Genomic DNA, 56,469 nt, shown 5'->3' on the forward strand with positions numbered 1-56,469 from the left:
CGAGGTGCACTCGTCATGCTTGGCGGGCTCCTGACTGTACTCGTTGTCTATATTGAGGCGCTGCTGTTCAAAAATACGGTGCAGCAACAGGCCGTCATCAATGATTTCCGCACGCTGTTCACACTTGCTCACCATTTTTCAGATGTTGAGCAGTTCAGCAAAGCGAATCAGCAGGCCCTGCAGATCTTCAGTTCCAGCAGCCAGACGCTGAGAAGTGCAGATATCGGCTTAGTGAAAGAGAATAAAGTCAACTATGAAAGACGATTGCTGCTCCATGAAATGGCGCAGGTTATCTTTGCGGAGTTACTGGAGCTTCGTTCCCGTGGTCACAAGGCAATACCAGGAGATATTATAGACATGTTCGAATATCTCTGTCTAAGTATAGAAAATCAAGCACCTGTTTCCTGGAAGAAGTCTGTGGATGTTGAGCCTCAGTTCGAAGCCCTTGCAGCTGCACTCTTTCGGACAGAAGAAGTCTTGAATGCACCCCTGGAACAATTGTCATATAAGATGCGTACAAGGGATGTTGACTATGTGGAATGTCTTATACAGAACCTGACACCGGAATCGATGGTTTTTATCATGACCTTAAAGTATGCAGCTATCATCACGGCAGCTGTGACGATGGCGCTGCTCTTTAATATTGAACGACCTTACTGGGTGGTATTGTCAGCTCATACTGTTATGCTGGGTATTCATACGGTGTCGAGCATGCAGCGGGCCGGGGCCCGCATTATCGGTACGTCTATCGGCTTGCTGATCATACTTGCCATTCTGCCTCTTAGTCCCAGTCCGCTTACTATTCTGCTGATTGTTGCAGTGACCGGCGGGATTACAGAAATGTTTGTGGCTTCCAATTATTCTCTTGCCATGATCTTCATCACCATTCAGGTTCTCATGATGTCTGCTATTGTAGCAGGACATCTGTCACAGGATTTTGCTTTGTTAAGAATAACGGATACCATTATCGGTGTTCTTATTGCGGTACTCGGCACCCTCCTCCTTGGACGTGTAACGGCATATGCTCGGTTGCCGCATATGTTAGCTTCGTTATTACGTCAGGAAGCTGTGGTCTTCCATGATCTGTTCACAAATGAACACGAGACAGAAGTCAGAAGACGTTCGTTTCCGCTTAATCAGCAGGTCTTCAATACCAGACTTACCTATACACAGGCATCAGGCGAACTGACTGCTGATAAGGCACAAGTTGAATCCTATTATGCGGTTATCACACTTCTCGAACAGATCAGCTTTGCACTTGATCGTCTGCAAAAGCAGTCGCCGCAACCATTGGATGACCATACACTGAGTGTCTATATGCTGACTTTTGCACATGTCGCAAAACAAATTGAATATCAGCGGCCTCTTGGTAAAGTAGAGCTACCGGAATTGCAGGAAGCGGATTATTTAAGAGGAATGCTGAATGAACTGCAGAAATTCTGCAGTCATGATCAAGCTGTTTCATGAGAAACAGCTTTCTTTTTCGATCGAGTCCTCTATAATAAAAGAGAAGAGACTAAGGTGTAAAAGGAGCCTCTATGAAAAGAGATATCAGACTGCTGCTTTCAGTCCCGGTCCTGAGCTGGGCCCTCTATGATTTCAGTAATACGATTTTCAGTGCGAATATCATCACGTTGTTTTTCCCGCAGTTCGTTACGGAACAACTGGGGACGAACCCGGTACAGGAGCAGATCGCTTCAACCTGGATTGCCTATTCTGCAAGTATTGCCGCATTTTTTCTGATTTTACTGAGTCCGCTGTACGGCGTTTATATTGACCGTACGAATAAGAAGAAAAAATGGATCATTATTTTCACGCTGATTGTTTTTGGCTGTACGTATCTTATGGGGTACGTAAACAGCATCGCTTTAAAACAATCGGTATTCGGTCTTCCGGCCGCATTTTTACTCACCATCATCCTTTTTACCATTGCGAAGTTTACTTATAACTCCAGTCTTGTCTTCTATGATGCTATGATGAGCAGTCTTGCACCGAAAGAGGACCATTCAGTGATATCGGGGTTCGGTGTCGCTTTAGGGTATCTTGGAACGCTAGTAGGAGTTCTCGGTGTCACAGCGTTAGTCGGTAAGGGGCCGACAGCTGAGACCTTTATTCCGACAGCGATTCTTTTTCTGATCTTCAGTCTGCCAATTTTCATTTTCGGCAGAGATGGTGATCGTGAAGTGAAGAGAGAGAAAACGGTCAATGGTTATCAGGAAGTCTGGGAGACTTTTAAGCTTGCTCGGCAGGAACCTGCTATTTATGTCTTCCTGATTGTTTACTTTTTCTTGAACGATGCGCTGGCAACCGCTATCAGTATGATGCAGCCTTATGCGACGACAGTGGTCGGCTTCTCGAACAGTCAGTTTATCAGCATCTTCCTGATTGCGACAGTCTTCAGCGTTATCGGTGCTTTTATCTTCGGTTATATCGCGAAACATATCGGCTCAGCAAGAGCACTACAATGGGTTGCACTTGTACTGATGATAGCATTAGTTCTCGCAAGCCTGCCCCTGGCTAAAGAATGGTTTTATGTATGTGCGATTCTCTTCGGCGTTGCCATGGGTTCTATCTGGGTGATATCACGGACACTTATCATTGAATTGTCACCTGCTGAACATGAAGGACAGTTCTTCGGTCTTTTTTCAATGAGCGGCAAACTATCAGCTGTTATAGGTCCCTTTATATATGGCACCATTACCTGGCTGCTCAGTGACTACGGGGCGATGGCGAGTCGAGTGGCGATTCTCTCGTTATTTATTATGGCGCTCGGTGCCTTCATTCTACATTTTAAGGTCATCAGACTTTTAACAAAGGAGTAACTTCGGTTACTCTTTTTTGCGTTATAATGGGAATGATAGGAGGATTTGCTATGCTGAGTCTTTTTATATTACTTCTGGAACGTGTCGGTCTGATTATTCTCATCGCCTATCTGCTGATGAATGTGCCTTATTTCAAAAAAGTCATGACAAAGAGGGAAAGAGGGTCAACGCAGCTTCAGCTGCTGCTTATCTTCGGTCTTTTTGCTGTCATCTCTAATTTTACAGGTGTAGAGATTAAGAATAACCAAATTATTTCAAGTGAAATTTTCTATAAACTTTCAGATGACACGTCGCTTGCCAATACCCGTATCTTGATCATCAGTGTTGCCGGACTGGTCGGCGGTCCCTATGTCGGCATCGGGGTCGGTGTGATATCCGGCCTATCCCGTTATTTCATGGGTGGAGAAGCTGCTTATACTTATATTATTTCTTCAGTAGTCGTAGGGATTATCGCAGGTTATGTCGGTTACAGATCACTCCGGGAGAATCGTTATCCCACTATTATTCAGGGTATCATCATCGGCGCCGTGCTTGAGATGATTCAAATGTTATGTATTATCCTGTTTTCACCGGATAAAGGTGCATCGGTTGAACTCGTACAGTTTATCGCGCTGCCGATGATTTCGATTAACAGTCTGGGTTCTGCTATTTTCTTATCCATCATTCTCTCGACACTGCAGCAGGAGGAACGTATGCGTGCTGTACAGACGCATGACGTACTGGCGGTGGCGAATCAGACACTGCCTTATTTCAGAGCAGGTCTTACCCAGGAGTCAGCAACAGAAGCGGCATCCATTATTAAAGATTTGCTCAAACTCTCTGCTGTCTCCATCACCAATACGACAGATATTCTGGCGCATGTCGGAGCAGGGAGTGATCACCATGTGCCTCAGAAAAAAATTATTACGGATCTCTCAAAAGATGTCATCAGATTAGGCGAAGTAAAAGAAGCGCACTCTAAAGAAGGCATCGGCTGCACACATCCGAATTGTCCGCTGGACGGGGCGATTGTCATTCCGCTTTATGCTGAAAACCAGATTGCTGGGACGCTTAAGTTCTATTTTACAGATAATCGCAAAATGACTTATGTCGAACGACAGCTGGCAGAAGGGCTCGGTAATATCTTCTCCAGTCAGATTGAACTTGGTCGGGCTGAACTGCAGAGTAAGTTGTTGAAAGAAGCAGAGATTAAATCACTTCAGGCACAGGTCAATCCTCATTTCTTCTTTAATGCGATTAATACTATTTCAGCACTGGTCAGAGTGGATAGTGAACGTGCAAGAGAATTGCTGCTGAGTCTCAGCCATTTCTTCCGTTCTAATCTGCAGGGCGCTAGGACACCAACGATTACAGTCGAGAAAGAATTGCAGCAGGTCCAAGCCTATCTTGCGCTTGAGCAGGCTAGATTCCCAGACCGATTCAACATTCATTTTGAGGTTGATGACAACTGCCTGCAGGAATATGTGCCACCCTTTCTCATTCAGATATTAGTGGAGAACGCCATTAAACATGCCTTCAGCAACCGTAAAAGAGGGAATGATATCGATGTGCGGGTCAGAAAAATCCACTGCCTCTATATTGAAGTGAAAGATAATGGCTTTGGTATTTCAGCTGATAAAAGAAAACTGATCGGCCAGTCACTCGTTCATTCAGAATCGGGGACAGGAAGTGCACTGGAAAACTTGAACAGAAGGCTTACCGGATTGTTTGGTGAGAAAGCTAAACTGCAATTCGAAACAGCGGTGACAGGGACACGTTTCTATTCTGAATTGCCGCTGAAAGGAGAACAATAGATGAAAATATTGATTGTAGACGATGAACCGCTCGCAAGAAATGAACTGAAGTTTCTGGTCGAACAGCTGGATGATATTGATTTAGTGGACGAAGCAGATTGTGTTGAAGAAACACTGACTGCACTTTTATCAGAACGCTATGATTTATTATTCCTGGATATTAATCTGATTGATGAAAGTGGCCTGGATCTCGCGCAGAAGATCAATAAGATGAAGCGGCCGCCGCATATTATCTTTGCGACTGCTCATGACACGTATGCAGTCAAGGCGTTTGAGCTGAATGCGCTCGACTATGTGCTGAAGCCATTTGATCCGCTGCGGATTGAGCAGGCAGTAGCAAAAGCGCGGACAGAAAAACAACAAATCACCGCTATTTCCATTCAGTCAGACGACAAAATCTATGTGTTGAAATGTGAGGAGATTGTAGCGTTGTATGTAGAGGAAGGACAGCTGCACATTGCGACAGTAGACAGAGAATATTTACTTAATGAGCCGCTCAGTAATTACGAGAAGAAACTACCTGATTATTTCATGCGTATTCATCGTTCTAATATCATCAACACAAGACACATCATCAGCGCAGAACACTGGTTTAATCACACCTATCAAGTCAAACTGACAGGTGATATCAAGCTTCAGGTCAGTCGTTCATATATCCGCGCATTCAAAGAAGAAATCGGTTTAATTTAAGCCGGTTTTTTTGCATTTCAACCTGTTATTTTTGCATCTCAACTGGATTACGTCTGATAAGCTGTAAATCCTCGTTATACTGACCTCAAGATAAAACATATGGGAGGTCATTCACATGACAAAAAGTTATTCATTCTTTCATCAGGTCACAGTCATCACCCTGATTCTACTTATCTCAAAAGTGCTGGAAGGTATCATGCCGATTCCGATGCCAGCATCTGTGATTGGACTCGTGCTGCTATTTGTCGCATTGTGTACGGGCATCATCAAGCTTGCTCAAGTTGAAACAGTAGGAAGCGCACTCGTTAATCATATCGGTCTCTTATTCGTACCTGCGGGTATTTCAGTTATCAATTCCCTTGGTATTATCAGTGCACACCCATTCTTGATTCTAGGTCTGATCTTTATCTCAACAGTGATGCTGCTCGTGTCAACTGGTATTTTCTCACAAGTACTGGTAACAAAATCTCCGGTCATGACACAAGCACCTAAAGAGATGGAGGTGCATTAATATGTGGGAGGCACTCGGTGTGCATACACCTTACTTCGGTATTCTGTTAACGATTGTCCCTTTTATGGTCGGCCAATATCTGTTTAAGAAAACAAATGGCTTCTTCCTATTCGCGCCGCTCTTTGTCGGCATGGTCTTCGGTATCTTCTTTCTTAAGATAACGGGTATCAGTTACGACAACTATCTGGAAGGAGGTAAGATTGTAGGCTTCTTCCTGGAACCTGCGACGATCTGTTTTGCTATTCCCCTCTACAAAAAGAGAGAAGTGCTGAAAAAATACTGGATGCAGATCATGGGTGGCATTGCACTTGGGACGACCGGCGCACTTTTCATTATTTACGTTGTCGCCAAACTATTCGGTTTTAATACTGATATCATCGCGTCCATGTTACCGCAGGCAGCGACAACAGCCATTGCTTTGCCGGTCGCTAAGAGTATTAATGGTATCCCTGAACTGACGTCACTTGCTGTCATTCTGAATGCAGTCATCATCTATGCACTCGGTAATAAGATGCTGAAACTTTTCCATATCAATCACCCAATAGCACGTGGTCTTGCGCTCGGCACGAGTGGCCACTCACTAGGAGTATCAGCAGCACAGGAACTGGGTGAAGTGGAAACGTCTATGGCAAGTATTGCCATAGTACTCGTTGGTGTGATTGTTGTCGTCGTTGTACCGATACTCGCAACCATACTTTTATAATCAATAAACGGATGCGCAGAGGGCATCCGTTTATTGATGTCTATTGTACTGCGTCAGCAGCACACTATGATTCGCTGTTTCAAATAATTCAAGAGTTTCCATAGTCGTATTGGCAGGCAGATGTTTTTCAAATGTCTCATAAAGCCAGTGGGCGATATTTTCAGTGGTCATATTCATTGAAGGTAGCGTCTGATTGAGTAACTGCTGATCGACAAAAGGTTTGATGTGAGTGGTAAAGATATCTTCTATATGAAAGAAATCAACAGCCATACCCATATCATTAAGGGGACTGCTGACCGTCACATAGAAAACATAGAGATGATTTTCAAGATCCTTATATCTGTCAGGGGAGAAGTAAATACGGCAGTGCGCATGGAAAGAGAACTTTAATTTTAATACAGGTGATGCGTCGTAGATTTTAAATACGTCCGGCGCTTGAATGTCGCCAAATATATGCATCGAGGACCCTCCTTAAATGATGTCTTCTCTTATTTTACATGTTTAAGGACTATGGGATGTAGGAATAAGTAGGCAACAGGAGGGATAAGAATGAACATTGATTCATATAGAGTACCGGTAGAGGCAAATATCAAATTAAAAGATTATCCAACGAGTGAAGATAAGAAGAAATATAATGAAGATATCAAGGAAAATGAAATACCTGCCCTTGTCAGTGAACTGAAAGAGCTGCATCTTAAACTCCATGCGGAAGAGAAGAAAGGCATTCTCGTCGTGTTACAGGCACTGGATGCCGCAGGTAAAGATGAAGTCATCAGTTATATATTCTCAAACTTGAATGCACAGGGCCTGAAGACCACATCGTTCAAAAAACCGTCTGATGAAGAAGCGAAACATGACTATATGTGGCGTTTACATGACGGGCTGCCGGCGCGTGGTGAAATCGGTATTCTGAACCGCTCTTATTATGAGGAAGTCATCGTGACGAGAGTCCATGATCTGCTCGGTGAGGAACAGGTGCCGGATGATAAAAAGAGAGAAGAGATCTGGGACGTGCGTTATCGTCAGATCAACAACTACGAAGAGTATCTACACGAAAACGGCTTCCATGTCGTGAAATTCTTCTTCCATATGTCGAAAGGCGAACAGCGCAAGCGGTTACTCGAACGAATGAAAGACCCGAAGAAAAACTGGGAGTTTTCATTCAATGACGTCAAAGAACGCGAACATTGGGAGGAGTATCAGGCAACATTTGAAGATATGCTGAATCAGACTTCAACTGAGCACAGTCCGTGGTACATTCTGCCGGCAGATGACGAATGGCATGCGAGACGTCTCGTTTCTGAAGTGATGATCAGTGTATTGAAAGAAATTGATCCGCAGTTCCCGGAAATAACCGGTGAAGATAAGAAGACATTACAGGAATATATTGAGAAACTGGAAGCAGAAAACTAAAGATGATATTTGAATCCTTTCTGGATGGCTTACTACCTGCACAATCACAGAAATTGAGTGAAGTTTTTAACTGGATTGAAAATAATTATCCGGAACTAGAACCAGTCGTTAAATGGAATCAGCCGATGTATCAGCATCACGGGACGTTCATTATCGGTTTCAGTGTCGCTCAAAAACATATGGCGATTGCGCCTGAGAAAGAAGCACTTGTGCAGTTTAAAGATCAGATTGCTCAAGCAGGGTATTCTCAGACCGCCATGCTCTTTCGCGTCAAGTGGGCAGAGGAAATCAATTACAGCTTGCTGGCTGAAATGATTGATTACAATATAGAAGATAAAAAAGACTGTCAGACATTCTGGAGAAGATAACCCGCTTCGAGAATATAGTGAACTGAAGGAATGATCACAACGATACTTGGCGTCTCGTTGTAATCATCATCTGAAATCAACAATAGCAGTAAAGCCGCGCGGCTTTACTGCTATTGTTTTTAAGTGCCGCAGTAAGTCTGGAAGACTTGCTCGGTCTCTTTAGGAGGAGAGAGATATAAGTCAGGATGATCATCACTGAAGGGCTCTTCAAGTTGAGTGAGCAGTTCTTTAAAGAATGTTAAGTCTGAACTGTTCACTGCTTTTTCAACAAGGTGATTGCGCGGGATAATCGCCGGGTTCACTTGTTTCATGAGTTCAAAAGGCGCTTCTTCTATTGTGATCCGTTTCTGCCAGCGCACTTTCCAGTCGTCCAGCGCAGAATCAACAGGCTGCTGCAGACTCAACTGACGGAATGTCCGGGTGAAGTCCAGTTCAAGATCCTCCATAATGCTGAGGAGCTCGCCTATCAGGTCACGGTCTTCTGGCTGAGGTGTCCGGATGCCGATTTTTGCAGCCATCGCATTCAGCCAGTATTGATCAAACTGGGTTTCGTAGTAAGTCAGTGCTTCTTTAGCTGTCTCAATGGCCTCATCAGTCTGTTGTCCGAAGAGCGGAATCAGACTCTCTGCAAAACGAGCTAGATTCCATTGCCCTATACCCGGCTGATTATAGTAGGCATAACGGCCCTGCCGGTCAATTGAACTGAAGACGGTCGCACGGTCAAAGCTGTCCATAAAAGCACATGGGCCGTAATCAATTGTTTCACCGCTGATGGTCATATTATCGGTGTTCATCACACCATGGATGAAACCGATGCTCTGCCACTGTGCAATCAAGGCAGCTTGCCGATCTATCACAGCATAAAGAAAATCGATATATTTTGTGCTTGAAGTGGCGAGTTCAGGGTAATGACGATTAATCGCATAGTCAGCCAGCTCCTTGACGATGCCTTGACGCACTGCATATTCAAATGTGCCGACTCGAATATGACTGCTCGCCACCCGTGTAAGGACAGCGCCTGGTTGTGCGGTCTCTCTTCTGACTGTGTCACCGGTTGCTGTGACAGCAAGACTTCTTGTCGTCGGTATACCCAGCGCATGCATCGCTTCACTGATCAAATATTCTCTCAGCATCGGCGCAAGGGGTGCACGCCCATCACCCATTCTTGAGAAAGCCGTTCGTCCGGAGCCTTTCAGCTGAATATCATAACGTGAGCCGTCAGGCATGAGGTGCTCGCCAAGCAGAACAGCACGCCCGTCACCGAGCATAGTAAAATGACCGAATTGATGTCCGGCATAAGCCTGGGCAAGGGGTTCAGAATGGGGGAACTTTTTATTGCCTGCCAGTTCATCTGCTGAGTCAGTTAATGCTTCTACACTGAGATTCAGCCGGTCAGCCAGCTTGTCATTTAGAATAAGGATCGCTGGCGCTGACACCGGGTTCAGTTCAGCTAAATCATAAAAGTCAGCTGGTAACTGACGATAGCTGTTATCAAAATTAAAGTTTGTGTCCATTATTTATCACTCCTTCATGCTTATCATGACAGAATAAATCAAGAAAATATAGTAATTCAGTATACAAGTGTCTTTCTACTTTTTATGGTAAAATTCAAGATAATTGTAGAAACGGAAAGGAGTCTTAGATGAAGTTGCTCAGATTATTGTTACGGAATACGGCAGCCTGGGCGTTTATTCAACTGGCCTTATCCTATACCATGATGCATGTTCCGCGAACACTTTTTCCCTCTCATAGGTGGCTATTCCAATCCTTTACTTTTGAAGATGAAGGCCGTTTCTGGCAGCGTCACTTTAAAGTGAAAAGATGGAAACATCAATTACCTGATAGTTCATCTCTATTTAGCGCGAGCTTTAACCATCGTGAGCTTGCTTCCAACGACTTACATGCCCTTCAGACATTCAGCACCGAAACCAATCGGGCAGAATTCACGCACTGGCTGACACTATTAATATGCCCGTTTTTTTACTTCTGGAACCCCAGATGGGCAGCAAGGATCAATATTTTTTATGCGCTCATCAGCAGTCTGCCTTTTATTATAGTCCAACGCTACAACAGGCCGAAACTGCAGCGTCTTATCACCAGAAAGAAAAGGAGACTTTATGACAACACGTGAACAAAGAAAAGATGAACATATTCGTCTGGCTTTAAGTCATCCTGTCACACAGTCGAGCTTCGACGGGATTCAATTAGTGCATCGCTCGATCCCTGCCATCAAGCAGTCTGATATCTCACTTGAAACTCAGATTGATTCCCTGACGCTGAACTTTCCGCTTTATATCAATGCGATGACAGGTGGCAGTAAATGGGCCGGTGAAATCAACAGGAAACTTGCGACTATTTCACGTGAAACAGATATTGCGATGGCTGTCGGTTCGATGCATGCGGCACTTAAAAATGAGGAATTGATACCTACATATCGGATTATCAGAGAAATAAACCCGCACGGCAAAGTATTTGCTAATATCGGTGCAGATGTACCGCTCAGTTCTGCGGCGCGCGCAGTTGAGATGCTCACTGCAGATGCGCTGCAGATTCATCTCAATGCCCCTCAGGAGGTAGTGATGCCTGAAGGCGGACGGGATTTTTCAGACTGGCTGACAAATATAGAAGGCATCATCCGCAGTGTTGATGTCCCGGTCATTGTTAAGGAAGTCGGATTTGGCATGAGCGCAGAAACACTAGAACAGTTACGTGGAATTGGAGTCCAAATCGTGGATGTCAGCGGACGAGGGGGGACTAATTTCATCTATATTGAAAATGAACGTAGACCCCAGAAAGATCAAAGCTACTTATCAGAATGGGGGCAGACCACACCCGTCTCACTCCTTGAGAGCCAACCTTTTCAGCAGGAGATGACGATTCTCGCAAGCGGAGGCATCCAGTCGCCGCTTGATGCGATTAAATCCATTGTACTGGGAGCTAAAGCCGCCGGTTTATCGCGTGCTGTTTTAACAGAAGTAGAGACAAATGGCCTGGAGGCTGCTATTCAGTTGATAGAGACATTTAAGGCACATATGATTGATATCTCACTTATATTAGGGGCGAAGAACATCAATGAATTACACCAAGTCCCTTATGTGTTATCCCCTGAACTTGAATCTTGGCAACGTCAACGCAATCTGAAGGAGAGAAGCAAATGAAAAAAGTAATCGTGATCGGGGCAGGCGTAGCAGGTCTTGCCTCTGCTATCCGTCTGCAGCATGCAGGTTATGAGGTTGAAATATACGAAAAAGAAAGTATGCCCGGTGGTAAGATGCACCGCATCAAACAGGATGGCTATGAATTTGATTTAGGACCCACTATTGTCATGATGCCTGAACTCTACAGAGAAATCTTTGAACTTGCCGGCCGCAATCCAGATGACTATATTCCGATGCAGAAGCTCACGCCGATGTATAGCGCATATTTCAATAATGGGACAGAAAAACTGGATGTCTCAAACGATCTGGTCCAGCTGATGGAGTTGTTTGAAGGGGTGAATGAACAGGATGCCGCAGGTTTCCTGAGATATATCAGTGATCTTTATCAGCGTTTTACGATTGCGAAACATCATTTTCTGCAGCGGCCTTTCCGGCAGCAGAAAGATTTCTATAACTTTGAGACATTGAGACAGGGACTGAAGCTTCGTACACTCGGCAATGCTGAGAGTAGCATGGCTAAATATATTAAAGACAAGAGACTGCGTGATGTCATCAGTTTCCAGACCCTCTATATCGGCATCGCACCTTCTAAAAGTCCGTCACTATACACGATTATTCCGATGATTGAGTTCCTCTACGGTATCTGGTTCATAGAAGGGGGTATGCATCGGATGGCCAGTGCGATGGCTCAGCTTTTTGAGGAGCTCGGCGGCACGATCCATTTGAATACACCGGTGGAAGAAATCATGATTCAATCCGGCAGAGCAACAGGCATCCGCACAGCAAATGGGATGATCTATGCGGATTACGTCATGTGCAATGCGGATTTCCCTTACGCGAAAAAAGAACTGGTCAAGGATATGGCGGCGAAAGGAAAGTATACGGATGATTATATCGACAAGATGGCTTACTCGTGCTCATGTTTTGTCCTGTATCTTGGTATGGAGAAAAAATATGATGAAGTAGAGAATATGCATAATTTTATTTTCTCGGATGATTTGGATGAGAATATTAAACAGATTTTCGATGGTCGAATGTTAACGGACCCTTCTGTCTATATGTATATCGCTTCCAAGAAAGAGCCGACTATGGCACCGGCAGGTAAAGACGGACTCTATATTTTGATGCCGATCTCGGAGCTATCTGTTGCTCAGTATGAATGGAATCAAGAAACAATCGCCTATTACCGTGACAAAGCGTTAGCGAAAGTAGAGCAGCTGCCAGGAATGGCACATATAAGAGAGGAAATTGTCACTGAAACCTATATCACACCGGAAGCATTCAAGAAAAGCTTCAATGCCTATAACGGCGCAACCTTCGGGCTGCAGCCCACCCTTCTGCAGAGCAATCATCTACGGCCGCAGAGTAAGGCAGCGCATTGCGAAAATCTTTACTTTACAGGCAGCAGCACGCATCCGGGTGCAGGTGTACCTATCGTTCTACTCTCCTCCAAAATCGCAACAGATGAATTGATCTTAGATGACAGCCAGTAAAGGAGATACTGTATGACTATTGAACAGGATTATGAATACTGCCGGCAGATTATCAAGCATCATTCCAAATCATTTTATTATGGATTCAGTACATTGCCTCGTGAAGAAGCGAATGCAGTCTATGCTATCTATACTTTCTGCCGGACAGCAGATGATCTGATTGACCGGCCGGGCTCGGCCGAAGAGAAAACAGCCGCGCTGAAGAAACTGATGGAAGATATAGACTGTTTTGAAGAAGGGCGGCCTCAGGACAGTGCGATGTGGCGAGCGCTCGCTGATGTCAGAGAGCGCTTCCCGCTGGACGTCGCTATGTTACGTAAACAAGTGACCGGCCAGCAGATGGATATAGCATTCAAGCAACCTAGAACGCTTTCAGAACTCTATATTTATAGCTCTTATGTAGCAGGGTCGGTCGGCGAGCTCTTATATCCGATTTTAGCAGGGGAAGATACACCAGAAGGCAGAAAGGCAGCAGACAGCCTTGGGATCGCTATGCAACTGACTAATATACTCCGGGACATTGGTGAAGATTACCGGCAACATCAGCGTATCTACATGCCGGCTGAATTGATGCAGCAGTACGGCTACACGCCAGAACAGTTGCAGCGTCATGAAATAACGCCTGCCTTCATTGAGTTATGGGAAACACTTGCAGCAGATGCCGAGGCGAGATATACAGCGTTTTATCCGTTGATCACTACTTATAAAAGACCCTGCCGCAAACCGCTGCTCATCGCCGCGATGATCTATGCAGAAATACTGGAGGAAGTCAGAAAGAATCATTATAACTGCCTGACTCAGCGCCATAAAGTCAGTCTTATGAACAAAAATCGTATCAGTCAGCGGGTCAGTCGCTATTTAAAGGAGGAGGAAGTATGAAGCATGTTGTCGTTATCGGTGGCGGACTCGGCGGTCTTTCAGCAGCTGTTACGCTTAGACAGCAAGGATTTGATGTTTCTTTGTATGAAGCCAATCAGCATTTAGGGGGAAAGCTCAACCGCCTCGAACAGGAAGGTTTCGGCTTTGATTTAGGGCCTTCTATTTTAACGATGCCTTATATTTTTCGACGTCTATTCGAACGAAGCGGTAGACGGATGGAGGATTATCTGCAGATCACTCGGTTAGAGCTGGAATGGCGCGGTTTTTTTGAAAGCGGCCATGTCTATAACCTTTACGGTGATCTGCAGAAGATGAAGAAAGCCAATCAGCATCTGAGTAATAGAGACATTGAAGACTATCAACGATTTCTGAAGTATGCCGGAAAAATACATGATCTGACGGTCGAAAGCTATTTTGACAAGGGACTGGATTCCACATGGCCGCTGATCAAGCATCATGGACCTCTCGAAGCACTGCGAGGCTTTGATTATTTCCATACTATGCAGGAAGGCATCGATAAACGTGTTAAAAACGCAGAGTTCAGAACCTTGCTGGGTTACTTCATCAAATATGTCGGTTCGTCTTCTTATGACGCGCCTGCGGTACTCAGCATGATGATTCATATGCAGCATGAGCAAGGTGCCTGGTATGTCCCAGGCGGTATGCATCAGATTGCGGATGCGATTGTCAAGCTGGGCAAAGAGATCGGTGTCAAGTTTCATACAGGTATCCGTATCAATGCCGCAGAAGTTGAGAAAGGGCGTATCGTCAGCGTCACGACATCAGCAGGCGAGACAATTCGTGCCGATTATTTTGTCTCCAACATGGAAGTCATCCCGTTCTACGAGAAAATGCTGAAGAAGCCGCCCGTCATCAAGAAAGAGAAGGAAAAGTTTGAGCCGGCTGCTTCAGGCATTGTCATGCATATCGGTGTTGACAGAAGTTATCCGCAGCTTGCACATCATAATTTCTTTTTCTCTCGTGACCCAAAGAAGAACTATCAGCAAGTCTTTCATGACCGGGTTCTGCCGGATGACCCGACCATCTATCTGGTCAATACGAACAAGACGGATCCAAGTCAGGCCCCAGCAGGACATGAGAACATCAAGATTCTGCCCCATGTGCCTTTTAAGCAGGAGAAGCCTTTCACTGAAGCGGAGTACCGCCAACTGAGAGAACGGGTCTTGATTAAGCTTGAACGGATGGGACTGACCGATTTAAGACAGCACATCGTAACAGAGGATTTCTGGATGCCGGATGATATCGAAGCCACCTATGGCTCTGACCGGGGCGCCATATATGGCACGGTTTCTGATAAGAAGAAGAACAAAGGCTTTAAACATCCGAAAAAAAGTGCCTATTTTGATAATCTTTATTTTGTCGGTGGGACAGTGAATCCAGGTGGCGGCATGCCGATGGTCACATTAAGTGGTCAGCAGGTCGGGCAGATGATTGCAGATAGAGTGTCTGAATGATGATCGCAGGCCTTTTAGTACTGCTCACGATGTGCGCCGGAAGCTTTGTCTTCTATAAAAAGCCTTACGTTAAGAGCGGGCCATCAGAAGCAGGCTCGGTCACTGTTATTATTCCGGCACGTAATGAAGCGCATAATCTACCTCATCTGCTCACTTCTCTAAAGCAGCAGGATCTTCCTCACCAATGTCTGGTTATCGATGACGGGTCTACTGACGAGACAGCTGCTATCGCGAGGCAGTTAGGGGCGACGGTTCTCACGCCGCCGAAAAGAACAGACTGGCAGGGTAAATCTGCAGCCTGTTACTTCGGTGCTGAACATGCACAGTCGGATTATCTGTTGTTTTTAGATGCGGATGTTATACTGAATCACTCGCAGTCGCTTAGAAATCTACTGACGTGTTATAACGGCGGTCTTATGACGGTTCAACCTTATCACATCACAAAGAAGCCTTATGAAGAGCTCTCAGTCTGGTTTAATATCCTGACAGTCGTCGGACAGAACAGCTTTTCAGCCGTCTCCGGCAGTACGCCCGCTGCATTCGGGCCGGTTGTTCTGACTTCAAGCGCACATTATTTTGAGACGGGAGGGCACTACGGTGCTCGCGGCCAGCTGATTGAAGGCTTCGGTCTTGCGGCTCAGTTCGCTCAGCACCAGCTGCCTGTAACAGCGCTACTCGGCAAAGGGACCATCAGCTTTCGGATGTACTCTCATTTCCAGGCGATGACTAAAGGCTGGGCAAAGCATTTCGCCTCTGGAGCAGCGGCAACTAAACCATGGATCATGCTGCTTATTATTTTGTGGATGCTGGGCAGTCTCCTCAGTTTGAGTCTCCTCATCCTGTCACCTCAGCCATTCAGCATAATGATGTATATTCTTTACAGTATGCATTTCTATATTTTAAGTAGACGTGTCGGGCGTTTCAGTTTGGTGACAGCGCTATTTTCAAGCTTAGCCTTTATTTATTTCCTCTATGTCTTCACTCAATCTTTCATCCATACGTTCATCTTTAAGAAGGTGGAATGGAAAGGCCGGAACTTAAAGCTATAAAAAAAGAGCCCGAAGGCTCTTTTTATAGTTCCACTGTATCATTCATGCTTTCGTCATTATCTTTCTGGTCACCTTGGATAAGGCGTTTGAAACCATCGAAGACGGTCTTGACAGTCTGATCTGTGCTCCAGTATTCAGCTGATTCAGCTTCTACTTTAAGCAAGATGACATTAGGGTCATCATAGCTTGTATGAAGAAAAGCTTCCATCGACTTACTCCATAATTCTTTTTTCTTCGCGTCATCTTCTACAATGTGGATAGTACCTGAAATAGAAGCATAACCTTCTTTGGAAAATGAGACATTGACGCGGTTATCTTTCTGGATCTCATCTGCTTTATCCGTATCTTTCAGAGTGAAGAACCATAGATCTGCATCATCTTCCAGATGTTTATAAGCCATTGGACGAGCGATTAATTTGTTGTCAGAAATCGTTGTTAACATCGCAATATCATTCTTTTTCAGTAAATCGTATAGACGCTGACGTTTTTCTTCAGTTGAAATTTGTTCACTCATTTGAACACCTCCGCTTATTATACTGTAAGCGTATAGGTTTTGGATAAAACTTTCAAATAATATGCTATTTAATAGAATCGTTAAATAATTTGATCATCGCCTGGATACCTGGATATTCAAGGTGGATACCGTCCGGCGCGAAGTACTCGGTATGGTTACTGGAGACTGCATACCAGTCGATGACTTCAACATTCTTGTGCTTTTCAGCTGCCTCTTTCATCAGCTCATTGACATGAGATTCATAGGAAAGCGGCACGCGCGCCGTGACAAGATAAACTTTTGCTTTATCGAATTTAGCCAGTAGAGTTTCGAGCTGAACCTCTTCGAAATCACCATTTGTACCGATGCCTAAAACCACAATCTGGTCTTTTTTATTCAGATAACTGTATTGGTCGGCAAGCGGAATCGCCTTATAAATACTCCGTCCGATTTCCCCGTCTATTGTCGCATTCGGATAGATCTCTTTTAATTGCTGATTGATATCAACAAGCACTGAATCGCCGATAAAGAGCGGTGAAATATATTGTTTCGCTTCATACTGAGTGTCATTGCCGCTATTATCTTCGTCAGTCCAGCTGACTGGACCGAGGAGTTTCGGTGATGTCACACTGCCCATCGTCTGAGTCGTATACACTTTAGGGGCTTCAGCTGTGTCTGTCTGAACAAACGAGTAACCTGAGAATCCGACGAGAGCCAGTAACATCAGAACGACGGGCCATCTTGTTTTCAGATGACTAGGTTTGAAGTAACTGAAGCCTTCACGTCTGAAAGGGGTCTCGATAAACTCATAGCTGAACCAGGCAAACAGAAGAGTCAGTGTGATCTCGATGATATACGCATAAAACGGGACTTGCCCTTTAACGAAATGGTGCTCCACCATGACGATAACAGGGAAATGCCACAGATACAGACTGTATGACAGCCGCCCGATATAAGTCAGGAACGGCAAACTGAGCAGCTGCTTAAGCATGCTGCCTGGATGGACAGATGAAGCAATGGTTGAGATGGTGATCAAGCCGAGAATAAAGAAGCCGCCGTTATATAGGAAGCCGGTCGCTTCAGTAATCTGGGTAAAACTGATCAGCAGGATGACAAAATTAATCAGTCCGATGGCGCTGATGGTCGCTCGCATGGCAGGAGGCACTTCACGTCTCAGGCGGAAGGCAGGCCAGAAGAAGGCGAGTAGAACACCGAGCAGCATCGTCTGTAGGCGGGTATCTGTACCGAAATACAGCCGTGAAACCTGCATGCCTGGTTGATAAAGGATGGCCATCCAGATAGCTGAAATAATAGCCACAACAGTGAAAGCAATCATTGCTGTCCGACGAGAAAATTTCTTCAGGAAGAGCAGTAAGATAAGGGGAAAGAAAATATAGAACTGCTCTTCTATAGCTAGCGACCAGAGATGCTGAAGCGGTCTTGGCTCAAGCGCCTGGAAGTAGTCTACTTTATCATAGATATACCACCAGTTAGAAACATAAAAAAAGGCAGCGATGATATCTTTTTTCAGCTGGTGAAGAATAGACTGTTCAAATAACAGACAGTAAGCAAACAATGTAACCAGCAGAAATAAGATAGCAGGAAACAGCCGTTTAATCCTCTTTGTATAGAATTTAAAGAGATTGATAGAACCCGTTTCACGATATTCCTTAAGCAGGATCATGGTAATCAAGTAACCCGAAATAATGAAGAAGGTATCAACGCCGAGAAAGCCGCCTGGCAGAAATTTAGGATTTAAGTGGAAGATGATGATGGCCATCACCGCAATAGCCCTTAAACCATCTAAGCCAGGTAAGTAATGTGTTTCTTTTTTCATAGAAGTCATTTAGAAATCCTCTTTTAATCAATATGTAATGATATTGTAATATAAAAGGGATTTATTGTTAAGTGTTAACTGGATTTTTTCATCAAATTTTTAAATTTATTGTTTACTTAGGGTATAACTAATGAAGTAGTAAAGGAGTGAGAGCGATGAATACGAACTATTTATTACACACTATCCACTTGCATCACCGCGAGCCGTTTTCCTATCAGCAGCTTAAGAATCTGACTGTCCATTCCCTGGCTGATCTATCGGAGGATGAATTTAACGCAGCTTATACCAGATTAAAAGAAGAAAAATTAATTAAAGAAGGGGAACATCTCACCTTAACATTCCTGGGTGAAACGGTATTAAAGCAAGCCATAAAAAAACAGCAGTTTAATCACAGAGATTAAACTGCAGGGCTGTCAGCTGAGTCAGTTGATCACTCAGTTCATCGATCGGAAGATCAAACTGATTATTGATCCAGAGCTCATATGTAAGAAATAGACCGGATAAGAAGAAGTTCACAGCATATTCAGTGGTAAGAGGGCTATCAAAGTTCATTTTTTTAAACTGATCCAGAAAATGCTCTTTTGAAAAATCGATTCCGCTTCCAATGACCGTCAGGCGGCTTCTAGCAGGAATCTGGGCGAAGATATGTCTGTGATCATAAAGTTGATGAAGGGTACGCACATAGTTGTCTTTAAATTGTTCTAAAAGTTCCTGGTTAGAACTGAATTCAGCTTTAAAGCGCAGATTATTGATAATCTCAGAATAGATATATAAGACCAGATCTTCAAATAAGGCATATTTGTCCTTGTAGTGTGTGTAAAAAGTAGAGCGGGTGATACCGGATTTCTGTACGATAGAAGTTGTAGTGATGTCGTCAATGGTCACATCTTTTAGCATTTCATCGAGTGTGGTAATCAGCAATAATTTAATCTTAGGAAATGAATGTGAGGGAATAAGCATAGACACCTTCCTTTCTCATGTGTTTATGCTTATTATACATGAGACGTCCGTGTAAGATGTATAAATAAAAAGCAGCATTCGTGAGAATGCTGCTTTTTATTTAATGTGAAGCTCTTTTTTCTTTGAGTTTTCCGAGCAGGAAACCACCTAAAGCGATACCGATCAGAACAGTCCAGAAAATCAACTGCCACTGCCATGAATGAGGGAAGTCATGCGGCAATACATGGATTTTTTCATGCGCTAAGACCAGCACGACCAGTTTAATACCGACCCAACCGACGATGGCGAATGCGGCTGCCTCAAGCGACGGGTATTTAGCTAAGATCGCTACAAAGTAATTAGCTGCGAAACGCATCAGAATAACACCAATCATACCACCGGCAAACATCACGGTGAACTGTCCGGCATTCATCCCCATAAAGTCAGGGCCGACATGAGGTAAAGTCAAGGCGATAGCAATAGCTGCAAGCATGGAATCAATCGCAAAAGCAATATCAGCGAATTCGACTTTTAAGACGGTCATCCAGAAGCCGCTGCCTTTCGTATCTTCGGATTGTTCTTCGGCGATATCAGGCACAGCCGGATCATTAGGATGATCTTTATGTTTGAAGTAGTCGATGAGATTTTTGACTGACATGAAGATCAGGTAGGCCGCGCCAATTGCTTGTATCTCCCAGTATTTCGCGAGAATAGAAATCATGAAAAGTGACACCATACGGAAAATAAAAGCACCGATTAAACCATAGAATAACGCTTTTTTCTGATCTTCGGGTTTCAGATGCTTGACCATCACCGCCATAACAATCGCATTATCAGCAGCGAGCAAGCCTTCCAAGACAATCAGGACAACTAATACCCAGAGATAGGACAATAAAATACTTGGATCCATTAAAGGAACCTCCTTCATTATAATTTTGCCAAATAAAAAGACCTATGCCAAATTCATTGGCAAAGGTCTCACTGAACAATAAGTTCTATAATCCCGGAAAGCAGGCTTTCGTAATGACGAGATTATACCAGGAAATACATTCCTTGAGTTACTCCCCTTCGACAGGTGTCGTAGGTATTTATTTATTTCATTATAACACGATATATCAGAATTTCGAGTAAAAGACTCAAAATCAAGAAAAAAACCAACATGTATTTTAAATGTTTCTGTCCTATTTAGACGGGTAAATAAAACAAGTACATCAATTAGTATGAGGGGGAAATATGATAATGGCTAATGAAAAAGACAAGCAGTTACAAAACTATACAGTTGATACGACTCAAGAAGCAGCGCTCACTACCAATCAAGGGCTTAAAATGGCTGAAGATGAATTTACTTTAAAAGCAGGTGAACGTGGGCCTTCTTTACTTGAAGATTTTCATTTCAGAGAAAAAATGACACATTTTGACCATGAACGTATCCCTGAAAGAATTGTCCATGCACGTGGTTACGGGGCGCACGGTGAATTTGAGTTATATGAATCACAGGAAAAGTATACGAAAGCAAAATTCTTAAATGATACTTCTAAGAAAACACCTGTTTTCGTTCGTTTCTCAACTGTTGCAGGCTCTAAAGGTTCTCCGGAGACTGTCCGTGATGCACGTGGGTTTGCAACGAAGTTCTATACTGAAGAAGGGAACTACGACTTAGTCGGTAACAATATTCCTGTCTTCTTTATTCAGGATGCCATTAAATTCCCGGATCTGGTTCATGCCATCAAACCGGAGCCTCATAACGAGATTCCTCAGGCAGGAACAGCACACGACACATTCTGGGATTTCTTTGCGCAGAATCCAGAGTCTACCCATATGACGATGTGGACAATGAGTGACCGCGGTATCCCTAAGAGCTTCCGCACGATGGAAGGTTTTGGCGTCAATACATTCCGTCTGATCAACAAAGAAGGTCAATCACACTTCGTTAAATTTCACTGGAAACCTCTTCTCGGGACTCATTCATTAGTCTGGGATGAGGCACAGATTATAGCGGGTAAAAATATCGACTTCAACCGTGAAGACTTGTATGAAGCGATCGAGAAAGGCGACTACCCTGAATGGGAACTGGGTCTGCAGCTGATTGCAGAGGAAGATGAGTTTAAATTCGATTTCGATATTCTGGATCCGACAAAAGTATGGCCGGAAGAAGACGTACCTGTTCAAATCGTCGGTAAGTTAACTTTAAACCGTAACGTTGATAACGTCTTCGCTGAAACAGAGCAAGTGATGTTCAGTCCAGCTCATGTGGTACCAGGTATTGATTTCAGTAACGACCCGTTATTACAGGGCCGTCTGTTCTCTTACACAGATACGCAGCTCTTACGTCTCGGTGGCCCGAACTTCCATCAGATTCCGATCAATGCGCCAATCTGTCCATTCGCCAACAATCAGCGTGATGGTTTACACCAGCATCAGATCCATAAAGGGATGACAAGTTATCATAATAATGGGATCAATAACAATAACCCTCATACAACGCCAGCTGAAGAGGGTGGATACGAGCATTACTACGAACGCATCGATGCTCATAAAGTGCGCGCTCGCAGCGAAAGCTTCGTTGACCACTACTCTCAAGCTAAAATGTTCCTAAACAGCTTATCTGAGCCGGAACGTCAGCATTTAACAGATGCGTTCAGCTTTGAAATCGGTAAATGTAAGTTAGACTTCGTTAAACAGAATGCAGTCAATAACTTAAACAAAGTAGATAAGAAGCTGGCAGAAGAGGTTGCATTACGTGTAGGTGCAGAAGTACCGGCTGGTGATGAAGAATCCAAAGAAACAAAAATATCTAAAGCCCTTAGCACATTAGAGACGATTAAGAAGCTGGACACTTTATCAGTAGCCGTATATGTGACAGCTGATTCTGATGCTAAGCAGTTAGAAAGCTATGTCAAAGAACTGGCAGCGAATAAAGTGAACTATAAATTAGTAGCTGACCGCGCAATGAAGCTCGGTAATCTGAAAGTGACTGAAACATATGACACAGTGCATTCTACATTATTCGATGGTATTTTAGTTGCCGATGCTGCAGAACCCCTTGCACCTCCAGCTAAAGATGCAATTGAAGCAGCAAACCGTCACTACAAAACAATCGGTTATACACAGAAAGTCCAACCTTTACTGGCACAGACTGCTGTTAAAGAAGGGCAGCCAGGTATCGTCTTAGTCGGTACAGACTTAAAAGATTACTTGAATAACCTTGTAGAACAGCGTCACTGGTCTAGACAGCTTTAATCTTAAAAAGGATTGATCATAACGATCAATCCTTTTTGATTGCTTTAATATCATTAATAGCAACAATTTTATTCATTTTAATGGCACGTTTCATGGATTCATGTTCAAGTTCCATCTTTTCAATTTCGGCAGGGGTATGACCGCCGAGCATCCATTGTCTCGTATGCTGAAAGAAATCTTTGTACAGTAAATCGAACTGGTCTCTGTCCTCCCGAGCGAACTGCCCTTTTATTAATAAACTGATTTCATGCTGAGCACTCTCAAAGTCTGGTGCCCCCATGGTGTAGACTTGGATGCCTTCAATGAGATGATCCCATTCATCAGGCGATAACTGTGTCTTTTTTTTGAGGAATTTACCCAGATTTTTCATCTGCGGTGTCTGTAAGTGATGGTCGGGACCGACAAAATCATAGACTTCATGAGGATCTTTGAATTCGTAGTAAGGAAACTGCTGAAGTTCCTGGAAAGCTTCTTTATCATCTACCCATGAATCAAGTAGCGCATCAACAATATAACCTTCATGAATCTGCAGATCGTAGATGGACAGGAAAAGATCAATGCTATCCGCTTCGAAAGTATCTTGATAGGTTTTCTTGTAATGGGCTTCCAGATGTTCACGGGTGACAAAACCGTAGAGCATCAGATTACTGGAAATAAAGGAGAAATTCTGCTCGTATTTCTCCTTTTTCTGCTCGATGGCATCTAACGGCAGCTGCATCAGCGTTTGTTTTGTATCTTCAGGGATGACCAGTTTCTTGTCGATATCGAAAATAATCAGTGCGGCGACCATCTGCTCCAGATCTTTAGGTGAGAGATGGATGATATTATGATTTTCTGCTAAGGCATCGGCTAGCAACTGAATATCCAGCACTTCCTCTTGAATCAGCAGTTCATAGTAGAGACTGCCTTTTTTGTGGAAACGTTCTGAAAGCATATCGATCAATGCTTGGCGAGAAGTCTGGTCATCAAAATCCAGCTGATAGTACATGGCGCTATCGCGCAGTTCTTCTAAGGAGAGTCTGTGGATCAGTTCATCAAATGACTGATGATAACTTGAGTCATAACTGCTGAGTACTTTTTTATGAAGAGGTGCAAGAAACTTTCTGAACATATGGCTCACTTCCTTAATGTGTTTTACAGGTATTGTACCTAATTTAAGGCAAGTGAGACAGTGAAAATAAAAAGCAGTCCACACGTGGACTGCTTTTTAGCTGCGACCTTTGAGCATGCCATGCCAGTACATCAGAGGAATCCCTCTCTTTTTGATCTGATAGAGCAGCGGATTCGTCTTGGACTGATCAAGAGGCAGTGATTCCTTAGGCTTTAAATCGTAGCCGAACTCTGCCATAATCGCCTGACCATATTCAGTTGCGATAGGGCAGGCCGTCATGCCGTTATAATACCCTTTCAGTGGTTTGCCTTTTATCTGGGCAATCAGGTTTTGAGCAAGGACAGGTGCTTGCTTGCGGACAGCGGCTCCCATCTTGACAGTAGGTAGATTCGTGCAGTCACCGAGTCCGAAGACGTTCTGGTGACGGACATGCTGCAGGGTGTGTTTATTGACATCTAACCAGCCCTCTTCATCGCTCAGGGTGGACTGTTTGATGACATCCGGCGCACTCATCGGAGGAGTGACCAGGAGCATTTCGAAAGGCAGTGAATAAATTTCGGATGTTGCCAGGTTCTTGAAGGTAGCCGTCTTTTCAGGTCCGTTGACGGCAATTAATTCATGCTGCAGATCATAAGAGATCCCTTTCTTTTCAATCTGTTTTTCGATCTCTCTTCTGTATTTCTCAACCGGAAACAGAGAATCAAGAGCGCTCTTAAGGATAAGAGTCGGGCGGTCTTTTTTCTTGTTCTTGAAGAACTCATCGAAGGTGAATAAGGAGTTTTCAGGTGCAACGCCCCCTTTAATCGGGGTAGAAGGCTTAGTCACAATGACATTACCGGCTGTTACTTTTTTCAGTGATGCGTAGGTATAGTCCGCATAGTCATAGAGATAGTTCGTACAGACATTATTTTTGCCGAGCGTTGCTGGCAGGCCTTCAATTTTTTCAAAGTCCAGCTGGAGACCGAGTGCCACAACGAGATATTCATAATTGATCTGTTCGTTGTTATCCAGTCTGATAATACGTTCAACCGCCTGAATAGCTGTTACTTTCTGCTGAAGAAAGTCCGCACCATGAGGAATGACTTTTTTCATCTTTTTACGACTGTTCTCTTTTTTCTCTGCGCCGCTACCTACTAGGGGCCACGCCGGCTGATAGGCATGATAGTCAGCGTGATCGATGATTAATATATCTTTAATACCCGCTTTAATCAGACGGCTGGCAGTTGAAATACCGCCCGATCCGCCACCAAGAATAACGACTTGATATTTTTTATTCATTACGATTCTCCTTTTGGTTTACGTTTATATAAATAGATAACGATTGCGATAATACCGATGGCCATCAGAATATAGAAGAAGTTTGAGTACGTATCGAAAGTGTGCAGGACCTGCTCCCAGTTTTCGCCGAGAGTATAGCCTAAGTAAATCAGCACAGCATTCCAGATGATGGTGCCGACAGTGGTATAGAGTGTGAACGTCACGATGTTCATACGATTGATGCCGGCAGGAATAGAAATCAGGCTGCGCACCAAGGGGACGAAGCGGCAGAGAAAGACAGCGATACCGCCATATTTCCTGAACCAGTTATCCGCTTTGTAGAGATCATCCTTTGTCAGTCGTAGAATCCAGCCATAACGATCGACGATTTTTTCGAGTCTTTTTAAGCCGAGAAGATGTCCCAGGTAATAAAGAATAAGTGCGCCAGCGACAGCACCTAGTGTTGAAGCTAAAAGCATACCGAAAAAATTCAGCTTGTCAGACTGTGTCACCATGAACCCGCCGAACGTCAGGATGACTTCTGACGGAATAGGAGGAAAGACATTTTCAAGAAGGATCAGCAGGAAGACACCGAAGTACCCGAACTGCTCCATCACATCCATAATCCATTGCTGCATAACAGACTCCTTTATCAATGTTATACCCTGAGTTTAACGAATCAGACAAATGAATGCGAATATTATGATAATTACCCCAAAAGATGGAGATAACTTCTTCAAGTTTTGAGAATAAAGAAAGTCAGTTGCGGGTATACTTAAGAGGTAGATATAAGGAGGTCGTTTGAAATGACAGAATTATTCAATGCATCAGAACTGAGTCCGACAGAAAAAAGAGGGCCAGGTGTAGTGGGTATCATCGAGTTCGCAGTAGGGGATCAAAAAGAATTCACGGGTGAATACATTCCGACTGATATGCGTTTCTTTATGGTGGCCGATATGAACGGACAGCCGTATCAGCGTGTCATCAGCTATGATGACATTAAAGGTGTGGAAGTAGAAGACAGTGCAGTGACTGTCAACTTTGAGATGGGACCGATTCGTATTCGCGATATCGGCAACGGTACCGCACAAGTATTTGCAGATTATGTCAATGAACAGCTGAATAAGCGCAAATAAAAAAAGCCCCTCGGGGCTTTTTATTATTCCACGATTTCCAGCGCGATTTCCATCATTTTAGTAAATGATGTCTGGCGTTCTTCTGGTGTTGTCTCTTCATGTGTCAATAAGTGATCGCTGACCGTGAAGATACCGAGTGCTTTAACATCGCCGCCTGCATAAGCAGCATTCATATAAAGACCGGCAGATTCCATTTCCACTGCTAAGATGCCCATAGAGCGCCATTTGTCAGTGGCCTCGGCATTCGCATTGTAGAATATATCTGATGATAAGACGTTACCTACATGGTTCGGTACCCCTTTTTCATCGGCTAATTGTTTAGCACGTGCCAGTAAGCTATAGTCAGCGATTGGTGCGAAGTGACCTGGCAGACCATATTGTGCCACATAGTTAGAGTCAGTAGATGCCCCTTGAGCGATAATCACATCATAGACATTGATTCCTTCCTGCATTGCGCCGCATGAACCGACACGGATCAGGTTCTTGACGCCGAATGTGTGAATCAGTTCGTAAGAATAGATACCGATTGACGGGATGCCCATACCTGTACCCATTACAGAGATTTTTTTCCCTTTGTATGTGCCGGTATAACCGAACATATTACGCACTTCGTTGAACTGTACGACATCTTCTAAATAAGTGTCGGCGATGAATTTTGCGCGCAGCGGGTCGCCAGGTAAGAGAATCGTTTCTGCGATAGGATTGTTTTCCGGTTTGATGTGAGGTGTAGATTTAGTCATGACTCATTCTCCTTTAATTAAGTTGTGTTCAACTTCAGTCTACCGATTGGTGGTTATTTTTTCAAGAGAAGACCTAATCCGTGTTTAAACCATTTCATACGTGCAATACTAATACATATAAGGAGTGATAGTAATGACAAATGAAAATCCATTAACTAAGCACTATAACGGGAAATTCGAGAAACAGGAACAGCAGGCTCCTGGTCTGCAACAGAAGATGACACCAGTACCGGACTGCGGTGAAACATCATACAAGGGATCAGGCAAGCTGACAGGTAAGAAAGCCCTTGTGACTGGCGGCGATTCAGGTATCGGACGTGCAGCTGCCATCGCCTATGCGAAGGAAGGCGCAGACGTTGCCATCAACTATCTGCCTTTTGAAGAAGCAGATGCACAGGAAGTCAAAGCAGTTATTGAAGAAGCAGGCCAGAAGGCCGTATTAATTCCGGGTGACTTACGTGATGAAGCATTTAACAAGACACTTGTAGAGCAGGCGGTCAAAGAACTGGGCGGTATTGATATTCTCTGCAGCGTTGCAGGTGAACAGACCGCAGTAGACCATATTGAAGATTTATCTACTGAGCAGTTACGTTCGACTTTTGAAACGAATGTCTTTTCTTTAGTATGGCTGATTCAGGCTGCGCTGCCGCATCTTAAAGCAGGTGCCTCTATCATTACGACTTCATCTGTTCAGTCTTATAACCCAAGTAAAAACTTAGTGGACTACGCCGCAACGAAAAGTGCGATTGTATCCATCACAAAATCACTGGCTACTCAGTTCGGTGAGAAAGGGATCCGCGTCAACTCTGTAGCACCTGGTCCTATCTGGACTGCACTGCAGATTACAGGCGGTCAGCCGCAGGAAAAAATTCCTGAGTTCGGTCAGAAAGTGGATCTTAAGCGTGCCGGACAGCCGGTCGAACTCTCTGATGTCTATGTCTTTCTAGCATCTGACAGCGCAAGTTATGTGACTGGCCAGGTATACGGTGTGACAGGCGGCGTGCAGATTAACTAACTAAAAAGAAGCAGTCTTTTGACTGCTTCTTTTTTATGTGTGTTTTTTAAGGCGCTGGATGATGAACATGAGTATAAATGAGAAGATAATCATCAGCGCCACCCATAAACCTGCGAGTGACAGTTCATTATTATCGATGGCGATGTAAATAGCGGTCGCCATCGTCTGTGTAACACCCGGAATATTCCCGGCAAAAATCAAGGTGGCACCGAATTCGCCTAATGCACGGGCAAACGAGAAAAGAATACCTGTCAGCAGTGCACCTTTCGATAAGGGTAGAATCATCTTTCTGAATATCGTGAGATGACTTGCCCCATCTACTTTAGCGGCATCGATCACATCGGTTGAGACATTATCGATACCGATCTTAAGTGATTGATACATAAGGGGAATGGCGACAACAGTGGCTGCGATAATGGCCGCGTAAATGGTGAAGACAGGGCTGATGCCCCATTGGCCGAGCCCTTGCTTACCGAATGCCAGCAACAATAGAAAGCCTACTACAGTAGGGGGCAGCACCATCGGCAGCATGATAAGCGTTTCAACCACTGATTTTCCGGGGAAGGGGCGGGAAGTCAGCAGGACGAACAGGACACTGATGATGAGACTGGCTGCTGTAGCAATGATGGAGACTTTAAGTGACGTCAGAATCGGTGACAGAAACGACTCACTTAACAGTAAAGCCATAAGACTGATAAACTTTCTTTGCGGCATCAGATTGCAGGTACTCATAGAATGCACGTGCTGTCTGGTTGGCTGTGATAAGTGCGAGCGGATAGGTGATAGGACTGTGCAGCACTTCATCTACGGGCGTTTGTTTAAGCTTCGTTCCTTTGGCATCTGTCGTATAGACGATACCGGCATCTGTATTACCTGTCTCCACATAGGTGAGCGCTTGTCTGACATCCTTTGTATAAATGATTTTGTCATCAATAAGATTCCAGACACCGGCCTTCATCAGCGCTTCTTTGGCGTAAGCTCCTGCCGGCACTGTCGCAGGCGTGCCGACTGCAATCTTTTTGATGGAGGCTTCTTTAAGGTTGCTGATATCTGTCATACCCGATTGACTGACGAGAACAAGTTGATTTCCAAGGACACTCTGCTGATTTTCCTTTTTGACGACGTGCGCCCTGACCAGATCATCCACTTTACTTTGGGCGGCAGAAAAAAAGAGATCGACGGGTGCGCCTGCTTTAATCTGATTAGCGAGTGCGCCTGAAGCGCCGTAATTGAACTTGATATCAACGTCATGTGTTTTTTCATAGTCTTTTTCAATAACTGATAGGGCATCTTTCAGACTGGCAGCGGCAGAGACGGTGATTTCCTTTCTTTCTGGCGATTCATCGTGACTGCAGCCGGTCAGAAGAAGAATGGCAGCAATAAAAATTAGCTTTTTCATTGAGGACCTCCATAGCGTTCGTTAGCTATATTATAACGAAAAACAATCATATAAGTAGGTTGAATTTATTGGATGCATTCTGAGTTTAATTGTCTGAAAGCGGGTATAGGTTAACAAGTCAAAAAAAAATAAAGAGGTGTCTAATGATGAAGGCAGTAACGTTCCAAGGAAAGAAAAAGATGGAAGTCAAACAAGTCAAAGATCCGATTATTGAAGCACCTACTGATGCAATCATTAAAATTACAGCGACAGGTATCTGTGGCTCTGATTTACACTTATATCACCAAGGCGATATGATGATGGATCCGGGATTTGTTATCGGTCATGAACCAATGGGCATCGTTGAAGAAGTCGGCAGCCAGGTGACTAAGCTCAAAAAAGGTGACCGTGTCGTCATCCCATTCAACATCGGCTGCGGCGAATGCTACTACTGTACACATGAGATGGAATCTCAGTGTGATAACTCAAATCAAGAGCAGGCGAACTGGAAGATGGATAACGGCGGCCTGTTCGGCTTCGGTAAAATGCACGGCAACCACTGGGGTGGCCAGGCTGAGTATTTAAGAGTTCCATTTGCTGACTTCTCATCATTCGTGGTGCCGGACAGCGATATGAAAGATGAGCAGGTCCTGTTCTTATCCGACGTTGTACCGACCGCTTACTGGAGTGTTGAACATGCAGGCGTTAAAGCAGGGGATACCGTTATCGTCTTAGGCTGCGGTCCGATCGGTCTGATGGCGCAGAAATTCGCGAAACTGAAAGGTGCTGACCGTGTCATCGCTGTTGATAATGTCGAGCATCGTCTGGAACATGCAAAGAAATATAACCAGGTTGAGGTCTACAACTTCGATAAAGAGAAAGAAATCGGTAAATTACTCCGTGAAAATACAAAAGGTGGCGCGGATGTCGTGATTGACTGTGTCGGTATGGACGGCCAGGTGAAATTAACTGAACGTGTATCCAACTTAGTGACACCGCAGCGTGGCACTATCAGTCCGATTGAAACAGCTGCTGAAGCGGTACGTAAATTCGGTACTATTCAGATTACGGGTGTCTATGCGACACCTGCAGCGAACTTCCCGTTACCACTTATCTTCAATCGTAACGTACAAGTGAAAACAGGACAGGCACCTGTTATTCACCTGATGCCTAAGCTCTATGAGATGATTCGTGACGGTGTCTTCGATCCGACAGAAATCATCACCCATAATATGTCACTCGACCAGGCAGCAGAAGCCTATGAAATCTTTGATGAGAAAAAAGACAATAACATCAAAGTAGTGCTTAAACCTTAAGTATTAAAAACCGACTTTTGGAGTCGGTTTTTTTGTTTGGGTGATTTTAACAGTGGTAGTATGTCTATGAGGTGATAAAAATGGATCGTGAGTTATTTGTAACAAATCAGCTGGAGCAGGAGTGGATCAGTAAACTCCAGCAGAACCGGGAGTGGATTGAACAGACAGCAAGAGAGGCCGATCGTGCAGGAAAGCTGAATCATAGGTTAATCGACTGGCTGATGGCAGAAGGATACAGCAAGCTGACTTTACCAGAAGCGTATGGCGGGTACGGGCTTGGTATCAAGTCGGTCATCTTGCTGCAGGAAACGTTAGCAAGCTATGATGAGTCAACGGCTTTATCTATGGGCTGGCATCTAGGTATTGTGGGTGAAGTGTTCCAATTTAAGCTATGGTCTGATGAGATGATGACGGAATTTGCAGAAGCGGTGCAGCACGGTGCCTTATCGAATCGTGTCGTTTCAGAAGCACAGACAGGAAGTCCGACAAGAGGAGGGCGGCCTGCAACTCATGCAGTCCGTCAGGGAGAAGGCTGGCTGTTGAATGGTGTCAAAACTTATACGTCTATGAGTCACAGACTGACACATTATATAGTTGGGGCTTACGTGGAAGACAAAGGAACGCTCTGCTTTTTCTACGTGCCGGCGGACACACCAGGTTGTCGCATTGAAGAAAGCTGGGATGTGACGGGCATGCGAGCGACTGAAAGCCATGACCTGCTGCTTGACGACGTCTATGTAGAAGACCGTTACTTAGTTGAAGCAGGCCGCGATAAAGTGGATAATCCGTGGCTCATGCATATTCCGGCCGTCTATCTGGGCATCGCCCAAGGTGCGAGAGACGATGCAGCTGTCTTTGCGCATCATCATTCACCTAACTCAATTGAAGGGACGATAGCAGATCTCCCCCATATTCAGGCGAAACTCGGTGAAATGGAACTGAAACTTATGACAGCGAGACACTTCCTCTATCATGCTGCTGATCTCCATCAAGCAGGCGTTGAAGGACTGGCGCCTACTTTCGGGGCTGCAAAGCATATCGTCGTGAATAATGGCATTGATATCGTGGATATTGCGATGAGAATCATCGGCGGGAAGAGTCTGGAGAAATCAGGAATAATAGAACGCCGCCATAGAAGTATGCGAGCGGGACTTCATAATCCGCCGATGGATGATGCGGTGATACGTATGCTGGCAGAGGAGACACAGGACATCAGTCGCTAATATCTTGGTTTTATTGTAGAATGAGGATTCAAAACTGTAAGAGAATTGAGGGTTTCTGATGTACAGCCGAAATATCGGTCGCTTGTGTTTTGTATTATACCTGATGGTTTCATTTATCATTCCTACCCATTATCTATTTATGGTGCAGAATTTGATTTTAGCTTTCATCCCTTATGAAATCAGCCAGTTGCTTCCACTCTTTAAACCGCATAGCAGAAGAGAATGGCCACTGTTCTTAATGGTGTCACTGGTGTTCATACTGCTGGCCCCGAATATCTTTTATGTGGTGACGGATTTGATTCACTTCAATCTCTACCCATTTGATTTTCTCAAGAAATTAATTTTGACTGAATGGATTGATTTTACCTATCTGTTAGCAGGTGTGATGCTCAGCTTATATTTTTATATCCAGGTCATTTTTACGTTGTATCGACTGGTTTCAGATCGCCTGCTCCGAGGATGCACGATGTTCATGTTTATGGTATTGACGAGTGCGGGCATTTTTATTGGTCGCTTCTTGCGTTTTCATTCGGTACATATTCTGACCCATCCGCTGCAGGTTGTGGTTGATACGCTGAACGCTGTGAATAAGGATGCGATAGTATGGATGGCACTGATTACAGGACTTCAGGCCCTGCTTATACTGATGGTGAAGGGCGTGAGAAAAATATGATAGATATTCAGACTGCTTTTCTCTCCGTCATTATTCTCCTCTGTCAGTGCTATATTGGTTACACTATTTTGCGTGTCACCCATCAGAAGACAGCGGCCCTGATAGCATGGGCCTTACCACTTGGCATCGGCTTATATTTGATCCAGGTGGGCTTGCTCGAGCGTCTTTTCCCGGGCTGGCGTACGCCTGACAACGCTAGATACTGGCTGCAGTGGAGTTATGCTTTCGTGATTATTCAATATATCGCAGCGACTATCATATATATGGACTTTTTTACTTATCATTAATCTGAGAGTACGGCCTTCGCGCAGTGCTCTTTTAATTTTATTCATAAAAATGTTGCATGAACGGATGGATACAGGTATGATTAGTTTTGTATTATTAATGATAATGAATCTCAATTAGGAGGAGAACAATGAAGAAGTGGTTATTCGTTTTGATCGCATGCTTATTAACACTTGCTGCATGTGGCAATCATGCAGATAAGAAAGCAGAAGATACAAAGAAAAGCAGTACAGTTGACTATAAATTAGATAATGGCAAAACAATCAAGATTCCTGCTGAGCCGAAACGTATTGTACTGATGGGAGCGAGCTATACAGGTAACTTACTGGATCTAGGGGTTAAACCAGTAGGTGTCGATGAATACGCATTCCAGTCAGAAATCCTGGCACCAAAATTAAAAGGTGTTGAAAAGTTAGGCGCAGGAGATGTTGAAAAAGTAGCAACTTTAAAACCCGATTTAATCATCTCATTTGATACAGATAAAAATAATTCAAAATATGCGAAGATTGCACCGACCATTCCTGTATCCTATGCAAAGCATAACTATCTGCAGATTCACGAGGAACTCGGCAAAATCGTCGGTAAAGAAAAAGAAGCGAAAGCATTCGTTGATAAATGGAAAGAAGAAACAGCGAAGGACGGCAAAGAAATTAAAGCTAAGCTAGGCGAAGATTTAACTTATACCATTTATCAGTTCTTCCAAAAAGAGATTTATGCATATGGTGATAACTGGGGACGTGGTTCTGAAATCATCTATCAGGCATTTGGACTGAAGATGCAGGAAGATGTTGTGAAGGACGTTAAACCGACAGGCTGGAAGAAGATTTCAGCAGAAGATATCAGTAAATATGCAGGTGACGTCGTACTTTACTCTAGTGATGCAGGTAAAGATGCGAACAGTGTTGTCCAATCGAATGTCTGGAAAAACATGGACGCTGTGAAAAATAATCGTGTCGTGCAATACGATGCAGAGGATTTCTGGTTCAATGATCCGATTTCATTGGAGTATCAGCGCAAAGTACTGAAAGAAGAATTATTGAAACTGAAATAAGAGGAAGGTGCACTGATGGTGCACCTTTTTTTGTTGCTAATGTAAACCTTATATTTTAAAAGGTTAACAATTCAGTTATAATCAGTTTATTGTCGAAAGGAGATTGAAGATGAAGACGAAAGATCTAGTTATTATTGCGATGTTCACCGCACTTATTGCAGTGCTCGGTTTGCTGCCGGCCATTAATTTAGGAATCGGTGTGCCTTTTACTTTTCAGAACTTAGGCTATATCTTAGCAGGATGTTTACTCGGCAGTAAGCGCGGAGGTTTAAGCGTCTTATTGTTTGTGATTTTAATTGCCCTTGGACTGCCGCTGTTATCAGGTGGACATGGTGGATTTGGTTTGTTCTTTGGACCGACTGGTGGCTATATTTTATCATTCCCGCTGGTTGCCTATTTGATTGGCTTACTGACTGAACGCCAGTTTCAGAATCTGAATATCTGGCAGATTTTTCTGATCAATGGTCTCATCGGGGCAGTGCTGTGTAATTTAATCGGCGGGATTTTTATGGCCTTTAATCTGCATATGCCGATTATCAAAGCCTTAAAAACTGTCATTGTTTTCATTCCGGGAGACCTTATCAAAGGATTGATTGCAGCCATTCTGGCAGTCCGTCTGCGAAATATTCCGTCCATCAAAAATACGCTATAATTCTCTTAAAGGGGATGATAGGATGGTTTCTTTTAAAGATACAAAACAAGTCGCAGAATTTTACAGCGAGAATACGCGCTATACCCATTTTCATACACCGAGTCAGCTGATTCGTTACTACTCCAATTACTTTGAGTATAAAGTCATGCCCTCACTTGAAGCATTTAAGGAAGACGAGAAAATACAGTCGGATTTTCATGAACGGCATGGGCAGCAGCACCTATTGTTTATCTTTCCTGAAAATGAACCGCTGCCTCAGGATCTGAAAGATTATGCTGAAGCTTCAGGGTATACCACTGAGAAGATGGAACTTTATCAGACAGAGGAGCTGACACTCGGCAAGCGGGCAGGAGAAGTAAGGATAGTAGGGGATGATCAGACGTTCAAAGACTTTCTTGCTGTCTGCCGCGTAGGCGAGCGGGAGTACGGCGAGGAGTTTGCTGACCTCAAAACTGAGATGCATACAGCTGACCGTGCTGATGATTCTGTGATTCAGCTGGTGGCTTATGATCATGGGCAGCCGGTCGGAAAATTAGAAGCGATACTGCACGGAGATTTAATTGAACTGGACGATTTTTACGTACTGGAGACAGCGAGGGGAAAAGGAATAGGGACCGCCTTGCAGGAGAAAGTGCTTGATTACGGTCAATCTCTTATTCTGATAGCAGATGGCAATGATACGCCAAAAGAGATGTACGAACGTCAAGGTTATCGTAAAATCAGTGAACGATACGAACTATTGAAAGTCAAAAGCTCGAGCTGAATAGCTCGAGCTTTTTTAGATGACGCGCTCCGGATGACTGTAAATATTGAAAGATTCATTTCTGATAAAACCGACCGCTGTGATATTCAAGTCATCTGCGAGCTTGATAGCCAGATCAGTCGGTGCTGATTTGGAGAGAATAATGCCTACTCCAATTTTGGAGGCTTTAATCAGGATTTCCGAGGAAATACGTCCGGAGAAGATAAGGACTTTATCGCGAATAGGAATACGCTGTTTAATACAGTAGCCAAACAGTTTGTCGAGCGCGTTATGACGTCCGATATCTGAGCGATGGATATAGAAATCCTTACCGTCACTGATAGCTGCATTATGCAGGCCCCCTGTCTGCTTGAAGTCTGTGCTCTGTTCCTGTAACGCCGCCATCATGCTGAAAATTTCCGCCGCTGTAATCTTCGTATCTGTCATTGACACTTTTGAAGTAGCGGCATCATTGACGAAATAGAACTGCCGGCTTTTCCCGCAGCACGAACTGATCATGCGCTTCGTGTACTGGCCGGAATGCTGTTCAATTTCACGGTTCAGGGTGATATGACAGAATCCTTTGCTGTCATCAAGATGAATGTTCTGAATATCTCCTTGTCTGAAAATGACACCTTCAGATGCGAGAAAACCGAGAACGAGTTCTTCGAGGTTGGTCGGACTGCAGACGATGGTCGCGAATTCCTGCTGGTTGATATAGAGTGTCAGAGGAAACTCAGTTGCAATATTGTCGCTCTGATCTATAAATGCACCGTTCTGATACTTGATAATTGGCTGATTGAAAGTAATATCCTCAGGCAAAAGAAGCGCCCCCTTTATATGATTATTATACATGAGTAGGAGGGGTTATACATCCACAGCCGCACTGTCACCTCTTCTTCTTTTCAGCAGATTCAATATGACAGTGAGCTCCTTAGTCTGATAGGTCTTTAGAGAGAATGAACATGAATACAGTCCGCCGCTTGGCCTCATAACGGTGAGCGGGGTAGCGGGTACGAACAAGCTTGCTTTCTTCTTCCTGGCATTGTTTGGTATAATAGCTTTACTGACTAGGATGTGGATGGATAAAAAAGAACAGAGGGTTTAAATATGAAACGCTATGACAGACAGGAAAAATTTAAAGGAATAGGTTCTCGCGGACAGACATCAATCACGGAAAAGACTGTCGGCATCATCGGTATAGGTGCCCTGGGTACCCATACAGCGAACACCTTGGCCCGGGCCGGCGTCAAGAAACTGATTCTCGTCGACCGGGATTATGTGGAACTATCCAACTTGCAGCGCCAGACGCTTTTCACTGAACAGCATGCGACAGACCTGACGCCGAAAGTCATAGCGGCACGAGATGAGCTGCTGAGAATCAGAGCAGATCTTCAAATAGAGACTTATATTGAACATTGCGATGCGCCGCTTCTAGAAGCGGCGTTTTCAGCATGCGACCTGCTGATTGATGGCAGTGACAACTTCGATGTACGACTCATATTGAATGATTTCAGTTACCGCTATCAGATCCCGTGGATATACGGTGCCTGCGTAGAATCGACTTATGCAGCGTGTCCGTTTATTCCGGATGTGACGCCTTGTTTCAAGTGTGTCATGGGACGCTTGCCGGTGATGAACCGGACATGTGATACGGTCGGTGTCATCGAACCTGCTGTCAGCCTGGCGACAAGCTTTCAGGCGATGTATGCCTTGAAGATTCTGGCGGAAGAACCGGTTGACCCGCGCCTTATATTCGGCGATGTATGGACGCTTGAACACAGTGCCATGAAGTTCAGTCGGATGGGCGAGGTGACATGTGAGACTTGTGGTGCGAACCCGACCTATCCACATTTAGAGACGAGAACGATACAGACGATGCTCTGTGGTCGTGACACTGTGCAATTTGCCTCACCGGTCACTGAGTTCACACAGCTGACGACGTTTCTATCCACGCTGAACATCAACTACCAGGAGACCCCTTACTTTGTGCGTTTCTTTGTCAATGATAAGCCGGTCATCTGGTTCAAAGGTGGGCGGCTTCTGGTCCATGACGTTAAAACGGTCGCTGAAGGCCAGAAGGTGTATTATCAATTATTCGGATAGGAGATTCATCATGCATACTAATGATTATAGAGAGATCAAAGCCGCTGTCATTACGATCAGTGATACCCGGACAGAAGCGACGGATAAAGGCGGACGAGCTGTCATGGAACACCTAAGTGACTGCCGGATAGAAGTAGCGAGCTATCAGATTGTCAAAGATGACTTTAAGGCGATTCAGTCAGCTGTCACTACAGCACTGAGTCAAGTAGACGTCATCATTACAACAGGGGGGACGGGTGTCGCTCGGCGTGATGTCACGATAGAAGCTGTACGACCCCTGGTAGATAAGGAGATGGAAGGTTTCGGAGAGATTTTCCGCTACTTAAGCTATACAGAAGATGTCGGGACAAGAGCGATGCTGTCCCGCGCCTTCTGCGGTACGAAAGACCAGACAGTCGTCTTCTCGATACCGGGGTCGGTCGGAGCAGTGAATCTGGCAATGAAAAAGCTCATCACACAAGAGGTCTTTCACATTGTGCATGAGCTGAATAAATAGTCAGCGACTGAAGTCACCATTTTTACCGCCGGACTTGGACTGCAGGTAGGTCGGCCCGATGACCATGCCTTTATCGACTGCCTTTGTCATGTCATAGACTGTCAGGGCAGTAACAGAAGCACCGGTCAGAGCCTCCATCTCAACGCCTGTCAGCCCTTTCGTTTTGACAGTGCAGGCAATCTGCAGAGTGTAGCGGTCATCTGAGAGCTGCCAGCTGAAGGAAATATCGATGCCGCTCAAGCTTAATGGATGACACATCGGGATGATGCGGGATGTATCTTTGGCGGCCATAATACCGGCCACTTGTGCTACGGCGAGAACGTCACCTTTTTTAGCGGTATGGTTGGTAATCTGCTGGTAGATGACCTCATTGACTTCAATGGAGCTGATGGCGGTGGCTGTCCTGGTGGTCACTTCTTTATCAGAGACATCGACCATACGGGCCCGTCCTTCTTCGTTGAAATGTGTTAATTGATTCATTCGCTTCACCCTTTCATTTATAATTATTATAGCTTATCAGTAGAGAAAGTGGGATGACCATGCTGGAAAAAAGAACGCCCCTCAATGTGCAGGCGGCCATTGAACGATGTATAGCTCAGATTGAGAAGATGCCGCTGATCGATGTCTCAATCGAGGACAGTCTCGGCTACTATCTAGCGGAAGATATCATTGCGGCATATGATATTCCGATGTTCGATAAGTCGCCTTATGACGGCTACGCCATCAGAAGTGCAGCTTCTGCAGGCGCAAGCGGAGACAACCGTCTTGCTTTCAAGAAGATCGACCATATCGGAGCAGGATCGGTCAGTGCGTCTGTGCTATCGGATAATGAAGCGGTACGCATCATGACAGGCGCGCCGATTCCTGAGGGAGCAGACGCGGTGGTCATGCTTGAACAGACCGTCGAGACAACGGAAGGCTTTACCTTACGCAAGTCTTTTGAACCTGGAGAAAATATTTCAAGACAGGGCGAGGAATGTACGAAGGGTGAAGTTGTTCTGACCGCTGGCACAAAGATTACGCCCGGTGTGATTGCAGTTCTTGCGACTTTTTCATATCAGTCTGTTAAGGTCAGACAAAAACCGACTGTGGCATTGATCGCAACAGGAAGTGAACTGGCGGCACCGGATGAAGAACTGGCACCCGGAAAGATCCGCAATTCAAATGGGCCGATGATAGCGGGCCTTTTAGCTGAGATGGAAATGGAAACTGAAACTTACCGCGTCACAGCAGATCATTATGAGCATCTCCTGGCGATTGTTGAAAGAGCGCTCAGTAAGCATGATATTGTCATCACAACGGGCGGAGTCTCTGTCGGTGACTTTGATTTCATGCCTGCCATTTATGCGGCACTCTCAGCAGACGTCTTATTTAATAAAGTGGCCATGCGTCCAGGCAGTGTCACAACCGTTGCAGCTAAAGGCAGCCAGCTGCTCTTCGGTCTGTCAGGAAACCCGAGTGCCTGCTATTCAGGCTATGAATTATTTGTCAAACCTGCATTGAAAGAAATGATGGGGGCAGCGTATGTCCATGCGCCCGTCATTAAAGCACGACTGGCAGCTGATTTCACGAAAGCGAATCCTTTTACCCGCTTTATCCGTGCAGAACTGGACATGGTCAGCGGCACTGTCCGCCCTGCCGGCTTCAATAAGAGTAATGCAGTCATTGCGATTGCCAGAAGTAACAGTATGATCATTCTGCCGGGTGGCACAAGAGGTTTTAAAGCAGGAGACTTAGTAGACGTCATGGTGACCCGTCTGACGGATGTGGCTGATACATGGTGAAAATACTGCAAGTCGTCGGTTATAAGAAGAGCGGCAAAACGACGGTGGTCAATCAGCTGATTCTGGCTGCTCAAGCAAAGGGCCTGACGGTCAGCGTCATCAAACATCACGGTGATAAATCCGGACAGGAGATCGACATCCCGCTGAAAAGAGACCATATCACCTTTATGACAAGCGGTGCCGCTGAGAGTATTGTTGAAGGCTATGACTATGTTCATAAGCTCTCGACACCTAAACCGCTGGCGCGTATCATTGCTGAAGACATCACAGCATCACCTGATGTCATCTTAATCGAAGGGTATAAGCAGGCACACTATGATAAACTGGTGTTACTGAGAGATACAGAAGACAATGAATTACTTGACCTTAAGAATATTAAAGGCATCATTAAGACTGAGGATATTTCATTGACTGATTTCGGTCAATTCTTATAAAGGATGAAGCACATGAAGCAGTTTGAAGTAGTAGAACATGAATTAATTCCAGATGATTATCGTCTGTTTACCGTCAATCCGAAACAGGGTGCTGTCTGTCTCTTTGTCGGTATCGTCCGTGAGTGGACGAAAGGCATCCGGACAGAATATCTGCACTATGAAGCCTATGTCCCGATGGCGGAGAAGAAGCTTGCTGAAATCGGCGACGAAATCAATGCTAAGTGGCCGGGGACAGTTGTCAGTATCGGCCATCGGATCGGGGCGCTGGATATTTCGGATATCGCTGTGGTCATCGCTGTATCTTCGCCTCATAGAAAAGACAGCTATGCCGCAAATGAATATGCGATAGAACGTATTAAGGAAGTCGTCCCTATCTGGAAGAAGGAAATCTGGGAAGACGGGGAAGAGTGGATAGGCGGCCAGCGTGGCTATCATTCTTCCTATAAGGAGGAACAATGATGAAAGTCCTATACTTTGCACATACGAAAGAGATCGTCGACCGAAGAGAAGACCACTTTACTTTTTCTGAACCCATCAGCGTCAAAGCGTTCCGCGAGCATTTATTCATGACGTACCCGAAACTCCAGAGTGAAGCGTTTCAGGTGGCTGTCAACGAGGAGTTTGTGAATGACACAGACCTTATTATGCCCCATGACGTTGTCGCGCTGATTCCACCTGTGAGCGGCGGATGATCGGAGTCGTCCTTGCCGGCGGGGAATCGCGTAGATTCGGCAGCCAGAAAGCCTTTCATCAGTTAGACGGCAAGCCTTTCTATCAGCATGTCTATGACGCCATGAAGGGCTGCGGCCGCCTTCAGCAGGTCGTCATCAATACTAACGCAGAGCTGAAAGAGGGCTTCGATCAGAAAGTCATTGTGGATGACAGCCGCTATCAAGGGCTCGGTCCTTTGACTGGCCTATATACCGTGATGACTGAATTACCGGACGACGCTTATTTTGTTATTGCAGTAGATACACCTTTTATAACTGTGGAAGCGGTGAACCATCTCATTGAAAATTTCCGGGGGCATACAACCGTCTACCGGGATGATGAACAGATTCACGCGACAATCGGTATCTATCCTTATCACTTAAAACAGACCATCAAGCAGCATTTGGATCATCGCGAGCTCAGACTGAGAGCATTGTTCGATGAAGCAACGACTTACATAGATGTTAAGGCAGTCCCCGGGCACTGGTATCTTAACATCAACAGACCGGAGGACCTGAAAGGAGGAGAAAGACATGACAGAACAAATCACCGATAAGCTGGGACGGCCTATCAGAGATTTAAGAATCTCAGTGACAGACCGCTGCAACTTCCGCTGTACTTACTGTATGCCAAAAGAAATATTTGGTGATGATTATGTTTTTATGCCAAAGGATGAATTACTCTCCTTCGAAGAACTCACCAGGATTGCCCGTCAGTATGCTGTGCTTGGGGTGAAGAAAATCAGATTGACTGGCGGCGAACCACTTTTACGACGCGATCTGCCGCTGTTGATCCGTGAACTGAACCAGATTCCAGGTATTGAAGATATCGGACTGACGACAAACGGCCTGCTGCTTAAAAAACATGGGCAGGCGCTATATGATGCGGGGCTCAGACGACTGAACATCAGTCTGGACGCACTTGACGAGACATTTGAAGCAGTGAATGGTCGGGGTATTCAGGCGGAGGCTATTCTTGAACAGATTGATTACGCGAAGAATCTCGGCTTTGACATCAAGGTCAATATGGTGATCCAAAAAGGCATGAATGAACATCAGATTGTCCCAATGGTCGAATATTTCAGAGATAAGGAAATCACACTGAGATTTATTGAATTTATGGATGTCGGCAATGATAACGGCTGGAATTTTGATAAAGTGATCACGAAACAGGAACTGCTTGATCAGCTAACAGACCTATTTGATATTCAGCCTGTAGCGCCCAAGTATTTCGGTGAAGTAGCAAAATACTACCAGCATGCTAACGGTTCAAAACTGGGTTTCATCACCAGTGTCTCTGAGTCGTTCTGTTCCAGCTGTACACGTGTCAGACTCAGTTCTGACGGTAAGATATTCGGCTGTCTGTTTGCCACGGGTGGATTTGATCTGAAGCAATTTATCAGACAAGGTGTCACAGATGAAGAATTACGTCTGCAGCTGAGCCGGCTGTGGTCAGCACGCAGTGATCGTTATTCAGATGAGCGTACAGAAGAGACGGTCAGAAACAGACAGAAAAAGAAGATAAATATGAATTATATTGGAGGCTGAAGCCTCTTTTTTTATTATATTTCTATAACTAAATCTACGATATGAGAGTCATTTTATTCGCATTCAATATTTAATCTATATAATAATATAGTAAATAGCAGTTGTTACTAGTATCAGGTATAAATTAACTGTGTCATTTATGTTAAATGCGTGTATAATAAAGGAGTCTTCTAGCTGATTTTATTTCTATTATTTCCATCACGGTATCACGGTTTCATATTATTTTTTTGAGGTGAATTATGGAAAGAGAAAAAAAGTTACAGCTTAGAAAATCAGTTAAGCCTTACGAACGGACAAGTCTGCAGATCAGCACGATACAGATCCTGAATACATTAGTCCCGTATATATTGCTCATTGTACTCGGCTTCCTGCTCTATCAGGTCCATCCTATCCTGTCAGTTATATGTGGGACGGTAGGGGCTTTCTTCCTGGTCCGCAGTTTCATTATTTTTCACGACTGTACCCATGGTTCGTTCTTCAAGGATAAGCGGGCTAACAAGATACTCGGTAATATCACAGGTGTTATGACGTTGTTTCCATTTGAGAAGTGGCGCAGAGAACATATTACGCATCACGCGACAAGCGGCAACCTGGATAAGAAGGGGACCGGCGATATCTGGATGATGACGATTGCAGAGTATCAAGAATCAACACCTGCTAAACGACTGGCCTATCGCCTGTACCGGCATCCATTTGTCATGTTTGTACTCGGTCCCATTTATCTGCTTTTCATCACTAACCGTGTCAATGCGAAGGACGCAAAACCTGCAGAAAGACGGAATACACATCTTCATAACTTAGCAATTATCGTTATCTACGGTCTGCTGATCTATTTACTCGGACCAGTCAGATTCTTCAGTGTGATGGGTCCCGTTCTATTTATCGGCGGCATGCTCGGCATCTGGATGTTCTATATCCAGCATACATTTGAAGATTCATATTTTGAAGATGAAAGTGAATGGGATTACGTCAAAGCGGCAGTAGAAGGCAGCTCTTACTACAGACTCCCTAAACTGTTTCAATGGCTGACAGGAAACATCGGTTACCATCACGTCCATCACTTAAGTCCGAGAATTCCGAATTATATGCTTGAGAAAGCCCATAATGAAGTAACGCCGCTGCAGCACGCGACGACAATCGGCATTCGTCAAAGTTTTGAGTCGCTGAAATATAAACTATATGATCCGCAGCAGAAGCGTTTCATCACATTCGGCGAGTATAAAAAGTTTGCCAAATAACAAAGAACCCTTACCAGCTGGTAAGGGTTCTTTGTTATTGCTGTTCAAACTGCTTGGCATTGCGTCCATGCAGTAAGTAGTAGAGAATCAGGCCGACCACAGCAAGGATACCCATCAGCTGGTAGAGACCGTGCATACCGACTGATGGAATCAGATAACCGAGTCCGTATGGGCCGAAACCAAGTGCGAAATCCAGAAAGATGAAGTAAGTGGAGGTAGCCAGCCCGATTTTATGGGCATCAGTCACTTTAATGGCCACAGCCTGGGCGATTGATTGAATATTGCCATACCCGAGACCGATGAAGATAGCGCTGACGAGAAGCAGGAGTGCATGATGCGTCACGCTGAGTATCAGCAGCCCGATAACGAAACTGATAAATGCTGGAATCATCACGATATTCGTCCCTTTAGTATCCATCAGTCTACCGGTAATCGGTCGTGAGACCAGTACAGCTATAGCATACACTAAGAAAAAGAAACTGCCGGCTTCGACTAAGTGATTTTCTTGAGTGAAGAAAGAAATGAAACTTAAAATACTTGAGTATGCAGTGGCTGCTACGAGCATAACGACTGCAATAGGTAAGGCATTCTTATCAATGAAGTCGCCGAGGTGGAGGCCTTTAGCCGCTTGAGCCTGCGACGGCAGATTTTGCTTCACTTTAACGGATGAGAGAATGAGCAGAGCCGCTACTGCCAGCACAAAGCAGACGATAAAGAGCTGCTTAAATGTGATGAAACGTAATAAAGTTAAACCGAGAAAAGGACCGACTGCTGTAGATAAGACAGTACTCATGCTGAAATAACTGACCCCCTCACCACGTCGAGTGACCGGAGTGATGGAGGCTGCGATAGTCCCTGTTGCCGTAGAAGCGATACCGCTGCCGATCCCATTGACAAGTCGCATGATCAGCATCAACGTCAGATTGCTTGAGAAGAGGTAAAGACCCGTTGTTATCGTGAAGATGATGGTCCCGATCACCAGGATTTTTTTCTCACCGAGGATATCGATATATTTACCGGCCCAGAAACGTCCGATTAAGCTGCCGACAATAAATATCCCTGATACGAGTCCAGCCATGCTTTGGCTCACATGATACTCTTCAACTGCGTAACCGCCGATTGTCACTAATAATAAATACATGGATAGCATAATAATAAAGTTGATAAGAGAAACTAAAATAAAGTTCTTTGTCCACAGAGGTTCTTTAACAGGTGTATGCAAGTTATTCATCCTTTCTTTTTTGCAGTTGCTGATAGATGATGGCGAGTTCGTCTGTCACTATCTCAAGTTGATCGACCTCTGCCAGTATCTCTTGCTGTTTTTGAATGACCTCTTTCAGCATCGTGGCATAATGATCGCTGCCTGCTGCTGTCAGTGTCAGTATTTTTTCGCGCTTATCTGTTCCTTCAGAAGTTTCGATCAGATTCAGTTCAATCAGATGATGAATGACTTTAGTCGCTGTCGGTTTTTCGATACGACGGCTGCGTGCCACTTCAACAAGCGTCGTCGGCTGCTGTTTCGCAATTTCTTTAAAGACAAGCCACTGGGCGGATGACAAGTGATGATGGAGCAGGACTTTGTTCATATCTTCTACATAGAGACGGCGGATGTCGAGAAGTAAGTCAAAGAAGCGTTGAGATTGTTCCATTGTACTCCCTCCTTTTAATTAGTTAGCCTAACTAACTATATCAGAAAGATGTAAGATGTCAATAAAAAAAGATGGATACCGAAGTATCCATCTCTTCTTATCATCAGATGAAGCGCGTGTTGACGAATTTCTCAATCACATATTCCTTGATACCTAAATGACTGTTTTCACGGCCGAAACCGGAATGTTTGACACCACCGAAGGGTGTCTCTGGCTGGGAGATAGAAGTTGCGTTGATGCCGACCATCCCATATTCCAGACGTCGTGAAATTTCCTGGATGACTTTTGCTGATGAAGCAAATGCATAAGAAGCAAGACCGAACTCTGTATCATTTGCCATCTCAATCACTTCATCAAGCTCTGAATAGCTGATTAAAGGAATGACAGGACCGAATGTTTCCTTGTAGAAGATGTCCATTGTACAATCGACGCCATCAAGAATGGTAGGCGCATAGAAGGAGCCTGCAGCATAATCACCTTCAATCAGGCGTTCGCCGCCGAGAAGAATCTTGGCACCTTTAGAAGTGGCATCATCCAGCTGTTCCTGGATTTTGTCGATAGCATCTTCACGAATCAGAGGACCGATATCACTGGATGAATCCATCCCATTACCGACTTTCAACGTTTTCACTTTATCGACCAGACGTTCTGTAAATGTATCTTTGATGCTGTCGTGGAGGAAGATACGGTTAGGCGACACGCAGACCTGACCATTGTTACGGAATTTCGCTGCTACAAGTCCTTCGACAGCTGCGTCAATATCTGCATCACCATGAACAATGAACGGTGCGTGACCTCCAAGTTCAAGCGACATCTTTTTGAGTGTGTCTGCCGATTGTTTATAAAGTTCTTTACCGATAGGGGTGGAGCCTGTAAAGGTCAGCTTGCGTACCGTGTCGGAGTCTGTCATCGTTTTACCGATTACTTCTGAGCTGCCCATTACGAGGTTAACAACTCCAGCCGGTAAACCAGCTGCTTCGAACTGTTCGAAGATTGCGAGAGCAGTCAGTGGCGTGTCGCTGGAAGGCTTAAGGACTATCGTGTTCCCTGCCGCAAGTGCCGGCGCCAGTTTACGTGTCACCATACCTGCCGGGAAGTTCCAGGGTGTGATAGCACCGACGACACCGATTGGCTGATAGACAATCTCAAATTTATGATTATTGGGTGCGGGAATCAGTTCGCCGTATAAGCGACGGGATTCTTCAGCGTTCCATCTGAATAAATCTGCGCCGCCGATAGATTCTACTTGTGATTCCTTGAAAGGTTTACCTTGCTCAATTGTCATCACTTCAGCGATATAATCAGCGTTTTCTTCCAGTAAATCCGCGACTTTATTCAGCAGTTCGACTCTGTCTTTCAGCTCCATATCGCGCCATGCCGGGAATGCTTTCTCAGCTGCTTCTATAGCACGCTTCGTTTCAGCTTCACCTGCTTGTGCGACTTTAGCGATGACTTCACCTGTGGCCGGGTTAATGACTTCTTTCGTTTCTTGACTGTCGCCTTCTACCCATTGACCGTCTATAAATAACTGAGTGTGTACTTGTTCAATAACATTACTCATGTAGGAAATCCTTCTTTCATAATAGTGATGTTATAATTATTCCCGCTTCACCTGCCCTTAAACGTTAAGGTATAATGCCTCTATGAATAGAAGGAGGCTCTTGATGGAAGAGAAAAAAGTAAAAGTATCATTAGTTATAGTACTTGGTCTCCTGGCAGCGTTCGGTCCGTTGTCACTGGATATGTATTTGCCGGCGTTACCTGGTGTGGCCGACGATCTGTCGACCTCTGCTTCGACAGCGCAGCTGAGTCTAACCGCCTGTCTGATAGGACTGGCATTAGGACAGGTACTTGTCGGACCCTTAAGCGACATTACCGGCCGTAAGAAACCTTTGATTATTGTTTTGATAGTGTATGCGATTGCCTCGTTACTCTGTGCCTTTGCAGATCATATTGTCCTCTTGATTGTTCTCAGATTTATCCAGGGGGCAAGCGGCGGAGCAGGCGCGGTGATTTCCCGGGCTATTTCCAGTGATATGTATCAGGGCAAGGCACTGACGAAATTTCTGAGCATGCTGATGCTGGTCAACGGACTTGCACCTATACTCGCGCCGGTTGTAGGCGGAGTGATTCTCAGCTTTTCTACCTGGCACATGGTCTTCTATATTTTAGCAGGCTACGGTGTATTAATGGTCATGCTGAGTCTCCCGTTAGAAGAAACACTGCCAACTGAAGCGAGAAGAGAAGGAGCTTTTGCCGTTATTGTCCATGATTTTAAAGCATTGTTCAGAAACCGGCGTTTCCTGATTATGCTGCTGCTTCAGTCCTTGACTTACGGAGTGCTGTTCAGCTACATTTCGGCTTCACCATTTATCACCCAGAAGATTTTCCATCTGAGCGCTCAGCAGTTCAGCTATATGTTCGCAGCGAATGGTGTAGGTCTGATTATTGCCAGTCAGCTGACAGCGAAACTGGTCGATCGTTATGATGAGTTCACGATATTGAAATGGGGCCAGCTTGTGCAACTTATAGGGATGTTGCTCACAGCTGCCGTTCTTCTTTTGCATCTGCCCGTCTGGCTGCTCTTTATCGCTTTCTTCCTGCTTATTGCGCCGGTCAGTATGATCGGGACGACCGGTTTCTCTATCGCGATGCAGGTTCAGCAGCAGGGGGCCGGAAGCGCATCATCGATACTCGGCTTGATGCAGTTTATGATAGGGGCCTTATTATCACCGCTCGTCGGTCTGATGGGTGAGACTTCGGTGCTGCCGTTTATCGTGATTATCTTTATTTGTACAGTCACTGCGCAACTGGTCCGAGCAGTGAACCGCAAATATTTTATGGATCTGATCCAGGACTCATAGAATAAAGGTGTCTGCATTTCGGATCTATAACTTAGAAGATTAAAGCAATTGCGGTATATAAAGCGATAAGATGAACGCTTAGGAACAGGAAATAGTAAAGGAATACAGGGCATCCTGTCATCCGGCCTAATACAGCACCATCCCATGTCTGATTGCGCTCCCGGAAATACAGGGCGCTTATCGTAATCGAAGTGAGAACCGTATCTGCCAGAAGCACTGCCAGAATCAGCTGATAGGTGATATCATTCAGCAGGATGTACTGATACTGAGGATGAACGATCATGAAGTATGTAAAAGTGCCGACTACAATCATGACAATGAGAGGCAGCCATTTTCTTGATGTCTTCACGAAATAGTAACTGAAGATAGCGATCAGTGTCAGCCAGAAAATGATAGGCTGCTGATATTGGAGAGAGAGAATGCCTGTCAGCAGCATCAGAGGCGGGAAAAGATAGCCCCCTATAATCGTCATAAACTGATTGAATGCGTGTCTGGTACGCGTCACTGCGTATCCTGCCCGACCGGTCGCTTTTCTTTCATAACGACTGGTGACGATAACGATATCATCTACTTTCCCGCCTGTCAGCTGGCAGAACAGTGCATGACCGAATTCGTGCAGTAAGGTCGGGATAATATGAATCCAGCGCAGCAGAAAGTGCTGCTGATATCTGATGTTGATGAGTGTATAGAGAATGGCGATGCCGATAATAAACCACGGATATAAAGTGACAGGGGATAATAAGAAATCAAACATTAAATCGCTCCTTTAAGAGCAATCTAACATATAAAAAGATGCATCTCATCGGTCGTGAGATGCATCTTTTGAATTTTTATGAGGTTTTTTTCTTCTTCGGCATCAAACTGTAGATGAGTAAGGCGAGACCGAGAAGGATGGACAGAGTGGTTAAACCGACGATCCAGCCGAAATAATCGCTGACAAACTTCTTCATCGCATAACGTTTATAATCTTCATAGGTGACAGTAGCCGGCTGATCATCACGGTCGACAAACTGGCGCTTGTATTCGTATTGAACCTTGCCGTTCTCATATTTGAGTGTCCCTTTTTGCTTTTTATCAACGATATCATAGAGATCGTTTGCGACATATACTTCCTGGTCGCCCAGCTGATGTTTACCTTTGGCGAGGACTTTCTGGTATGAATAGCGCTGATAGATTTCATCCATAATGGCGTTCGCCATTATATTCCGGTTGAATTCGGCCGGCGGATCGTACCAGTTCATGACACCCATCATGGTCAGAATGATACGCATATTATTTTTGTGGCCGGTTATTGCTGTATTAAATCCCGCTGTATCACTAGAACCGGTCTTTAAGCCGTCCACACCTTTATAACCGAGCTTAGCACCTTCCAAGGAATGGTTGTAGGTATGAAATGTTTCTTCGTCCTGCGTGCCTTTTTTAATCGTCACTTCGACTTTTTTTGTATAGCTCAGGATATCAGGAAATTCACTGATGAGATGCTGTGAAAGAATGGCATAATCTTTAGCGCTTGAAAAATTATCATCGTCCTCAGGATAACCTTTTGCTTTATATTGCCCTAATAGATTATTAGGCGCACCGACAGGGTTATAGTAATGGGTGCGGGTCATATGCAGTGCTTTCGCCTGCTGATTCATTTTGTCGATAAAGGCGGTATCATTCTTATCCACAAGTGAAGCAAGCATGTAAGTCGCTACATTTGAGGAGTCTGTCAAAGCTGTCTGCAGGAGTTCATCGACCGTATAGGATGCACCGAGACGCATATGGTTGTTACTGAGCATCGGCAGCTGCGAGATCGCATAGAACTTATCATTGACTTTAACTTTGGTGTTCTTGGTGAACTTGCCTTGCTCCATGGCCTGGTAGACCAGATAAATCGTCATCAGCTTAGACATTGAAGCAGGAGGCCATTTGATATCGGGATGGTCCGCATAAAGAATCTGACCGTTGCGCGCCGCAATCACCATAGTGCCATGAGGCGCATACTGCTCGCCGATATAAGCACCTTGCTCATTGGCGATTTCAACTGGGGATTTCGCAGATGCTGAAGAACAGAAAAAAGCAGTGATCATCATAAATGCAAGCAATGATTTGATAGAGATAGACATGATTAAACCTCGATTAGTATAGGGAATATTTTAATCTTATCACATCTTACGGCAACCGCTAGTCTTAATTCTGATTATATGAAATGGTGAATCTCAAAGGAAGAAAAAGCCAATATCATTCGATTTTCAAACGATTTCATCACCCATCTTAAAAGAATTGTTCGTTTATAGTTAAAAAATATATATTCATACCCTAAAATCAATGCTATAATCTTTCTATCAAAATTAAAGGTGGAAAATATGAATTTATACTTACTGCTCAACATTTTAGGTCTCTTTGTATTCATACTTGTCGCTTATCTTTTTTCACGTGATAGAAAAAATATCAACTGGAAAGCCATTGCGATCATGCTGGTCGTCAACCTGTTTCTTGCTTGGTTCTTCACGCAGTTCCCATATGGCCGTAAAGGAGTAGAGGCAGTCGCGAATGGTTTCAGCTGGATGCTCCAGGCTGCCTACGCGGGTATCGGTATGCCGTTTGGCAGCTGGACAGCACCAGGTCCCGGGAAAATGGATATGGCCGTATCTGCTTTACTGCCGATCCTGTTCATTGTACCGTTGTTCGACATTCTGATGTATATCGGTGTCCTGCCTTTCATCATCAAATGGTTCGGCTGGTTAATCGGTAAAATCACAGGACAGCCGAAGTTTGAATCATTCTTCTCGGTAGAAATGATGGTACTCGGCAATACTGAAGCACTTGCTGTATCCCAGGCCCAAGTTAAAGAAATGAACGCTGCTCGTGTCTTAACTATCGCGCTGATGTCGATGAGCTGTATTTCAGGCTCTATCGTCGGCGCTTATGTCACAATGGTACCAGGTGAACTGGTCTTAACTGCCATTCCACTGAATATCATCAATGCGATTATTGTCGCTTCTATCTTAAACCCGGTACGACTGACACCTGAAGAAGATTATATCGTTGAAATCAAGGAAGAGAAACGTCAGCCGTTCTTCTCATTCTTAGGTGATTCAGTGCTGGGTGCTGGTAAATTGATTTTAATCATCATCGCTTTCCTGATCGCTTTCGTTTCACTCGCTTATTTTATTGATATGTTATTATCTCTGCTTGACCGTTTTACAGGTGCACATATCAGACTTGCAGATATCCTTGGCTTCTATATGGCACCCTTTGCTATGCTGCTCGGTTTACCTTGGGACGAAGCGAGAATCGTCGGTGGACACATGGCAACCAAAATCATCACCAATGAATTCGTTGTGATGATCGGCATTCAGGATGCACTGAAGACCATGCCGGAACATATGAAAGCCGTACTTGTCACGTTCCTTATTTCATTTGCCAACTTCTCTACAGTAGGGATGATCATTGGTACATTAAAAGGAATTGTCGATGTGAAGACTTCTGACTTTGTCAGCCGCTACGTGCCGATGATGCTGCTTGCAGGTATTTTGGTATCCTTATTATCAGCTGCGTTCGTCGGATTATTCGTCTGGTAATTTTACAACAACTTCATACAGAATCAATAAGGGATTAATAATTGGGAGATATACTTAAGGTGCTAGAGTAAATGAAAAGGGAGGCTTTTTCATGACTAACCGAGTACTGAGAGACTTACGTCGTAGATTAAAACAATCCCTGATGCCTAAAATGCCGACAACTGCATAAATAGACTGACCATTTGGTCAGTCTATTTTTTTTAGCACAGCGAATATCATCCCGAATCAACCATGAATAAATATGAAAACGTTTACCTGAAATTTATAAAATAAATTTATGAAAATGTATTGAAAACAAATAAATAATGGAGTATTATAAGTTTGTGAAAAGATTAACAAACTTTTATGTATATTTATTAGTGATTTTATAAATTATCATTCGAAAGAAGGAAGCGTTATGTTTGTTCATTCATTTGATCCGTTCGGCAATATCGGTTTATCAGCAGTTGTGGCAGCAGTCCCTATCTTATTGTTTCTGCTATGTCTGACTCTTTTCAAGATGAAAGGGATTAATGCAGCCCTATTAACCTTGACGGTGACCCTGTTCATTACGCTTGTCATCTTTAAGCTGCCTTTGCCGGTAGCAGCGGGAGGCGTCTCTGAAGGATTATTACAAGGGCTCATGCCTATCGGTTATATCATTATAATGGCCGTCTGGTTATACAAAGTGACGGAAAAAAGCGGGAAGTTCCAGGTGATACAGGACAGTATCGCAGGTATCTCAAATGATCAGCGGGTGCAGCTTTTACTGATCGGCTTTTGTTTTAATGCTTTTCTGGAAGGTGCAGCAGGGTTCGGAGTGCCGATCGCGATTTGTGCGGTGTTATTGATTCAGCTCGGTTTTAAACCGCTGCAGGCTGCGATGCTCTGTCTGGTAGCCAATGCAGCTGCCGGTGCATATGGAGCCATCGGGATTCCGGTAGGTATCGTCAATTCATTAGGATTAGCAGATATGACGGCAATGCAGGTCTCTCAGATGACAGCCTATACTTTACCTATTACAACATTTGTCCTGCCGTTTATTCTGGTCTTTATTTTGGATGGCTTTAAAGGCGTCAAGGAGACATTGCCTGTCATCATCATCACCTCCGTCGTTTTTACAGCACTGCAGACCCTTATCATTGTCTTCCAGGGTCCTGAACTTGCAGATATCATACCACCTTTAGCAGCGATGGGTGCGTTAGCGGTTTTCTGTCAGAAGTGGCAGCCGGCACATATCTTCCGGCTCAGTGACCCGACAGTCGCTACTGCACGCCATACGAAAAAAGAAGTCCTATTAGCCTGGTCACCTTTTTACTTTTTAACCGCGTTTGTCCTTATCTGGAGCATGCCGGCTTATAAAGCTCTATTTGCTCCAGAAGGTGCGTTAAGCCGCACTGTGCTTCAGTATATGGTGCCCGGCACTTTCAATGCAGAGGCTCAGAAAGGGGTCATGCTGAAAGTCGATTTCTTCGGGGCTACGGGAACCGCTATTCTGCTGGCAGTCCTCTTCACGATCCTGTTATCAAAACAGATCAACTTTAAAGAAGCATTGGATTTACTGCTTGTCACGATTAAAGAGCTCTGGTTATCCGTTGTCACGATATGTGCGATTCTGGCCATCGCTAAACTGACCACTTATGGCGGTCTTACGGTTACTTTAGGGACTGCTATTGCTAAGACCGGGTCTGTATTTCCTGTTCTGTCGCCGGTATTAGGATGGATCGGTGTCTTTATGACCGGTTCTGTGGTCAATAACAATACATTGTTTGCTTCCATCCAGTCCACTGCAGGCGTGACAATCGGTGTAAATCCGACGTTGCTTGTGGCGGCTAATACGGCAGGCGGTGTGATGGCGAAACTGATTTCTCCTCAATCCATCGCCATCGCCACTGCAGCTGTCGGAGAAGTGGGCAAAGAATCAAAATTATTGAGCATGACATTGAAATATAGTCTCTCACTTCTTGTATTTGTTTGTATTTGGACGGGTATCTTAAGTATAGTACTGTAGAGAGAATATCATTTATAAAGGAGTGTCTATCATGAACAAAATCAAAGGCAATAAAATCGTTTTAGTAGGTAATGGAGCAGTAGGCTCCAGCTATGCATTCTCCTTATTAAATCAAGGTATTTGTGATGAACTTTATATTATCGACTTAAATGAAGAACGAGTGATCGGTGATGTGATGGATTTAAATCATGGCGTACTGTATGCACCGAGCCCGATGAAGATCAAAGCAGGTTCATACGCTGACTGTCACGATGCTGACATCGTTGTGATTTGTGCGGGAGCCGCACAGAAACCTGGAGAAACAAGGTTGGATCTGGTCGGTAAAAACATTAAAATATTTAAATCAATTGTCGAAGAAATTATGGCATCTGGATTTGACGGTATTTTGCTTATCGCTACAAATCCGGTAGACATTCTGACTTATGCCAGCTGGAAGTTCTCAGGTCTGCCGAAGCATCGCGTCATCGGCTCAGGTACCATTTTAGATACAGCGCGCTTCAGATATTTATTGAGTAAAGAGTTTGATGTGGCGTCTTCCAGTGTCCATGCCAATATTATCGGTGAACATGGCGATACCGAACTGGCTGTATGGAGCGGTGCAAACATTGCCGGTGTATCGTTAAAACGTCTCCTTGAAATGCATCCGGAAAAAGAAGACCGTATGGAAGATATCTATATCAATGTACGTGACGCAGCATATCAGATTATTGAAGCTAAAGGGGCAACTTATTACGGCGTAGCCATGGGTCTGATGCGCATCACAAAAGCGATTTTAAGCAATCAGGACGTCGTACTGACAGTGTCCGCCTACTTAAACGGCGAATATGGTCATCAGGACGTGTATATCGGCGTACCAGCAGTCATCAATCGTAATGGTATCAGAGAAGTCATTGAATCACCGCTGTCAGAGGAAGAGCAAATCAAGTTCGATCATTCCGTCAATACGATGAAAGACATTCAGACGCCTTTCTTCAAATAAAAAAGTAGAGATAGACAACCGGTATCCAGAAGGTACCGGTTGTTTATTTCATCTTAATTAAGGTAAATTATAGATGGATTAGATTGCTGGAAAGTGAGTGTTTTGATGAAAATTTCTCTGAAGACTGTATTAGTGGTTATGTTAGGTTCATTTCTTTTTTCTATGGCGGTGAATATGTTTATCATTCCTGCCAATTTAGGCGAAGGTGGTGTGACAGGGATGTCGCTCATCTTCTTATATGCATTCGGCTGGTCGCCAGCTATCACGACTTTTGTCATGAATATGGTACTCCTGGCAGTCGGTTATAAGTTCTTATCTAAGCGTTCGATGGTGTTGACGATCGTTTCCATTATCTCTCTATCCGTCTTCCTGAGATTGACAGAGTCCTGGCAGCTGCATCTAGAAGAGGTTCTGGTTGCGCCTATATTCGGAGGCTTTCTCATCGGGATCGGAATCGGGCTGATTGTCATGGTGGGAGGCACAACTGCCGGGACAACGATTCTGGCACGTATTGCGCATAAATACCTGGACGTCAGCACGTCATATGCCCTGTTGTTCTTCGACTTGATCGTTGTAGCGATTTCACTGACTGTGATGCCTGTTGAAAAAGCGCTGTTGACCACATTGAGTCTATACATCGGCACAAAAGCGATGGACTTCATGATTGAAGGGACGAACCCGAAAAAGGCGGTCACTATTATTTCACAGAATCCGGAGCCGATTGCCAAGATGCTCGATGAAGATATCGGCCGCGGTGTAACACTCCTGAGCGGCAAAGGATACTATACGAAACGTGAGACAGACGTATTATACTGCGTCATCAACAAATTACAGCTGACTAAGACTAAGCGGATGATCAGAAAAATTGATCCGGAAGCCTTTGTTGTCGTCCATGATGTCCGGGATGTACTCGGCAAAGGCTTTATTACTGAAGATTAAGGAGGCAGTCATGAAATTCATGAACTTAGGCAGTCCGGAAAATGCGAGTCGTTATGTAGCGGTCGAAATGTTCAAGGAAATTCATTTTAATGCATGCACGCTCTTAGGTTTAGCGACAGGTGGTACGATGGAAGACATGTACCGGGAGTTAGTGGCGTTACTGCAGCGCCATCAGACAGATATCTCCTGCCTTGAGACATTCAATTTAGATGAATACTTCAATCTGGATGCCGCCCATCCGAACAGCTACATGAGCTACATGAAAAAGCACTTTTTTCAGCCGTTAGGGATGCAGGAGTCTCAGTTCCATCTGCCGGATAATGATCTCATTGATGTGGAAGGGGATAACTGGCGCTATGATGCAGCGATCCGTGCCAAAGGCCCGCTGCATATCCAGCTGCTGGGAATCGGTGTCAATGGACACATCGGGTTTAACGAGCCGGGTACCCCTTTTGATAGTAAGACAAGAGTGGTAGAGCTCTCCCCTGAAACCATTGCAGCCAATGCCCGCTTCTTTGATAGTCAGGACGATGTGCCTAGTCAGGCGGTATCCATGGGTATAGAATCGATTCTGTATTCAAATCGTATTCTGCTCTTGGCAATAGGCGATAAAAAAGCGCCGATCATGGCCAGACTCTATAGCATGACAGAACCGGATACCGCTGTGCCGGCGAGCAGTCTGCTGCTGCATCCCAATGTAGAAATCATTATGGACGCGGCCGCT

The 56,469-nt window shown here is 44.6% G+C and carries 59 protein-coding genes (2 of these 59 running past the window's edge); 40 read left to right on the forward strand and 19 right to left on the reverse strand.

From position 1 onward, the window contains the following. From QSV55_RS00970 to lrgB, 6 genes are all read left to right on the forward strand, one after another. On the forward strand, nucleotides 1-1,467 hold the 3' portion of the coding sequence (locus QSV55_RS00970; protein ID WP_289650334.1) for an FUSC family protein. The gene continues 420 nt to the left of window position 1, outside the view; only the last 1,467 of its 1,887 coding nucleotides appear in the window; the start codon falls outside the window, past its left edge; the stop codon is at nucleotides 1,465-1,467. Nucleotides 1,468-1,538: 71 nt separating this feature from the next. Beyond that, nucleotides 1,539-2,822, forward strand: a complete 1,284-nt coding sequence (locus QSV55_RS00975; RefSeq protein ID WP_289650335.1) for an MFS transporter — start codon at nucleotides 1,539-1,541, stop codon at nucleotides 2,820-2,822. Between the two features lie 50 nt (nucleotides 2,823-2,872). After that, entirely contained in the window at nucleotides 2,873-4,615 is a 1,743-nt protein-coding gene (locus tag QSV55_RS00980; RefSeq protein WP_289650336.1) for a sensor histidine kinase, read from the forward strand. Beyond that, complete coding sequence (locus QSV55_RS00985; protein WP_289650337.1) at nucleotides 4,616-5,305, forward strand: LytTR family transcriptional regulator DNA-binding domain-containing protein; 690 nt, start codon at nucleotides 4,616-4,618, stop codon at nucleotides 5,303-5,305. Nucleotides 5,306-5,420: 115 nt separating this feature from the next. Continuing rightward, complete coding sequence (gene lrgA, locus QSV55_RS00990; RefSeq protein WP_133451749.1) at nucleotides 5,421-5,816, forward strand: antiholin-like murein hydrolase modulator LrgA; 396 nt, start codon at nucleotides 5,421-5,423, stop codon at nucleotides 5,814-5,816. 1 nt (nucleotide 5,817) lies between these two features. Then, nucleotides 5,818-6,519: an antiholin-like protein LrgB gene (gene lrgB / locus QSV55_RS00995; RefSeq protein ID WP_289650338.1), complete on the forward strand. Its 702-nt coding sequence runs from the start codon at nucleotides 5,818-5,820 to the stop codon at nucleotides 6,517-6,519. A 30-nt stretch (nucleotides 6,520-6,549) separates the two neighbouring features. On the opposite strand, the gene QSV55_RS01000 is transcribed toward lrgB, so the two are convergent. After that, nucleotides 6,550-6,978 carry a 6-pyruvoyl trahydropterin synthase family protein gene (locus tag QSV55_RS01000; RefSeq protein ID WP_289650339.1) on the reverse strand — a complete coding sequence of 143 codons (429 nt, stop codon included), beginning with the start codon at nucleotides 6,976-6,978 and terminating at the stop codon, nucleotides 6,550-6,552. A 90-nt stretch (nucleotides 6,979-7,068) separates the two neighbouring features. Here QSV55_RS01000 and QSV55_RS01005 point away from each other — a divergent pair, with 90 nt between their 5' ends. Together QSV55_RS01005 and QSV55_RS01010 are read left to right on the forward strand one after the other, a co-directional pair. After that, a complete protein-coding gene (locus tag QSV55_RS01005; RefSeq protein WP_289650340.1) occupies nucleotides 7,069-7,932 on the forward strand; it encodes a PPK2 family polyphosphate kinase in 864 nt (287 codons plus the stop codon). 2 nt (nucleotides 7,933-7,934) lie between these two features. Continuing rightward, the gene (locus QSV55_RS01010) at nucleotides 7,935-8,300 is read left to right on the forward strand and encodes an iron chaperone (RefSeq protein WP_289650341.1); all 366 of its coding nucleotides are present in this window, start codon (nucleotides 7,935-7,937) and stop codon (nucleotides 8,298-8,300) included. A gap of 119 nt (nucleotides 8,301-8,419) precedes the next feature. Here QSV55_RS01010 and QSV55_RS01015 read toward each other — a convergent pair whose 3' ends face one another. Beyond that, on the reverse strand, nucleotides 8,420-9,814 hold the full coding sequence (locus QSV55_RS01015) for a protein adenylyltransferase SelO (RefSeq protein WP_289650342.1): 1,395 nt from the start codon (nucleotides 9,812-9,814) through the stop codon (nucleotides 8,420-8,422). A gap of 128 nt (nucleotides 9,815-9,942) precedes the next feature. Here QSV55_RS01015 and QSV55_RS01020 point away from each other — a divergent pair, with 128 nt between their 5' ends. From QSV55_RS01020 to QSV55_RS01045, 6 genes are read left to right on the forward strand one after another with little or no spacing between them, the layout of a single operon-like run. Continuing rightward, entirely contained in the window at nucleotides 9,943-10,431 is a 489-nt protein-coding gene (locus QSV55_RS01020) for a glycosyl-4,4'-diaponeurosporenoate acyltransferase CrtO family protein (RefSeq protein WP_289650343.1), read from the forward strand. Beyond that, nucleotides 10,418-11,458, forward strand: coding sequence for a type 2 isopentenyl-diphosphate Delta-isomerase (fni, locus tag QSV55_RS01025; RefSeq protein ID WP_289650344.1), 1,041 nt, complete (start codon nucleotides 10,418-10,420; stop codon nucleotides 11,456-11,458). The genes QSV55_RS01020 and fni overlap by 14 nt, the downstream gene beginning before the upstream one ends. Continuing rightward, nucleotides 11,455-12,951, forward strand: a complete 1,497-nt coding sequence (locus tag QSV55_RS01030; protein WP_289650345.1) for a phytoene desaturase family protein — start codon at nucleotides 11,455-11,457, stop codon at nucleotides 12,949-12,951. Before fni ends, QSV55_RS01030 begins: the two co-directional genes overlap by 4 nt. 12 nt (nucleotides 12,952-12,963) lie before the next feature. Continuing rightward, nucleotides 12,964-13,830 (forward strand): phytoene/squalene synthase family protein, encoded by an 867-nt coding sequence (locus QSV55_RS01035; protein WP_289650346.1) that lies wholly within the window; start codon nucleotides 12,964-12,966, stop codon nucleotides 13,828-13,830. After that, nucleotides 13,827-15,305, forward strand: a complete 1,479-nt coding sequence (locus QSV55_RS01040; protein WP_289650347.1) for a phytoene desaturase family protein — start codon at nucleotides 13,827-13,829, stop codon at nucleotides 15,303-15,305. The genes QSV55_RS01035 and QSV55_RS01040 overlap by 4 nt, the downstream gene beginning before the upstream one ends. Then, a complete protein-coding gene (locus tag QSV55_RS01045) occupies nucleotides 15,302-16,354 on the forward strand; it encodes a glycosyltransferase family 2 protein (protein WP_289650348.1) in 1,053 nt (350 codons plus the stop codon). The genes QSV55_RS01040 and QSV55_RS01045 overlap by 4 nt, the downstream gene beginning before the upstream one ends. Nucleotides 16,355-16,376: 22 nt before the next feature. Here QSV55_RS01045 and QSV55_RS01050 read toward each other — a convergent pair whose 3' ends face one another. Both QSV55_RS01050 and QSV55_RS01055 read right to left on the reverse strand, forming a co-directional pair. Further along, on the reverse strand, nucleotides 16,377-16,868 hold the full coding sequence (locus QSV55_RS01050; protein WP_289650349.1) for a pyridoxamine 5'-phosphate oxidase family protein: 492 nt from the start codon (nucleotides 16,866-16,868) through the stop codon (nucleotides 16,377-16,379). 64 nt (nucleotides 16,869-16,932) lie between these two features. After that, nucleotides 16,933-18,693, reverse strand: a complete 1,761-nt coding sequence (locus QSV55_RS01055; protein ID WP_289650350.1) for an acyltransferase family protein — start codon at nucleotides 18,691-18,693, stop codon at nucleotides 16,933-16,935. Between the two features lie 146 nt (nucleotides 18,694-18,839). On the opposite strand from QSV55_RS01055, the gene QSV55_RS01060 reads away from it, so the two are divergent. Further along, complete coding sequence (locus tag QSV55_RS01060) at nucleotides 18,840-19,085, forward strand: hypothetical protein (protein ID WP_289650351.1); 246 nt, start codon at nucleotides 18,840-18,842, stop codon at nucleotides 19,083-19,085. Here the strand turns inward: QSV55_RS01060 and QSV55_RS01065 are convergent. Next, nucleotides 19,069-19,644, reverse strand: a complete 576-nt coding sequence (locus QSV55_RS01065) for a TetR/AcrR family transcriptional regulator (protein WP_289650352.1) — start codon at nucleotides 19,642-19,644, stop codon at nucleotides 19,069-19,071. The genes QSV55_RS01060 and QSV55_RS01065 overlap by 17 nt on opposite strands. 100 nt (nucleotides 19,645-19,744) lie before the next feature. After that, nucleotides 19,745-20,533, reverse strand: a complete 789-nt coding sequence (locus QSV55_RS01070) for a TerC family protein (RefSeq protein WP_289650353.1) — start codon at nucleotides 20,531-20,533, stop codon at nucleotides 19,745-19,747. 329 nt (nucleotides 20,534-20,862) lie between these two features. Between QSV55_RS01070 and QSV55_RS01075 the strand changes: the two genes are divergently transcribed. Then, nucleotides 20,863-22,863 carry a catalase gene (locus tag QSV55_RS01075; RefSeq protein WP_289650354.1) on the forward strand — a complete coding sequence of 667 codons (2,001 nt, stop codon included), beginning with the start codon at nucleotides 20,863-20,865 and terminating at the stop codon, nucleotides 22,861-22,863. Between the two features lie 25 nt (nucleotides 22,864-22,888). Here the strand turns inward: QSV55_RS01075 and QSV55_RS01080 are convergent, their stop codons facing one another. The 3 genes from QSV55_RS01080 to QSV55_RS01090 form a co-directional block, all read right to left on the reverse strand. Further along, entirely contained in the window at nucleotides 22,889-23,974 is a 1,086-nt protein-coding gene (locus QSV55_RS01080; protein ID WP_289650355.1) for a hypothetical protein, read from the reverse strand. Nucleotides 23,975-24,070: 96 nt separating this feature from the next. Further along, a complete protein-coding gene (locus QSV55_RS01085; RefSeq protein ID WP_289650356.1) occupies nucleotides 24,071-25,252 on the reverse strand; it encodes an NAD(P)/FAD-dependent oxidoreductase in 1,182 nt (393 codons plus the stop codon). Then, complete coding sequence (locus QSV55_RS01090) at nucleotides 25,252-25,869, reverse strand: DedA family protein (protein ID WP_289650357.1); 618 nt, start codon at nucleotides 25,867-25,869, stop codon at nucleotides 25,252-25,254. The genes QSV55_RS01085 and QSV55_RS01090 overlap by 1 nt, the downstream gene beginning before the upstream one ends. A gap of 168 nt (nucleotides 25,870-26,037) precedes the next feature. Here QSV55_RS01090 and QSV55_RS01095 point away from each other — a divergent pair, with 168 nt between their 5' ends. After that, on the forward strand, nucleotides 26,038-26,367 hold the full coding sequence (locus QSV55_RS01095) for a PH domain-containing protein (RefSeq protein WP_289650358.1): 330 nt from the start codon (nucleotides 26,038-26,040) through the stop codon (nucleotides 26,365-26,367). A gap of 23 nt (nucleotides 26,368-26,390) precedes the next feature. On the opposite strand, the gene deoD is transcribed toward QSV55_RS01095, so the two are convergent. Further along, entirely contained in the window at nucleotides 26,391-27,107 is a 717-nt protein-coding gene (gene deoD / locus QSV55_RS01100; protein WP_133451728.1) for a purine-nucleoside phosphorylase, read from the reverse strand. 133 nt (nucleotides 27,108-27,240) lie between these two features. On the opposite strand from deoD, the gene QSV55_RS01105 reads away from it, so the two are divergent. Then, nucleotides 27,241-28,122, forward strand: a complete 882-nt coding sequence (locus QSV55_RS01105) for an SDR family oxidoreductase (protein ID WP_289650359.1) — start codon at nucleotides 27,241-27,243, stop codon at nucleotides 28,120-28,122. Between the two features lie 33 nt (nucleotides 28,123-28,155). Here the strand turns inward: QSV55_RS01105 and modB are convergent, their stop codons facing one another. Continuing rightward, nucleotides 28,156-28,809 (reverse strand): molybdate ABC transporter permease subunit, encoded by a 654-nt coding sequence (gene modB / locus QSV55_RS01110; protein WP_289650360.1) that lies wholly within the window; start codon nucleotides 28,807-28,809, stop codon nucleotides 28,156-28,158. Next, nucleotides 28,790-29,521: a molybdate ABC transporter substrate-binding protein gene (gene modA, locus QSV55_RS01115; protein WP_289650361.1), complete on the reverse strand. Its 732-nt coding sequence runs from the start codon at nucleotides 29,519-29,521 to the stop codon at nucleotides 28,790-28,792. Before modA ends, modB begins: the two co-directional genes overlap by 20 nt. 146 nt (nucleotides 29,522-29,667) lie before the next feature. On the opposite strand from modA, the gene QSV55_RS01120 reads away from it, so the two are divergent. From QSV55_RS01120 to QSV55_RS01150, 7 genes are all read left to right on the forward strand, one after another. Continuing rightward, a complete protein-coding gene (locus QSV55_RS01120; RefSeq protein WP_289651034.1) occupies nucleotides 29,668-30,816 on the forward strand; it encodes a zinc-dependent alcohol dehydrogenase in 1,149 nt (382 codons plus the stop codon). Between the two features lie 80 nt (nucleotides 30,817-30,896). Then, the gene (locus QSV55_RS01125) at nucleotides 30,897-32,039 is read left to right on the forward strand and encodes an acyl-CoA dehydrogenase family protein (RefSeq protein ID WP_289650362.1); all 1,143 of its coding nucleotides are present in this window, start codon (nucleotides 30,897-30,899) and stop codon (nucleotides 32,037-32,039) included. Between the two features lie 58 nt (nucleotides 32,040-32,097). Further along, nucleotides 32,098-32,712, forward strand: a complete 615-nt coding sequence (locus QSV55_RS01130; protein ID WP_133451723.1) for a DUF1361 domain-containing protein — start codon at nucleotides 32,098-32,100, stop codon at nucleotides 32,710-32,712. Next, nucleotides 32,709-32,999 (forward strand): hypothetical protein, encoded by a 291-nt coding sequence (locus tag QSV55_RS01135; protein ID WP_289650363.1) that lies wholly within the window; start codon nucleotides 32,709-32,711, stop codon nucleotides 32,997-32,999. The genes QSV55_RS01130 and QSV55_RS01135 overlap by 4 nt, the downstream gene beginning before the upstream one ends. Before the next feature lie 128 nt (nucleotides 33,000-33,127). Next, nucleotides 33,128-34,048: an ABC transporter substrate-binding protein gene (locus QSV55_RS01140; RefSeq protein ID WP_289650364.1), complete on the forward strand. Its 921-nt coding sequence runs from the start codon at nucleotides 33,128-33,130 to the stop codon at nucleotides 34,046-34,048. Nucleotides 34,049-34,157: 109 nt separating this feature from the next. Next, nucleotides 34,158-34,700 (forward strand): biotin transporter BioY, encoded by a 543-nt coding sequence (locus QSV55_RS01145; protein ID WP_133451720.1) that lies wholly within the window; start codon nucleotides 34,158-34,160, stop codon nucleotides 34,698-34,700. A gap of 22 nt (nucleotides 34,701-34,722) precedes the next feature. Next, nucleotides 34,723-35,463 carry a GNAT family N-acetyltransferase gene (locus tag QSV55_RS01150; protein WP_289650365.1) on the forward strand — a complete coding sequence of 247 codons (741 nt, stop codon included), beginning with the start codon at nucleotides 34,723-34,725 and terminating at the stop codon, nucleotides 35,461-35,463. Nucleotides 35,464-35,478: 15 nt separating this feature from the next. Here QSV55_RS01150 and fdhD read toward each other — a convergent pair whose 3' ends face one another. Further along, nucleotides 35,479-36,264: a formate dehydrogenase accessory sulfurtransferase FdhD gene (gene fdhD / locus QSV55_RS01155; RefSeq protein WP_289650366.1), complete on the reverse strand. Its 786-nt coding sequence runs from the start codon at nucleotides 36,262-36,264 to the stop codon at nucleotides 35,479-35,481. Between the two features lie 288 nt (nucleotides 36,265-36,552). Here fdhD and QSV55_RS01160 point away from each other — a divergent pair, with 288 nt between their 5' ends. After that, on the forward strand, nucleotides 36,553-37,548 hold the full coding sequence (locus QSV55_RS01160; RefSeq protein ID WP_289650367.1) for a ThiF family adenylyltransferase: 996 nt from the start codon (nucleotides 36,553-36,555) through the stop codon (nucleotides 37,546-37,548). Nucleotides 37,549-37,558: 10 nt separating this feature from the next. Next, complete coding sequence (locus tag QSV55_RS01165; protein WP_289650368.1) at nucleotides 37,559-38,044, forward strand: MogA/MoaB family molybdenum cofactor biosynthesis protein; 486 nt, start codon at nucleotides 37,559-37,561, stop codon at nucleotides 38,042-38,044. Here QSV55_RS01165 and moaC read toward each other — a convergent pair whose 3' ends face one another. Further along, complete coding sequence (gene moaC, locus QSV55_RS01170) at nucleotides 38,045-38,524, reverse strand: cyclic pyranopterin monophosphate synthase MoaC (protein WP_133451715.1); 480 nt, start codon at nucleotides 38,522-38,524, stop codon at nucleotides 38,045-38,047. Between the two features lie 59 nt (nucleotides 38,525-38,583). On the opposite strand from moaC, the gene QSV55_RS01175 reads away from it, so the two are divergent. From QSV55_RS01175 to desA, 7 genes are all read left to right on the forward strand, one after another. Continuing rightward, nucleotides 38,584-39,828, forward strand: a complete 1,245-nt coding sequence (locus tag QSV55_RS01175; RefSeq protein ID WP_289650369.1) for a molybdopterin molybdotransferase MoeA — start codon at nucleotides 38,584-38,586, stop codon at nucleotides 39,826-39,828. After that, the gene (gene mobB / locus QSV55_RS01180) at nucleotides 39,822-40,262 is read left to right on the forward strand and encodes a molybdopterin-guanine dinucleotide biosynthesis protein B (RefSeq protein WP_289650370.1); all 441 of its coding nucleotides are present in this window, start codon (nucleotides 39,822-39,824) and stop codon (nucleotides 40,260-40,262) included. Before QSV55_RS01175 ends, mobB begins: the two co-directional genes overlap by 7 nt. A gap of 12 nt (nucleotides 40,263-40,274) precedes the next feature. Beyond that, nucleotides 40,275-40,721, forward strand: a complete 447-nt coding sequence (locus QSV55_RS01185; protein WP_133451712.1) for a molybdenum cofactor biosynthesis protein MoaE — start codon at nucleotides 40,275-40,277, stop codon at nucleotides 40,719-40,721. Then, nucleotides 40,721-40,954, forward strand: a complete 234-nt coding sequence (locus QSV55_RS01190) for a MoaD/ThiS family protein (RefSeq protein WP_133451776.1) — start codon at nucleotides 40,721-40,723, stop codon at nucleotides 40,952-40,954. The genes QSV55_RS01185 and QSV55_RS01190 overlap by 1 nt, the downstream gene beginning before the upstream one ends. Beyond that, the gene (mobA, locus tag QSV55_RS01195) at nucleotides 40,951-41,529 is read left to right on the forward strand and encodes a molybdenum cofactor guanylyltransferase (RefSeq protein WP_289650371.1); all 579 of its coding nucleotides are present in this window, start codon (nucleotides 40,951-40,953) and stop codon (nucleotides 41,527-41,529) included. Before QSV55_RS01190 ends, mobA begins: the two co-directional genes overlap by 4 nt. After that, nucleotides 41,507-42,520: a GTP 3',8-cyclase MoaA gene (gene moaA / locus QSV55_RS01200; protein WP_289650372.1), complete on the forward strand. Its 1,014-nt coding sequence runs from the start codon at nucleotides 41,507-41,509 to the stop codon at nucleotides 42,518-42,520. Before mobA ends, moaA begins: the two co-directional genes overlap by 23 nt. Nucleotides 42,521-42,759: 239 nt before the next feature. Then, complete coding sequence (desA, locus tag QSV55_RS01205; RefSeq protein WP_289650373.1) at nucleotides 42,760-43,758, forward strand: Delta(5) desaturase DesA; 999 nt, start codon at nucleotides 42,760-42,762, stop codon at nucleotides 43,756-43,758. A 34-nt stretch (nucleotides 43,759-43,792) separates the two neighbouring features. Here desA and QSV55_RS01210 read toward each other — a convergent pair whose 3' ends face one another. The 3 genes from QSV55_RS01210 to QSV55_RS01220 form a co-directional block, all read right to left on the reverse strand. Further along, nucleotides 43,793-44,980, reverse strand: coding sequence for an MFS transporter (locus tag QSV55_RS01210; protein ID WP_289650374.1), 1,188 nt, complete (start codon nucleotides 44,978-44,980; stop codon nucleotides 43,793-43,795). 1 nt (nucleotide 44,981) lies between these two features. Beyond that, nucleotides 44,982-45,407, reverse strand: a complete 426-nt coding sequence (locus QSV55_RS01215) for a MarR family winged helix-turn-helix transcriptional regulator (protein WP_289650375.1) — start codon at nucleotides 45,405-45,407, stop codon at nucleotides 44,982-44,984. Between the two features lie 103 nt (nucleotides 45,408-45,510). Beyond that, nucleotides 45,511-46,977 (reverse strand): NAD-dependent succinate-semialdehyde dehydrogenase, encoded by a 1,467-nt coding sequence (locus QSV55_RS01220; RefSeq protein ID WP_434784207.1) that lies wholly within the window; start codon nucleotides 46,975-46,977, stop codon nucleotides 45,511-45,513. Nucleotides 46,978-47,071: 94 nt separating this feature from the next. Between QSV55_RS01220 and QSV55_RS01225 the strand changes: the two genes are divergently transcribed. After that, nucleotides 47,072-48,271: a multidrug effflux MFS transporter gene (locus QSV55_RS01225; protein WP_289650377.1), complete on the forward strand. Its 1,200-nt coding sequence runs from the start codon at nucleotides 47,072-47,074 to the stop codon at nucleotides 48,269-48,271. A gap of 31 nt (nucleotides 48,272-48,302) precedes the next feature. Here QSV55_RS01225 and QSV55_RS01230 read toward each other — a convergent pair whose 3' ends face one another. Both QSV55_RS01230 and QSV55_RS01235 read right to left on the reverse strand, forming a co-directional pair. Next, a complete protein-coding gene (locus QSV55_RS01230; protein WP_289650378.1) occupies nucleotides 48,303-49,025 on the reverse strand; it encodes a M50 family metallopeptidase in 723 nt (240 codons plus the stop codon). A gap of 76 nt (nucleotides 49,026-49,101) precedes the next feature. After that, nucleotides 49,102-50,379, reverse strand: coding sequence for a DUF1958 domain-containing protein (locus tag QSV55_RS01235; RefSeq protein ID WP_289650379.1), 1,278 nt, complete (start codon nucleotides 50,377-50,379; stop codon nucleotides 49,102-49,104). Nucleotides 50,380-50,619: 240 nt separating this feature from the next. Between QSV55_RS01235 and QSV55_RS01240 the strand changes: the two genes are divergently transcribed. The 5 genes from QSV55_RS01240 to QSV55_RS01260 form a co-directional block, all read left to right on the forward strand. Then, the gene (locus QSV55_RS01240) at nucleotides 50,620-51,837 is read left to right on the forward strand and encodes a NupC/NupG family nucleoside CNT transporter (RefSeq protein ID WP_289650380.1); all 1,218 of its coding nucleotides are present in this window, start codon (nucleotides 50,620-50,622) and stop codon (nucleotides 51,835-51,837) included. Nucleotides 51,838-52,234: 397 nt separating this feature from the next. Continuing rightward, nucleotides 52,235-53,827 (forward strand): L-lactate permease, encoded by a 1,593-nt coding sequence (locus QSV55_RS01245; protein WP_289650381.1) that lies wholly within the window; start codon nucleotides 52,235-52,237, stop codon nucleotides 53,825-53,827. A 31-nt stretch (nucleotides 53,828-53,858) separates the two neighbouring features. Continuing rightward, the gene (locus QSV55_RS01250) at nucleotides 53,859-54,806 is read left to right on the forward strand and encodes an L-lactate dehydrogenase (protein ID WP_289650382.1); all 948 of its coding nucleotides are present in this window, start codon (nucleotides 53,859-53,861) and stop codon (nucleotides 54,804-54,806) included. Between the two features lie 105 nt (nucleotides 54,807-54,911). After that, the gene (locus QSV55_RS01255; protein ID WP_289650383.1) at nucleotides 54,912-55,745 is read left to right on the forward strand and encodes a YitT family protein; all 834 of its coding nucleotides are present in this window, start codon (nucleotides 54,912-54,914) and stop codon (nucleotides 55,743-55,745) included. Between the two features lie 10 nt (nucleotides 55,746-55,755). Continuing rightward, nucleotides 55,756-56,469, forward strand: the 5' portion of a protein-coding gene (locus QSV55_RS01260) for a glucosamine-6-phosphate deaminase (RefSeq protein ID WP_289650384.1). It continues 24 nt past the right edge of the window; the window shows 714 of its 738 coding nt (coding positions 1-714); it begins with the start codon at nucleotides 55,756-55,758; its stop codon lies off the right edge, out of view.

Source organism: Macrococcus bovicus, assembly GCF_030376725.1.
GTDB lineage: Bacteria > Bacillota > Bacilli > Staphylococcales > Staphylococcaceae > Macrococcus > Macrococcus bovicus.

What these genes read in the sequence shown, in the direction of transcription:
- QSV55_RS00975 (WP_289650335.1), top strand. Translation starts at nt 1,539, where the DNA reads ATGAAAAGAGATATCAGACTGCTGCTTTCAGTCCCGGTCCTGAGCTGG.
- QSV55_RS00980 (WP_289650336.1), top strand. Translation starts at nt 2,873, where the DNA reads ATGCTGAGTCTTTTTATATTACTTCTGGAACGTGTCGGTCTGATTATT.
- QSV55_RS00985 (WP_289650337.1), top strand. Translation starts at nt 4,616, where the DNA reads ATGAAAATATTGATTGTAGACGATGAACCGCTCGCAAGAAATGAACTG.
- lrgA (WP_133451749.1), top strand. Translation starts at nt 5,421, where the DNA reads ATGACAAAAAGTTATTCATTCTTTCATCAGGTCACAGTCATCACCCTG.
- lrgB (WP_289650338.1), top strand. Translation starts at nt 5,818, where the DNA reads ATGTGGGAGGCACTCGGTGTGCATACACCTTACTTCGGTATTCTGTTA.
- QSV55_RS01000 (WP_289650339.1), bottom strand. Translation starts at nt 6,978, where the DNA reads ATGCATATATTTGGCGACATTCAAGCGCCGGACGTATTTAAAATCTAC.
- QSV55_RS01005 (WP_289650340.1), top strand. Translation starts at nt 7,069, where the DNA reads ATGAACATTGATTCATATAGAGTACCGGTAGAGGCAAATATCAAATTA.
- QSV55_RS01010 (WP_289650341.1), top strand. Translation starts at nt 7,935, where the DNA reads ATGATATTTGAATCCTTTCTGGATGGCTTACTACCTGCACAATCACAG.
- QSV55_RS01015 (WP_289650342.1), bottom strand. Translation starts at nt 9,814, where the DNA reads ATGGACACAAACTTTAATTTTGATAACAGCTATCGTCAGTTACCAGCT.
- QSV55_RS01020 (WP_289650343.1), top strand. Translation starts at nt 9,943, where the DNA reads ATGAAGTTGCTCAGATTATTGTTACGGAATACGGCAGCCTGGGCGTTT.
- fni (WP_289650344.1), top strand. Translation starts at nt 10,418, where the DNA reads ATGACAACACGTGAACAAAGAAAAGATGAACATATTCGTCTGGCTTTA.
- QSV55_RS01030 (WP_289650345.1), top strand. Translation starts at nt 11,455, where the DNA reads ATGAAAAAAGTAATCGTGATCGGGGCAGGCGTAGCAGGTCTTGCCTCT.
- QSV55_RS01035 (WP_289650346.1), top strand. Translation starts at nt 12,964, where the DNA reads ATGACTATTGAACAGGATTATGAATACTGCCGGCAGATTATCAAGCAT.
- QSV55_RS01040 (WP_289650347.1), top strand. Translation starts at nt 13,827, where the DNA reads ATGAAGCATGTTGTCGTTATCGGTGGCGGACTCGGCGGTCTTTCAGCA.
- QSV55_RS01045 (WP_289650348.1), top strand. Translation starts at nt 15,302, where the DNA reads ATGATGATCGCAGGCCTTTTAGTACTGCTCACGATGTGCGCCGGAAGC.
- QSV55_RS01050 (WP_289650349.1), bottom strand. Translation starts at nt 16,868, where the DNA reads ATGAGTGAACAAATTTCAACTGAAGAAAAACGTCAGCGTCTATACGAT.
- QSV55_RS01055 (WP_289650350.1), bottom strand. Translation starts at nt 18,693, where the DNA reads ATGACTTCTATGAAAAAAGAAACACATTACTTACCTGGCTTAGATGGT.
- QSV55_RS01060 (WP_289650351.1), top strand. Translation starts at nt 18,840, where the DNA reads ATGAATACGAACTATTTATTACACACTATCCACTTGCATCACCGCGAG.
- QSV55_RS01065 (WP_289650352.1), bottom strand. Translation starts at nt 19,644, where the DNA reads ATGCTTATTCCCTCACATTCATTTCCTAAGATTAAATTATTGCTGATT.
- QSV55_RS01070 (WP_289650353.1), bottom strand. Translation starts at nt 20,533, where the DNA reads ATGGATCCAAGTATTTTATTGTCCTATCTCTGGGTATTAGTTGTCCTG.
- QSV55_RS01075 (WP_289650354.1), top strand. Translation starts at nt 20,863, where the DNA reads ATGGCTAATGAAAAAGACAAGCAGTTACAAAACTATACAGTTGATACG.
- QSV55_RS01080 (WP_289650355.1), bottom strand. Translation starts at nt 23,974, where the DNA reads ATGTTCAGAAAGTTTCTTGCACCTCTTCATAAAAAAGTACTCAGCAGT.
- QSV55_RS01085 (WP_289650356.1), bottom strand. Translation starts at nt 25,252, where the DNA reads ATGAATAAAAAATATCAAGTCGTTATTCTTGGTGGCGGATCGGGCGGT.
- QSV55_RS01090 (WP_289650357.1), bottom strand. Translation starts at nt 25,869, where the DNA reads ATGCAGCAATGGATTATGGATGTGATGGAGCAGTTCGGGTACTTCGGT.
- QSV55_RS01095 (WP_289650358.1), top strand. Translation starts at nt 26,038, where the DNA reads ATGACAGAATTATTCAATGCATCAGAACTGAGTCCGACAGAAAAAAGA.
- deoD (WP_133451728.1), bottom strand. Translation starts at nt 27,107, where the DNA reads ATGACTAAATCTACACCTCACATCAAACCGGAAAACAATCCTATCGCA.
- QSV55_RS01105 (WP_289650359.1), top strand. Translation starts at nt 27,241, where the DNA reads ATGACAAATGAAAATCCATTAACTAAGCACTATAACGGGAAATTCGAG.
- modB (WP_289650360.1), bottom strand. Translation starts at nt 28,809, where the DNA reads ATGGCTTTACTGTTAAGTGAGTCGTTTCTGTCACCGATTCTGACGTCA.
- modA (WP_289650361.1), bottom strand. Translation starts at nt 29,521, where the DNA reads ATGAAAAAGCTAATTTTTATTGCTGCCATTCTTCTTCTGACCGGCTGC.
- QSV55_RS01120 (WP_289651034.1), top strand. Translation starts at nt 29,668, where the DNA reads ATGAAGGCAGTAACGTTCCAAGGAAAGAAAAAGATGGAAGTCAAACAA.
- QSV55_RS01125 (WP_289650362.1), top strand. Translation starts at nt 30,897, where the DNA reads ATGGATCGTGAGTTATTTGTAACAAATCAGCTGGAGCAGGAGTGGATC.
- QSV55_RS01130 (WP_133451723.1), top strand. Translation starts at nt 32,098, where the DNA reads ATGTACAGCCGAAATATCGGTCGCTTGTGTTTTGTATTATACCTGATG.
- QSV55_RS01135 (WP_289650363.1), top strand. Translation starts at nt 32,709, where the DNA reads ATGATAGATATTCAGACTGCTTTTCTCTCCGTCATTATTCTCCTCTGT.
- QSV55_RS01140 (WP_289650364.1), top strand. Translation starts at nt 33,128, where the DNA reads ATGAAGAAGTGGTTATTCGTTTTGATCGCATGCTTATTAACACTTGCT.
- QSV55_RS01145 (WP_133451720.1), top strand. Translation starts at nt 34,158, where the DNA reads ATGAAGACGAAAGATCTAGTTATTATTGCGATGTTCACCGCACTTATT.
- QSV55_RS01150 (WP_289650365.1), top strand. Translation starts at nt 34,723, where the DNA reads ATGGTTTCTTTTAAAGATACAAAACAAGTCGCAGAATTTTACAGCGAG.
- QSV55_RS01160 (WP_289650367.1), top strand. Translation starts at nt 36,553, where the DNA reads ATGAAACGCTATGACAGACAGGAAAAATTTAAAGGAATAGGTTCTCGC.
- QSV55_RS01165 (WP_289650368.1), top strand. Translation starts at nt 37,559, where the DNA reads ATGCATACTAATGATTATAGAGAGATCAAAGCCGCTGTCATTACGATC.
- moaC (WP_133451715.1), bottom strand. Translation starts at nt 38,524, where the DNA reads ATGAATCAATTAACACATTTCAACGAAGAAGGACGGGCCCGTATGGTC.
- QSV55_RS01175 (WP_289650369.1), top strand. Translation starts at nt 38,584, where the DNA reads ATGCTGGAAAAAAGAACGCCCCTCAATGTGCAGGCGGCCATTGAACGA.
- mobB (WP_289650370.1), top strand. Translation starts at nt 39,822, where the DNA reads ATGGTGAAAATACTGCAAGTCGTCGGTTATAAGAAGAGCGGCAAAACG.
- QSV55_RS01185 (WP_133451712.1), top strand. Translation starts at nt 40,275, where the DNA reads ATGAAGCAGTTTGAAGTAGTAGAACATGAATTAATTCCAGATGATTAT.
- QSV55_RS01190 (WP_133451776.1), top strand. Translation starts at nt 40,721, where the DNA reads ATGAAAGTCCTATACTTTGCACATACGAAAGAGATCGTCGACCGAAGA.
- mobA (WP_289650371.1), top strand. Translation starts at nt 40,951, where the DNA reads ATGATCGGAGTCGTCCTTGCCGGCGGGGAATCGCGTAGATTCGGCAGC.
- moaA (WP_289650372.1), top strand. Translation starts at nt 41,507, where the DNA reads ATGACAGAACAAATCACCGATAAGCTGGGACGGCCTATCAGAGATTTA.
- desA (WP_289650373.1), top strand. Translation starts at nt 42,760, where the DNA reads ATGGAAAGAGAAAAAAAGTTACAGCTTAGAAAATCAGTTAAGCCTTAC.
- QSV55_RS01215 (WP_289650375.1), bottom strand. Translation starts at nt 45,407, where the DNA reads ATGGAACAATCTCAACGCTTCTTTGACTTACTTCTCGACATCCGCCGT.
- QSV55_RS01225 (WP_289650377.1), top strand. Translation starts at nt 47,072, where the DNA reads ATGGAAGAGAAAAAAGTAAAAGTATCATTAGTTATAGTACTTGGTCTC.
- QSV55_RS01230 (WP_289650378.1), bottom strand. Translation starts at nt 49,025, where the DNA reads ATGTTTGATTTCTTATTATCCCCTGTCACTTTATATCCGTGGTTTATT.
- QSV55_RS01235 (WP_289650379.1), bottom strand. Translation starts at nt 50,379, where the DNA reads ATGTCTATCTCTATCAAATCATTGCTTGCATTTATGATGATCACTGCT.
- QSV55_RS01240 (WP_289650380.1), top strand. Translation starts at nt 50,620, where the DNA reads ATGAATTTATACTTACTGCTCAACATTTTAGGTCTCTTTGTATTCATA.
- QSV55_RS01245 (WP_289650381.1), top strand. Translation starts at nt 52,235, where the DNA reads ATGTTTGTTCATTCATTTGATCCGTTCGGCAATATCGGTTTATCAGCA.
- QSV55_RS01250 (WP_289650382.1), top strand. Translation starts at nt 53,859, where the DNA reads ATGAACAAAATCAAAGGCAATAAAATCGTTTTAGTAGGTAATGGAGCA.
- QSV55_RS01255 (WP_289650383.1), top strand. Translation starts at nt 54,912, where the DNA reads ATGAAAATTTCTCTGAAGACTGTATTAGTGGTTATGTTAGGTTCATTT.